We start from the raw sequence: 55,302 nt of genomic DNA, 5'->3' as shown, positions 1-55,302 counted from the left end.
ACATGCAGGGCATTACCGCCAGACCGGCGCCACTCAGAGCCGCCGCCAACATTTCCGTCATTTCGGCAACGCGAAGGACAATTGTCGCGCCGGCGCCGTGCGCCTCAACCCATTTGGCGCCGGGGACGCCGGCAAGGCTTGCGTGAAATCCAATGATCTCGTGTCCGGCCAACTGGCGAGGGTCGATGGGCATTGGGTGATGGTCGAGATAGCGCTGGGACGCATAGATCGACCAGCCCGCAACACAAAGCTTCTGCGCGATCAAATCGTCTGCGGCGACGGTGCCGATCCGGACCGCAAGGTCGGCCTCGCCGTGCTGCAGGTCCACTGGCCTGCTGCCGCTCGTCAGTTCCAGGTTGATATCTGGGTGGGCCTTATGGAACCCGGCCATACGCTCGGCAAAAAGGGGGCTGAAGCCCGACGGCAGTGCCAGCCGAACGCTATTCTTGCCCGAACGCACAAGCGCCGTCAGTGCTTGCATGGTACGTTCAAGCTCATCACCGAGCGGCAGCAATGTCTGGCCAAGCGGCGTGATCTCGATACCTTGCCGCGTGCGCACGACAAGCGAAACCCCGAGTGCCGCCTCAAGAGCAGCCAGGCGCCGGCTGATCGTCGTGTGACGCACGCCGAGCACGCGCGCTGCTCCCGACAACGTTCCCGCGCGGGCGGCAGCGAGAAAGTAGCGCAGATCGTTCCAGTCCGGTTCGCCGGTCTTGGTCACGAATCTAGTCTAGATCAATTCCTCGCCGCGCACCTGTGCAGTTTTGCACAAGCATGCGCGGAAATTGCAAATCGCCTGAATTTGACGTCCGCGCGAGAATAGGCCTGATCCAATTCAGGGAAGCGATCGATGGATATCGAAGGTTTGCGAACGGTGGTGGCGCGGCACGCGACGTCGGCCAATGCGTTGGTGGCGCTCGGTTTGGCGATGGAGGCGCGTATTTCCGGCACGCCACTCGAGGGCAGTGTGGCCCGGCGCACAGGGGCCGTGCTTGCCGAACTCGGCGCCTCCGACATCGTGGCAAGTGCTGGCGTCATCGAACTTACGCCGGTGCTGGCCAGCATCCGGGTCGACCTGCTTTCAGGTGGCAAGCTGCTGTCGCGCTCCTCCGAAAGCGTCGAGGCCCTGGAAGCCCGTTTACGCCAGGCCTTCGGCGACGTTTCATCTGGCTTCCCGGCGTTGCTGAAGCGGCTGATCGCGCCACAACTGGCCGGTTTGCCGGAGAGGCTCGCCGCACCGGGCGCAGCCTTCCTGGATATCGGCGTCGGCGTCGGCGCCCTGTCGGTGTCGATGCTGCGGCAATGGCCCGGCCTGAAGGCGGTCGGTGTCGATCCCCTGCCTGAGGCCATCGCGCAGGCCGCTGCCAACGTCAAGGCAGCCGCGCTCGAACATCGCATCGAACTGCGCACCGGGCTGGGCCAGGATATCGCGGACACGGACGCGTTCGACCTTGTTTTCGTACCAAGCGCCTTCATCCCCGAGCCGGATGTCAGGGCCATCGTCAAGCGCAGCCACGCCGCGTTGCGGCGCGGCGGCTGGCTGCTGCTGGCAATGGTCAATCCTGGACCGGATGCACTGGGAGACGCCCTCGCCCGCTTCCGCACCACAATGTGGGGCGGCACGGTCTTTGAAAAGGGCGCAGCCCAGGACCTGGTCGATCAGAGCGGCTATGCCGACAGCCGGTTGCTGCCCGGCCCGACCGGGGCGCCTGTCGCCTTCGTCGCCGGGCGTAAGCGGGGCTAACGGTTTCCAGGAGCGGACGATGAAACTGCTGATCTTCGGCGCTTCCGGTGCGACGGGTCGACTGCTTGTCTCGGCGGCGTTGGCGAAGGGCCATGCGGTGACCGCCTTCGTCCGCACGCCGGGCAAGCTTGCCATCAGCCACGAAAATCTGAAGGTGATCGTCGGAAACGTCGCCGATCGGCAGGCAGTCGAACGCGCCGTTGTTAGGTATGATGCGGTTTTCAGCTGTCTTGGGGTGGGCGTGCCGCTGAAACGCGATCCGGCCGTCGTTGCCGGCATCGGCTTCATCGTCGCGGCGATGCAGCAGGCCGGCCCCGAACGGCTCATCTATCTTTCATTCCTTGGAGTTCGCGACAGCCGGCGACAACTGGGCCCCCTGTTGGGCAACATCATCGCCCCATTGGTGCTGCGCAATGAGGTGGCGGACCACGAAGTGAAGGAAAGCCTGATCGTTCAATCCAATCTCGACTGGACCATCGTGCGGCCGCCCAAGCTGAGCAATGGAGCGGCAACGGGTGAATTCCGCCACGGCAATGGCATCCGGTCGGCGTCGTTGCTGCCGACACTGGCGCGGGCCGACGTAGCGGCGTTCATGCTCGCCCAGCTCGACGACACCACCTACTCGCGCAGGGCAGTCAGCATCCTGCGCTGACGCCGCACGGGAGCCGTCTTCCCCGCGACAAACCTCCCGCTTATCTTCATCGCCCTTATCTTCATCGCCCCTATCTTCATCGCCCTTGTAGGCAGCGCCAAAATGGACGAATAGTCATAGTGGCGCGCCGCCGTGAGATTGCCGGTGTGCGGTTTCTCAGTTGGCGGCATCGCCGCAGCCGGATCCTGGAATGGCCAGTCCTTTGGAACCACGCAAGAGAAGAGGTCCGGTCGCCGCAAGGCTGCTGGCGGTGGATGCGTGGATCGATTCCTCGGTCTACGAAATCGGCTTCAGGGCGCGCCAGTTCTGGGAGGCGGCGACCATCTTCTCGCGGCGTTTCCGCGTCGTCGGCTGGCGCCGCGGCATGATCGAACTGTTGAGCGAAGGGTTTACGCTCGGTGCCGGCGGCATCGTCGTCCTTTTAGCGCTAGCCTTGCCGGCCTTCCAGATAACCGCCGGCGACTGGCGCACGCAAGGCGACTTCGCCGTCACCTTCCTCGACCGCTACGGCAACGAGATCGGCCAGCGCGGCATCATCCAGCGCGATTCGGTGCCGGTCGACGAGATGCCCGACCATGTCATCAAGGCGGTGCTGGCGACCGAAGACCGCCGTTTCTTCGACCATTACGGCATCGATGTGCTCGGCCTGTCGCGCGCCATATTCGAGAATGTGCGGGCAAATTCCGTCGTCCAGGGTGGCTCGAGCATCACCCAACAGCTGGCCAAGAACCTGTTCCTGACCAATGAGCGGACATTCGAGCGCAAGATCAAGGAAGCGTTCCTGTCGCTATGGCTCGAAGCCAATCTGTCGAAGAAGGAAATCCTGCAGCTTTACCTCGACCGCGCCTATATGGGCGGCGGCACCTTCGGCATCGAGGCAGCGGCCGATTTCTATTTCGGCAAGAGCGTCAAGGACCTTAACTTAGCCGAGGCGGCGATGCTGGCCGGCCTGTTCAAGGCGCCGACCAAATATGCGCCGCACATAAACCTGCCCGCCGCCCGGGCGCGGGCCAACGTGGTGCTGTCCAATCTGGTCGATTCCGGCTTCATGACCGAAGGCCAGGTGCTGCAGGCAAGGCTGCACCCGGCCGAAATCGTCGACCGCGGCGAGCAGAAGAGCCCCGACTATTACCTCGACTGGGCCTTCGACGAGGTCAAGAAGATCGCCGCCAAAGGCGGCCCGCACTCGCTTGTCGCCCACACCACCTTCGATGCCAACATCCAGAAGGCGGCCGAAGAATCGATGGAGTTCCACCTCCGCCAGTTCGGCAAGGAATACAACGTCACCGAGGGCGCCATCGTCGTCATCGAGACCAATGGCGCGGTCAGGGCGATCGTCGGCGGCCGCGACTACGGCGCCAGCCAGTTCAATCGCGCCACCAAAGCGCTTCGCCAGACCGGCTCCTCGTTCAAGCCCTATGTCTATGCGACGGCGATGGAGCATGGCTTCACGCCGGATTCGGTGGTTTCCGGCGGACCCATCTCCTGGGGCAGCTGGTCGCCCCACAATTACAATGGCGGGTCGGCCGGCAACGTCACGCTGATCACGGCGATGGCCAAATCGATCAATACGGTGCCGGTGCGGCTGGCCAAGGATTATCTCGGCATCAAGCCGATCAAGGCGATGGCCGAGGCGATGGGCATCGAGTCGCCGCTGGAATCGCACAAGACCATGGTGCTCGGCACGTCGGGCATGACCGTGATGGACCAGGCGACGGGTTACAGCGTATTTGCCCAGAACGGCCTTGCCGGAACCCGGCACGGCGTCAGCCAACTCTTCACCCGTACCGGCGAGGTGGTCTACGACTTCGCCAAGGATGCGCCGCCGCCGCATCGGGTGCTGTCGGAGCTGGCGCTCAAATACATGAACACCATGCTGGCGGCGGTGCCGGTGATCGGCACTGCCCGGCGCGCAGCCCTTCCAAACATCGTCGTCGCCGGCAAGACCGGCACGACCCAGTCCTACCGCGATGCCTGGTTTGTCGGCTTTACCGGCAACTACACGGCCGCCGTCTGGCTCGGCAATGACGACTTCACCGCGACCAACAAGATGACCGGCGGCACGCTGCCGGCCATGGTGTGGCAGCGGCTGATGGTCTATGCGCACCAGAATATCGACCTCAGACCGATCCCCGGCCTCGATCACCCCTTCGTCGATGCCGAAATTGCCGCCAAGGCCGAGGAAGCGGAAAAGAAGAACGCCGAACAGGCAGCAGCCGATGCCGCCGCCGAGCGTCCGCCGGTGCTGTCCAGCCGGACCACCCAGACCCTGAAGGAACTGACCAGGCTGTTCCAGGCGGCACCCGTGCTCGACGCGCCCGCTGCGCCGGAGACCCTGTCGGCGCTGTGACGGCCAATTGCGCGGGGCCGCTTGCCACAAGGCCCTGCGCCGCGATATCCCCGAGCGGCAATCTTTCAGTCCCGGCCTTCGGTTCCCTGCCTCCTCATGCTCAAGAACGCCTTCCTGACACTGCTTTCGCTTGCCATCGCCGTCGTCGGCGGTGGCGGCAGCGTCTGGTATGCACTGAAGCTGCAGGATGGCGTCGGCGCCATCAGGATCGGCCAATGGACCGCCTTCCCCGATATCGGCACGCCGACGGCAGATCCCTATTCGAAGGCCCGCGTGGCTCGCGAAGGCGTGCTGGCGCTCGGACAGGCGGAAGGACTGTCCTTCATAGCCGAGCGCGATTCCGGCGGCGAACAGCTCAAGCGGCAATGTGCCTACAAGATTGCGGGCGGCTTTCCCACCGCCCGGTTCTGGACGCTTTATGCCGCCGACCAGTCGCTTGGCGTGGTCGAGACCGGCAAGCCGAGGCCGGCTGCGCTGCAGTCCTATCAAGTGCTGCGCCAGGCCGACAATTCGGTGGTCATTTCCGTCGGCAGCCGCCCTGCGCCCGGCAACTGGCTGCTGACCAGCGGCGCCGGCAAGATGTACTTGGTGCTTACGTTCTACGACACGCCGATCGCCAGCAGCACCGGTCTCTCGGACGTCACGCTGCCGCAGATCCAGAAGGTCGGCTGCAATGCGTAGCCTGCTGCATGCCGTGCTGCTCGGCCTGCTCGGCGCCGGCATCGTGCACATCATCGTGCTGCTGCTCGTCCCCGAGTTTTCCGAACGCGACGCCTGGTCGCGATTGGCCATGGCTTCGGATCTCTACAAGATGACCCGGCTCGACGCGGAAGCCGGCGGCGCGCCGGTGGTGAAATCGGTCGATCCGCTGTTTTATGCGGCGGCATGCCGCTTCGATCTTGCCGAGGGGATGGTGCGGGTCAAGGCACCGGGAAAGGTGCCGTTCTGGTCGATATCGGTCTACGACCGCGGCGGCCACAACATCTACTCGTTCAACGACCACAGCGCGACCGCAGGCGTGCTCGACACCGTTGTACTGACGCCGGCCCAGATGATCGAGGTCCGCAAGGATATTCCCGAGGAACTGCAAGGGGCCATCTTCGTCGAGGCGCCGATAGAGGAAGGCGTATTCGTCATCCGTTCGTTCGTGCCCGACGACAGCTGGAAGCCGATCGTCTCGCGGTTTCTCGAACAGAGTTCCTGCGAACTGCAGGATTTTTAAGCCGGTTCCGATGCTCAGTGATGCGGTACCGGCAATGTTCCCGAAGGTCCCGGCTTGTCGGGGCCGGCCGGCCGCGTTTCGCCCGTCAGCGGCCGCTGCTCGTAGCGCACCCCGGGAAAGATGATCACTGCCGCCGGCGCGGCTTGTTGTGCTCGATTGGTTGCCGCCGTTCGCGGCACGAAAGACAGTACCATGCCCATGGTTCGCGTATTCCTCTCGGTTGCCCCGGAGCACAACGCAACGCCTCCATAGTCGATTAAGAAGGCAGTAGGTTAACGGAGCGCTAACGGATCGCCGCTAAATTGATCTTTGTTCTTGGGAAACGCGAAACCGGTACAGCCCGGCAGAGCGCTGTCCAGATCGTGTCGAGTGTCGGGCGTATCCTTCGTGTCAGCTTCGGATTTCAGGCAAATCGCAGCAGGAGCTGAATCGGGAAAGGCCGAAAGGCTGTTTCGCGCCGCGGTATCGGCGTTCTGCTCGCTCACCCGGCCTTCGCGCCGGGAAATCGCGCAGCTCGAAGACCTGACGCTGCCGCTTTTCGAGAATGTCTCGGTCGAATCGCGCCGCTACGTCGCGGCAGCCCTTTCCGAATGCGAATATGCACCCGCCGCGCTGGTGCGGCGGCTTTGCCAGGAGCGGGTCGACATCGCCGCTCCGCTGCTCATCCGCTCGCGCGCCCTCAGCGACGTCGACCTGATCGCGCTGATCGGACGTCACGGCCTGCCGCATGCCCGTGCCATTGCCCGCCGCAAGGATCTCAATCAAACGATCGCGGATCTCATCAAAGTGCTCGAAAGGCCGACGCTGGTGCGGTCGCAGCAGCAGCCGGAAACAACCGCCAAAGCCGCGTCCGAAAACGCCGAAGTGGTTGCGGGCGAGGTCAACAGGCAAGAGGCTTTCGATGCCGCTGAAACTGTACGCCGCCGGTTGCGATTCATGATGCGCGCCGAGAGCGGCGGCGCTATCGGTCCGTTCGTCGAGCCACAAACCTATGTCAAGCTGCGCGAGACCGCGCTGACCGGCAATGCGGCATTCTTCCAGACAGCGCTCGCCGATGCGCTCGAAGTCGATTTTTCAACGGCGCGGACGCTCACCGCGAGCCACAATTACACACCGCTGCTGGCCGCCTTGCGCGCGCTCGACCTCAGCGAAGACAAGGCGTTCCTGATCACGGCCGCCATCTATCCGACCGAGTTTCCGCACCCGCAGGCGATCCGCATCTTCCTCGACCGCTACCGCCTGCTGCACCGCGACGCGGCGTTGGACAGGCTCCGCGGCTGGAAGGCCGACACCGTGTCGAAAATCGTTCGCAAGCCTGGGCGCGTCGCCGCAAACGCCGACCTGCGCAAGCCGAACAGCGCCGATATGACCGCCAGCCCAAAGGCGCGTCGCATCTGAGGCTTGCCGTTACGACGCCTTGACCGAGATAAGCTCCTCGACGGGAATGGCGCCCGCCTCGATCTCGACCACCCAGATATCCGGATCGAATCTCTTCTCGCGCTCCAGCCGCGCGTCGAAGATGGCGGCATCGTCGCCTTCGCCAAGCAGGCTGAAAAAACGGTCGTCCGGCCTGGCTGAATCGTAACTCGTCTGCGGCGCCGGCCCGAACAGCGCCATCTCCCCTTGCCTGCCCCGCGCCAGCACGAAAACCGCGCCGGCTTCCGTCGCGCCGCGCTTGACCACGGCGGCAAAGCCGCCGGCGCTGAAAACCCGGCGCAACAGCGCCGACACCCACAGATCGGTGGTTACCCGCATGGCGCGACCCTGCACGATTTCGGTTTTGTGGCGTCGAGATTGTCACTTATTCGCGAGCAACGGTTGGCTATCATAGCGAGTCCCGGAATGCGACGATCTACGCCAAGACCTAACAAATCTTGTTAGCCCCTATGAAAAATGCTATAGCGTCCGGTATGAAAGCCCAGCCCATGCGCACTCTTACTGTGTCGCTTACGCCCAAGCAGGCCGCCCGTCTACAAGACGCCGTGAACAGCGGAGACTATGCTTCCAACAGTGAAATTGTCAGGGAAGCACTACGTCTATGGGAGCAGCGCGAGGAATTCCGCACTCTTGAACTGGAACGTCTCAAAAGGGCGTATGACGAAGGGATGGCAAGCGGCGAGGGCCAGCACGTGGATCGCACGGCTTTCTTACGCGCTCTGAAAGCCGAACGCACAGCCCGTGGCTGAATACCGGCTCACCCCCCGAGCTTCTCAGGATTTGCGAGATATTTGGCACCACATTGCCGTCGATAACGAGAAGGCGGCTGACAAGCTGATCGGACGCATTTTCGACAGGCTGGAATTGGTTTGCGAGCACGCCAAAATGGGCGCAGCTCGACCGGAATTGAGCGCCACCGCCCGCATTCTAGTCGAGGGACGCTACATCGTGATTTATGAGCCTGTGCCCTACGGCGTGTTAGCCGTGGCGATAGTCCACGGAATGCGTGACCCGGAGCAATGGCTTAAATAGACCGGGAGACTGGGGTTCGACCCTCAGTTGGTCAGGCCGATCTCGCGCATCTTGACGTAGACGATCTCGTCGGGCTCGCCGGTCTCCGGCAAGCCGAACAGCGCCTGGAATTCTTTGATCGCGGCCTTGGTGCGCGTGCCGACGACGCCGTCCAATTGCATGTCGTCATTGCCGAACGCCTTCAGTCCGGCCTGGATCTTGACGATGCGGGGATCAGGCGTTTGCGCCACCGCATTTGCCGGTGCGGACGCTGGAATGGCGGCCGGAACAACGGCCGTTTCGACCGGCCGCGGCACCGGATGCGGCACTACGGCCGCGGTCTTTGGCGTGGCGCCCAGTTGATCCAGCAGGACGCTGTCGATCTCGCCGGAGGCATTCAATCCGACCTTCTGCTGATAGGCCTGGATGGCCTTGCGCGTATTCGGTCCGGGAATCCCGTCGACGGTGCCGGAATAGAAATCGAGATCCTTCAATATGCCCTGGACCTGCTCGACGACCGGGTCGCTCTTGATCGGCGCAGCGGCCGGACGCACGATATTGATGGTGGTTTCGGGCTCGTCGCTGTCCGCCCGCGGAAAGCGCTCGATGCTCCTGGTGGCGAAAAACGCGCCGGCATGCGGAAAGGGCTGGTACCAAAGCGCGTTCGCCGAGACGTAGAACAGCGTCACCAGGAACGCGGTGGAGCCGCCGACCACAACAGGATTGCGCGAGATCAGGCTGCCCAGCGCCATCGCTCCGTGCTCGAAGGCATTGCCGCGGCGTTTGACCGCCCTAGGCTGTTTTGCGGAGCGACCCATTGCTCTCCCCTTTGCCACCGTCCGCCTTGGCTTTGACTGCGGACATCGGCACCACGCCGGCCTTCTCCGCCGAGCGGCCCGTCGGGCCGTTCACGGGAAGGCTGATCGTCACCGTGGTGCCCTCGCCCGGCATGCTTTCGATCGACATGGTGCCCTCGTGCAGCGCCACCAGCCCCTTCACCAGCGAAAGCCCGAGCCCGGTGCCTTCGAAACGGCGGGTATAGTCGTTCTGGATCTGCATGAACGGCTTGCCGAGATTGGCGAAATCTTCCTCGGCGATGCCGATGCCGGTGTCCCGGACCCAGAAATGCAGCCGCGAGCCGATCCGCTTGGCGCCGATGACAACATTGCCGCCTTCGGGCGTGAACTTGATCGCGTTGGAGACGAGATTGATCAGGATCTGCTGCACGGCGCGACGGTCGGCATTTATTTCGCCTGCGTCCGGCGCGATCTGGGCCTGCAGATCGATGGCCTTTGCCTCGGCTTGCAGGCGCATCATCGATTGGCACATCTCGACCGCTTCGCGGAAGCGGAACGGTTCCGGTTCGGTCGCGTAAGCGCCCGATTCGATCCGCGATACGTCGAGTATCGAAGTGACGACGGCAAGCAGGTGCTGGCCAGAATCCCTGACCAGCCCGACATATTCCTTCTGGCGCGGATCCTTGAAGCTGCCGAACATCTCGTGCAGCAACATGTCGGAAAAGCCGATGATGGCATTGAGCGGGGTGCGCAACTCATGGCTGACGACGGCAAGGAAGCGTCCTTTCGCCACCTCGGCGGAGGCAGCCGCCTCATTGGCAGCGGCAAGCTCCTGGCGCAGTCCGGCCAGTTCGTCGTTCTCGCGCAGAAGAAGCGTGAAGACAGTCTCCTGCCCCGGCGCGCGCATCATCTCGAGCGAGAACGGCCGGTAATTGTCGGCCGTCACGCCGCTGCTCTGCGGCAGCCGGACGCGAAGGTCGAGCCGGCGCGACAGGGTGCCATCGCGCATATCGGCCAGCGCACTGAGATACGGGACGCGGTCGGACAGATGGATGCGATCGAAAAGTCCGGTGCCGAAAAGCAGCTCCGGCGGCAGCCTCAGCATAGTGCGTGCCTTAGCCGAGACGTCCAGAACCTCGCCATGCGCAGCGATTCGCAGCACGACGGCGTCGATCAGGTCTTCGAGCCGGTGGCTGCCGGCCGGATCGAGCTGTGCGTTGGCGGCGCCGCGAAGTGGAGCGACACGCGGAATGAGCGTGAGTGCCCAGGCCAGCGGTACCAGCCAGTGCCATGCGGCGATTTCGGTCTGGCCGAGCGGCAAGACCGAACCGGCGAAAGGCTGCAGCAAGACTGCGACCAGGGCCGATATGGCGCCCCAGATCACGGCACGGCGCGACTGGCCGATCCACCAGGCTTCAAACGGCAGCGCCACCGCAAGCAAGGCAACCGGCGAGGCCACACCGCCGGCGGCAGCGATAAGGGCACCGAGGGCAACGCTGCCGACGACCAAGGCGAGTTGGCCGGCCAGGGTCATCTTGCCCGATGCCGCCACCAGCAGGGCGGCGAACCAGCAAAGGCCAAACGCCGCAAAAATCGCAGCCACAGTCAAGGCGGCGCCCATGCCCGACGTGACCAGCGTCACCGCTGCACCCGCGCTGAAGAAAGGCGCCGCCAGCATGACGCCAATGAACCGGCTGTGGCGGCGACGATCGCTCTGGCCGAGCACGGACGGATGAACCATCCGTTCGCAACCGGCGGCTATCGCGCCCGGCAACTCGGCGTATCTGGCCTTGATCGCACTCAACTCAACGCACCCGGTCGTGAACGGCCCTGCTTTGCAGGCGGCTTTTGTCGATCCGAAACTCGCATCCAGCGTTTAAGGAATGGATAAGGCTGGGCCGATCGTCCCCCCGGCAGGCTGCAAATATCGGGATACCGGCGGGGAAAAACCGGGGCAATTGCCGCCATAGTAAACGGAGCGTTATCCACACCGCCCGCGCCTGCACCTACGACCGATGGCATCAACCTGTCGCCGATTAAGAAAATGATCATGAAAAACAATAGGTTGGATGGTTATTATTTGCTGAATAAAATCTGAACCATTCGAGGCAAATGAACTTCAAAACGCTTCGTTTCGAATCTGCCTAAAATTTGAGGAAAACTGTTGCTTTCGGGACAAGCCGTCCTTTGCCCGTCTGTGTCAGTATCGCGGTACAAGGGCGTGCGGTTCGGATGCATGACGTCATGAAGGACAGACAGATGGGCTTTCTGATAAGAGCTGCTTTCTGGTTTTCGCTGGTGCTTCTGGCGCTGCCGCTGGGTGTCGGCGCCGATGATGCGGGCCGCGAAAGCGTCGGGCCGCTCCAGGCGCTGTTTGCGGCGCGCGAAGCCGTCGGCGATATCGCCGGCATCTGCGAGCGCAAGCCGGACGTGTGCGAGACCGGCAAATCGGCAATGCACACCATCACCGCCCGGGCCAGGGAGACCGCCAAGATCGCGGCCGCCATGCTGGACGACAAGGCCGCTGAACCCGATACGGTGACGACCACCGGCGGCGTGCCCGGGGAAATCGTCTTGCCGGCGAAAGTCGATCTGCCGGCGAAAGTGCACTTGCCGGCGAAGAACTGAGACTGTTTCGGCCGAATTCATCGCTAAACCGCAAGGCTCTCGCTCTCGGCACCTGCGGCGTTTCTCCTCTTTTTCCGTGACGTGGCAGCGCCGGATGACTATATCCGGGGGAATGACGACGACGATCCAGACCATCCGCGACGACTTTTCCCTGCTCGACGAGTGGGAAGACCGCTATCGCTATGTGATTGAACTGGGTGAAGCGCTGCCGCCGTTTCCCGACGAGCAACGCATACAAGCCAACAAGGTGCCCGGCTGCGTCAGCCAGGTCTGGCTGACCACTGAGCAAGGCGGGGGTGTCGACCCCGTTATCACCTTCAAGGGCGATTCCGACGCGCATATCGTGCGCGGCCTGGTCGCCATCATGCTGGCGCTGTTTTCGGGACGGCCGGCCAGCGAAATCCAGAGGACCGACGCAGAGGCCACATTGAAGGCGCTCGGACTTGACGAGCACCTGTCGCCGCAGCGCGCCAATGGTCTTCGCTCGATGGTCAAGCGCATCAAGCGTGACGCCGAGGCAGCGCTGAAGCAGACCGCCTGACCGCACGGCAGTTGCTGGCGGCATGAAGAACTAGCGGCCTGAGCTTGGTCTCCCCACAATGCGAAAACGGCGCCTGCAGGCGCCGTTTGAGTATCAAACCGGAAGAGCCGCTTGTCAGCGTCCCTTGCGCTTGCGGCCGAGACCCATCTTCTTGGCGAGCTGCGAACGGGCGGCCGCGTAATTGGGCGCAACCATCGGATAGCTCGGGTCCAGGTTCCACTTTTCACGATACTGGTCGGGCGTCAGATCATAGTGGGTCATCAAGTGACGCTTGAGCGACTTGAACTTCTTGCCGTCCTCGAGACAGATGATGTAGTCGTCATGCACCGACCGCTTCGGATTTACCGCCGGCTTCTGCTTGTCGGCAGGCGGCTGCTCGGCGGCCCCGCCGACACGCCCGAGAGCGGCATGGACATCGGCGATAAGGTTCGGCAGTTCGCCGACCGGTACGGGATTGTTGCTGACATAGGCAGCCACCACGTCGGCGGTGAGCTCGATCAGCGCGTCACTGTTTCTGGAAGGTGTTTCGGTAATATCCATGGCGTTCAGGTCCCAACGAGAATTGTTTCTGTCTACGCCCTATTTTTGGCAGGCAGGGCATCGCGCGAACTTGTGCAGGAAAAAGCCTCCGCGATTCGCGTCGCGGCATCTTAATGAGCCTGAGCGCCAAGTAAGTCAATTCGCTTCTTGCGGTCTATTCAGCGATACAAGTCAAATATTCCTCATTCAGCTTCACTCTTTCGTGCAAAGTGTAACCTTGCCGTTTTTTCTGGTCAGACCAGCATCGACTGACGCGGCGGCAAGCAGCCATTACACAAACGGCAGCAGGTAAATAGAGTTCGATGCTTGACCCTGCCGGCGGCATTACAGCCTGGATGATCGGTGGATTCAGTAAAATCATAGGTTGCGAAGCGTTACTGTTGCTCGCGAGCCGTCGCCGGAGCGGTGCGCTGTGTTATTGAAATGGGGTAATGTATTTCCGTAGACCCAGCCATATCGGCCACTTGCCAAGCCGCGAAGGCAGTTGCATGAGATTGACCGGCACTGGCAGGGTCATCGCAGCGACGGCGAGAACCGCGGCAGTCCGAGAAGAAATATTCGTTATCCGCTCCTCCAGCCCGTCCTCTCGAGCCACCACGACAATAGATCATAGCCCTTGAACCCGCGCTGCTCGGCGTGTTCATTCGCCATTCAAGTAGCTTCCACAGCGAGACGCAATGACCAGAACCCCAGTGTTTCCGACCGCCACGCCGCCGCAGCCGGAGAAGCGGCCGATCTTCGACACGCATCACGGCATAACGCGGACGGACGATTATGGCTGGCTGAGGGCCGCCAATTGGCAAGAGATGTTCAGGGATCCGTCCCTGCTCGACGGCCAAATCCGCGCCCACCTCGAAGCCGAGAATGCTTACCAGGCGGCGCTGATGGCCGATACGGTCCAACTGCAGAAGCAGCTTTTCGCGGAAATGAAGGGACGCATCAAGGAAGACGATTCTTCCGTGCCGATGAAGGACGGACCTTACGCCTACGGCTCCTCCTTCAAGCTTGGCGGCCAGCAGCCGCGTTATTTCCGCACGGCGCGTGACGGCGGCGACAAGCAGATATTGCTCGACGGCGATGCCGAGGCCGAGGGCAAGCCCTATTTCCGCCTGGGCGGCGTCGATCATTCGGACGACCACAGCAAGCTGCTCTGGGCCTTCGACGACAAGGGTTCCGAATTCTACACGCTGCGCGTCCGCGATCTGGCCGGCGGCAACGATCTGGCGGACAGGGTCCCGGACACCGGCGGCGGCGGTGTGTGGGATGCCGGCAATGACGGTTTTTTCTACACCCGCCTCGACCCCAACCACCGTCCTTCCAAAGTGCTGTTCCATGCGCTTGGCGACGGTCGTGAAAACGACCGGCTGATCTACGAGGAGACCGATCCCGGCTTTTTCATGGATGTCGGCGGCACGCGCTCCAACGAGTGGATCATGATCGGCATCAACGACCATGAGACCTCGGAATACCGTATCATGAGCGCCAACGATCCGTTCGCAGAGCCGAAGCTGGTTGCGGCGCGCCAGACGGGCCTGCAGTACGAACTCGAGGAAGGCGGCGACATCTTCTTCATCCTCACCAATGCCGATGGCGCCAAGGACTTCAAGATCATGACTGCGCCGGCCCATGATCCGGTGCGCGCCAATTGGCAGGAACTAGTGCCGCACGAAGCGGGCCGGCTGATCCTTTCGGTGATCGGCTTCAAGGACCACATGGTCCGGCTCGAGCGCAAGGAAGGCCTGCCGCGCATCGTCGTGCGCGACCGCAAGAGCGGCGAGGAGCACCTGATCTCCTTCGACGAGGAAGCCTTCTCGCTCGGCCTGTCCGGCTCCTACGAATACGACACCGAGATCATGCGCTTTTCCTATTCGTCGATGACGACCCCCGCGCAGGTCTTCGATTACAACATGCGCACCCGCGAGCGGGTGCTGCTCAAGACCCAGGAAGTGCCGTCCGGCCACGACCCGGAGCACTACGTCACGCGCCGGCTGATGGCGCCTGCCGCCGACGGCGAACTGGTGCCGATCTCGCTCCTCCATCACCGCGACACACCGCTCGACGGGTCCGCCCCTTGCCTGCTTTACGGCTACGGATCTTACGGCATAGCCGTACCCGCCGCGTTCAACACCAATCTGTTTTCGCTGGTCGACCGCGGCTTTGTCTACGCGATAGCCCATGTTCGCGGCGGCAAGGACAAGGGCTATGGCTGGTACGACGACGGCAAGCGGGCGAACAAGATGAACACGTTCACCGATTTCATCGCGGTCGCCCAACACCTCGTCGCCGAACGCTATACACAGCATGACCGCATCGTTGCGCAGGGCGGTTCGGCCGGCGGCATGCTGATGGGCACGGTCGCCAACATGGCGCCGCAATGCTTCGGCGCCGTCGTCGCCGAGGTTCCCTTCGTCGACGTGCTCTCCACCATGCTCGACGCCAGCTTGCCGCTGACGCCGCCGGAATGGCCGGAATGGGGCAATCCGATCGCGTCGGCGGAGGATTACCGGACCATCGCCGCCTACTCGCCCTACGACAATGTCGCCGCACTCGACTATCCGCCGATCCTGGCACTGGCCGGCCTGACCGACCCGCGCGTCACCTATTGGGAGCCGGCCAAATGGGTGGCGCGGCTGCGCGACCGCAAGACGGGTGAAAATCCGGTGCTGTTCAAGATCAACCTGGATTCAGGCCATGCCGGCGCCTCCGGCCGGTTTTCAAGACTGGAGGAAATCGCCTTCACCTATGCCTTCGCGCTCAAGGTGACGGGCAAGGCCGAGCTTGCGGCGTGAACATCGGCGGATGAGCGGTCATTGTCTTCCGTTCCGCGACGTGGCTTCATTGGCGGTGAGAGTTGCGGAGCCCACCAATGATCGATCTCGCCACGTTGATAGCTTATGTCGCGGTTGTGCTTGGCTTTGTCTTCATCCCGGGTCCCGCCACTCTTCTGACGGTGGCGCGGGCAACCAGTTCCGGAACCAGGGTGGGCATTGCGACCGGCGCCGGGATCGCGGCCGGCGACGTGGTTCACACCTTCATGGCGATCGTCGGCATTTCGGCGATCATTGCCACGTCGGCGGCGCTTTTCAGCATCGTGAAGTACATCGGCGCAGCCTACCTCATTTATCTCGGCATTCGCGCGATCATCGAGAAAACGCCGGCCTATCCGGCCGCCGGCGCACTTGCGATCCCCGCTGCCAAAGCATTTCGGCAGGCTGTTTTGACCGAGGTTCTCAATCCCAAGACCGCGCTTTTCTTCCTCGCATTTCTTCCGCAGTTCGTGCGGCCTGAAAACGGATCGGTGATGCTTCAACTGGCGATATTGGGCGTCATCTTTGTTCTGTTGGGCCTCGTCAGCACGGTGGTTTTCGCCGTGGCTGCGGGCGGCCTCGGTGCATTCCTGCGCCGAAACCCGACGGTGCTGAGATGGCAAGGCAAAGCTGTCGGCGGTATCTATTGCGCCTTAGGCATCCGGCTGGCGCTGCAACAGCGCTAGGGTCTCGACAGGCGACGAGCCGTACGAGGCTTCGGATAATGGGCAGGCACAGCTGATTTTCCGCTCGCAATTGCAAAGGCCGCGCGCTACCCAGTGCGCGGCCTTTTCACAGCCGCGCCAACACACAATCACCCAAGGATCTGCCATGTTGCTCGTCGATGTCTATCTCGACAAATCGCCCATCCAGGGCATCGGCGTCTTTGCCAAGAACCACATTGCCCGCGGCACGCTGGTCTGGAAGCTCGACCCGAAATACGACCGGCGCATCGAGGTAGCGGCCTACGAGCGGGAAACCGGGCCGGTCAGAACCTATCTCGACCGCTACGCCTATCCGGACCGGCGCGACCCGAACTACATCGTCTTCGAAGCCGACGATGCGCGTTACATGAACCATGCCGACAGCCCGAATTGCGACGTCTCGCAGCCGGAGGAGACCTATGCCTTGCGCGACATTGCGCCCGGCGAGGAAATGACCTGCGACTACAATCACTTCTTCGAAACCGGCTTCGACTTTCTCGGCGACCGCTGACGCAACGGCCGTCAGCTCGACGGCTTCTTGCGCGCCGGATAGCCGTTGGGGTGCGGCGGCACGGCTTTCAGGTAGGCGGCGATCGCTGCGCGGTCCTCCGGGGTCAGCACGGCCATGTTCCGCTGCACGTCGACCATTGCGCCGCCGACCGTATCGAAATCCGGCGTGAAGCCGGTTTCGAGATAGTTGGCGATGTCGGCCTCGGACCAGTTCGCGATGCCGCCCTCGCCCGACGTGATGTTCGGCACGATGCCGCTGCCTTCGGCGGCGGCCGCCCCTGCCAGCCATTGGCGCTTCCTGGTGCCGCCGGCAAGATCCCGCGGCGTGTGGCATTCGCCGCAATGGCCGGGGCCTTCGACCAGATAGCGGCCTGTCACCACCGGATCCGGTGTGCCGTCGGGAAAGGAAACGACCGGCTGGTCACTCAAATAGAGCAGCTTCCACAAGCCAAGACCGCGTCGGACGTTGAAGGGAAACCCCAGCGAATTGGCGGGCGCCTTGCCGGCGACCGCGGGTAACGTCTTCAGGAATGCATAGAGATCGGCAATGTCGGCCGGCTTCATGCGCGCGTAGGAAGTATAGGGAAATGCCGGATAGAGATGCTCGCCCGACGGTGACACGCCCTTCAGCATGGCGTTGGCAAGATCCTCGACCGACCAGGCGCCGATGCCGTCCCTGGTATCCTGCGATATGTTCGGCGGCACAAAGGTGCCGAATGGCGTCTTGAGTTCAAGGCCGCCCGCCAGCTGAAGGCGGGCGTCGCCTTGCGAGCCAGGCTTGGCATGACAGGATGTGCAGCCGCCGGCGTAGAAGATGCGCTTGCCCCTGGCGGCGTCGCCGGGACCAAGCTCAGCCAGCGTTGCGGCATCGAGCCTGACCGGAGCCGACAGGAACCAGCCGGCAATCGCGGCCGCCCCGCCCAGAACGAGGGCGCCGCCGACAAGTTTCTTCAGCAAGCGCATTGCCCGCTATCAGCCTTTTTTCACCCTGTAGTTTTGATGACAGTTGCCGCAGCCGCCGCCGATGGTGTTGAACTGCGCCTTCAACGCGTCGGCATCCGCAGGTGCTGCGGCGACCGCCGCCTTGACGTCGGCGAGGTACTTGCCTTCAGCCGTCTTGAAGCCGGCCATGTCCTGCCAGATTTTTGGGGACGCCGTGGTGTCGCCGGTGTCGCTGCCCGCCGGGAAAAGCGTGTCGACGCCGGCATGGAATTTCTCGGCATTGACCTGCAGTGCCTGCAACGCCGTCAGCACCGAAGCTGCGTCGTAGGGCGTCTCGCCCTTGACCACTTTCGACAAGCCGGCGGCGATCTTGCCACGTTCCTTCATCAGGGCCTGCCGGTCGGCTACCGGGTCGGCAAATGCCGCCGAGCCGGCGAAGGCGAGCATCGAGATGGCGAGGATAAGCTTTCTCATTCACTTGGCTCCATGTTGAAGGCAATTCAGGATGCGGCCCCACTCCGATGACAAACGGCAAGGATGGCTTAAAAATTCCGACGCTTCGCCTCACGCTTGCGTGAAATTTTTGCAGCTGTCGTTCTGATGCTGAAAAAGAAAAGCCCCGGTTCTGCCGGGGCTTTCTGGAACGGATCAGGCCTTTTCGTAGAGCTCGAGCACATAGTCCCAGTTGATGAGACTGTCGACGAAGGCTTCGAGGTATTTCGGCCGGGCGTTGCGGTAATCGATGTAGTAGGAATGTTCCCAGACATCGACGCCGAGGATCGGGGTCGCGCCATGGACGAGCGGGTTCTCGCCGTTCGGCGTCTTCGAGATCGCCAGCTTGCCGTCCTTGACCGAGACCCAGGCCCAACCCGAACCGAACTGGGTGGTGCCGGCGGCGATGAAGTCGGCTTTGAACTTGTCGTAGCCACCAAGATCGCTGTCGACCGCCTTTTGCAATGCGCCCGGCAGCTTGTTGCCACCGCCGCCCTTCTTCATCCATTTCCAGAAATGGATGTGATTGTAGTGCTGGGCGGCATTGTTGAAGAGGCCCGCATTCTTGCCGAAGGACTGTTTGACGGCCTCTTCGACCGACAAATCGCCCATGCCCGCCTCGGCGGCCAGCTTGTTGCCGTTGTCGACATAGGCCTTGTGGTGCTTGTCGTGATGATATTCCAGCGTTTCCTTGGACATGTAAGGCTGCAAGGCCTCGTAATCATAGGGCAAGGCGGGCAATTCAAAAGCCATCGGTCGTACTCCCTCGTGGAAAAATCCGGTGTCGATACCGGACTAACATAGGACTGGATTGGTCTGGAACAACTCCGGAAACGAAGCGCCGGCCGCTTTTTAGCGGGTCAGCCGGGCGAAGTCGAATGCGCCCATTCCCAATAGAGTTCGCGCGCCTTCTTGGCCACCGGTCCGGGCTGCAGATTGCGATCCTCGATACGGGTGACCGGCACGACTTTCGAGTGGTTTCCGGTCGAGAAGATTTCGTCCGCCTCCAGGAAATCGCGGATCGACAGCGTCTTTTCCGTCGTCGTGAAACCGTATTCGCCTAGCAGGGCCATGGTGCGCGCGCGGGTAATGCCGGACAGGAAGGTGCCGTTCGGCGCCGGCGTCAGGACATGGCCGTCCTTGACCAGAAAAATATTCGAGGTGCCGGTCTCGGCGACATTGCCCAGCATGTCGAGCACGAGCGCATTGTCGAAGCCGCGCATCTTGGCTTCGAGGATGGAACGGCCGTTGTTGGGATAAAGGCAGCCAGCCTTGGCGTTGGTCGGCATGGTCTCGATGGTCGGGCGCCGGAACGGCGAAACCGTCACCGAAAACCGCGCCGGCGAGATCATCGGCGATTCGTAGAGGCAAAGGCAGAAACGCGTCGAGGCCGGGTCGGCCGGCACGCCCATATAGCCGCCATGCTCGGCCCAATACATCGGCCTGATATAGACCGCCGTGTTGCCGTCGAACTTCTTCAGCCCGTCCCAGGTCAGGCCGACGATCTTGTCGGTGCTCATCGTCGGTTTCAGGCCGAGCGCGATCGCCGAGGCATTTACCCGCGCTGCATGGCGATCGAGATCGGGAGCGACGCCCTCGAACCAGCGGGCGCCGTCGAACACGCTGGTGCCGAGCCACATGGCGTGGCTGCGCGGCCCTAGAATGGCAACGTTGCCCTCGTACCAGTCGCCGTCGACGAAGGTCCATGTCGCGGATTGCGCCGCAGTCGCCAGTGTCATTGCCAGGTTCCGTTCGATGCTTGTTGCGGCGCATTGGAAGATGCTTTGGCGGCCGCCGTCAACCGGCTTGGCTGAGATTTGTTGAGGCCAGCGGGCTGGCGGACTGCAATCAGCGCTTGCGCCATGCCTTACGCGGCCTCAAAACTGTCGAATGCAGTTCGCGGCTTACGTTTTCGACGCCTATGGCACGCTGTTCGACGTGCATGCGGCCGTGCGCCGTCACGCCGACCAGATCGGGCCGGACGGCCAGTTGCTGTCCGATATCTGGCGCGCCAAGCAGCTGGAATATTCCTGGGTCAGGACGCTGATGGGGGCCTATGCCGATTTCTGGCAGCTCACCGAGCAGGCCCTCGACTTCGCCCTGCGCAAGGTTCCATCCGCGGATGCCGGGCTGAGGGCGAAGCTGCTCGAGGCCTATTGGCGGCTGGACTGCTATCCGGAGGTGCCGGCCGTGCTCAAGGCGCTCAAGGCATCGGGGGCAAGGCTGGCGATCCTGTCCAACGGTTCGCCTGAGATGCTGCAAGCGGCCGTCAAATCCGCCGCGCTCGACCAGGTCCTGGACGACGTCTTTTCCGTCGACAGCGTCAGGCGCTTCAAGACCGATCCGTCGGTCTACGACATGGTCACCACGGGATGGCGCCTCTATCCGGGCGCTGTCTCTTTCCAGTCATCCAACCGCTGGGACGTCGCCGGCGCCACCAAATTCGGCTTCAGGACGGTGTGGATCAACCGCGCCAATCAGCCAGAGGAATACCGGGATTTTCCACCGGCCCTGATCCTGCCGTCCCTTGAAGGTCTGGTCGCCGGGGGGTGACACCGGAAATGTTGCGTCGGCGCAACAGTGACGATCCAGTCACAGCTTTGCCTTTGTTTGTCCACCCTGCGGCCAGAATTGGAACCGCCTATCGCGCCGGGCATTGCTCGGGCAACCGCGCGCAACCGGACGCATTTATGCTTTGTTGCGATTTGAGACTTAAAAAAGGCAATCATGTTCACACCCCCATCGTCCTCTTTTCGCCTGAGCCGTCGCGGTTTTCTCAACGCAGCAGCCCTTGGCGCCGCCTCGGTCGCGGTCTCCAGTTGCACCACGCTGTCGCAACAACCGGTCGAGCCGCCGCCGCCGACCTATGTCGAGCCGGCGCTCGGCGACTATGTGACGATGTATGGGCCGATGTCGGATGGCGGCTTCGAGCTGCCGGCCATACCGGTCGACAAGATCGACCCGCAGTTCCTGCGCCAGATCGTGGACGATCCGACCGGGCAGCAGCCGGGTACCATCGTCGTCGACACCACCAATCACTTCCTCTATCTGGTGCGCCCGGGCGGCCAGGCGATCCGCTATGGCGTCGGCCTCGGCCGCGCCGGCTTCGAATGGTCGGGCGATGCGGTGGTCCAATGGAAGCAGAAATGGCCGAAATGGACGCCGCCGGACGACATGATCGCCCGGCAGCCGGAGTTGAAGCCGTACAGCGCCGACAATGGCGGCATGCCCGGTGGGCTCAAGAACCCGCTTGGCGCACGGGCGCTTTATCTCTTCCAGGGCAACCAGGACACGCTCTACCGCTTGCACGGTTCGCCGGAATGGCGGTCGATCGGCAAATCGGTGTCGTCGGGCTGTGTTCGCCTGATGAACCAGGACATTATCGATCTCTACGACCGAGTGCCGAACAAGACCCCGGTCGTGGTGACGGCCGACATCGGCCAGCCGATGGTGGCGACAGCAAACCGCAAAGCCATCCCGATCGACGCCGGCGTGCCGGAAGGATCGATCCTGCTCGGCCCGATAAAATCGGTGACCAACTCGATCTTCTGAGCTGGGCGAAAAGCGCGGGGGCGGAATTGCTCACGGCTCCTGCTGGTTTTGCCGAGCGTCGGCTTGCCCGTTCCGGTGCCCGCCTTCAGGTGCGGTGTTTAAGCCAAGCAGCGGATTTTGCCGCGCTCTGTGCAGACGCCGCCGGTGGACAGATCATGACCCAAATCCGTCTTCCGAAGGCCAAGCGGTCGGATGACCGCTTTGCGCCCGATGTCGGACGTTGAGGTTGGCTTGTGCGTGAGCTGAAAGCGGACATTCTGATGGGGTCGAAGAACGCCCGAAGGGCGACCCCTAGCTGACATTTGCCTCAGATATTTTCCGGCGTGACTATTTCGAAAGGAATTGACCGCTGAAGGGTGGCGAACGGTGCTTGTGGTCCAATGACATCAATCATGGTTTGGACAAGAAAGGCCGAGGTTGCGTCGAGCGGATGACAGAGAGCTGCAGTGATCAACCCTTCAGACAGTCCCTTTCGGGTTTCGGGTCCAATATCACGGCAAACCAGCTTGATCCCCGAACGCTTCTCGAGAGTTGCCTCCCTTAGCGCACGGAGGACGCCGGTTATTCCGCCGCCGACGATCAGAATGCCCACAAGGTCGTCAGTCGCCTTCAGCAACTCGGCCACCATGCGGTACGCCTCACTCGATTCCTCATGGGTCGGACGACTTTCCTCCACTGTTAGCCGCGGAGCATGCTCGCGCAAATAGGACCGGAAGCTGGCGTCTGCGACGTCCTGGCATTGATAGCGGTGGTTCCCTATGAACACCGCAATGCGACCAGGGCCATGTGTGGTCTGGGTGATCAGGAAGGCTGCGGTGCGCCCCAGCTTCCAGTTATCGGTGCCTACATACGCCGCCCGTTCCGGCGCTGATTGGTCGGTAATGTAAGAGACGACGGGTTTCCCGATCTCCTTCAGAGAACGGATGGCCTGGCCAATGATCGGATGATCTGCGGCGACCACAGCGACAGCGTCGCACGACTCGCCGAGCGCGACGAGGCGGCTCGAGATCGTCTCCGGTGTCAGCAGATCCACAAAGTCGATAACCGGCTCGATCACCTCGTCCCGGCGATCGCGACAGGCGGCAACGATTTTCTTGCCGAACAGCTGGTAGAGATCGCGAGTGGACTGCTGAAGTAGGAAACCCAACCGATAATGCGGCGATATCTGACGGGCTCGGTTATCAATCGCGCCGATGCCGTAGAACCCTATTTCTTCAGCCGCGCTTTGAACGCGCTGGATGGTTTTCGGACGTACGGAAACCGAGCCACTCAGAATTCTGTTTACGGTCGCTGTGGATACGCCTGCGGCAATAGCGAGATCGCGAATTGTCGGCCGAGTCATGAACCTCACCTTCGTTTGTATCATGATGATTGAGCCGAAATGATACAAATGTCATTTTGATATTATTTTCGACTACTACAAATATCAACCCTCCGATATGAAATGTGCCAGCTAGGGATATGATCTGATGATGGCTCCCGGCGGCTAGACCCACACGCTCAAGACTGATCCGGGCACGGAGGTGCTGTTACGATGGATGACCTTCAGTATGGGACACGCGACAAGCGCGGCAATTGGGCGCCGCACCGCCGCGCCGAACCGGCGCCGTTGTGGCATCGTCCGTTCAATGCAAGAAAGGTCATCGCCTGGCTCCCTGATTTTTTTTGGCCGTGGAATGCTTTCCACATCGCCACATCGCTCCTCTGGGTGAATTTTCTCATCCCGAACTGGCAGAGCCTGGCAAGCTTGTCGGTGCTCAACTATTTTTGGCTTTACGGTCTGAACGCCCCCGGCATTTTCCTGTTTTATGGCTTCTTCGAGCTGCGCTTCTACGTTCATCGCCGGCAGGGCACGCGCTTCAAATACAATGCCAAATTTCCGTCTGATGTGCCGTCCGATGTTTTCTGGTTCCAGCGCCAGAACCTAGACAATTTCCTGCGGTCCTTCTTTGTCACCATTCCGCTGTGGACGGTGGTCGAAATCGTGATGCTGTGGGTCTACGCCAACAGCTGGGCGGTCTGGCTGCCCTGGACGACCAATTGGCTCTACTTGTCTTTCCTGGTGTTGCTCGCGCCGTTTGTTCACGAGGTTTATTTCTTTCTGCTGCACCGCGCGATCCACTGGCCACCTGTCTATAAGTGGGTCCATTCGGTTCACCACAATTCGATCAACCCCAGCCCATGGTCGTCTCTTTCCATGCACCCCGTGGAAGGCTTCCTGTATCACGCCGAGGCGTGGCTGCACCTGCTGATCCCGTCCAACCCGGTCTGCGCCTATTTCACGCTGCACGGCGCCGGCTTTGGCGCGGTCAACGGTCATCTTGGCTTCGAAACGTTTGAACTGACCGACAAGTTGAATCTCGATAGCCACTCTTATGTGCATTACCTGCACCACAAGTACTTCGAGGTGAACTATGGCGGAGACGGTCTCGTGCCGCTCGATAGGCTGTTCGGTACCTGGCACGACGGCAGCAAGGAGGCCGACGACGCGATGAAGGCGCGCTTCCTCAAAAAGAAAGAGAAGCTACGCGCCAAGCAGCAAGCCCCTGGGGCAGGCTCGGGTATGCCGGCGGAGTGACGAAAGGCATCAGCGCCTATGAGGAGAGGGCGCGGGGCAGCAGAACTTAATTTGAACACCTGCAGAGCGGGTGAAACCTGGGAGGACTACTGTGAAGCTTTTAAAGACACTCATATCGGCAACGGTTCTGACTGCATTCAGCACCGGGGTGACACTTGCCGCCAACATCTTCGTGATCGGCGGCAAGCCGGACGATCCGTTTTGGTCGATCGTCAAGCGGGGCGCCGAAGACGCCGGCAAAGTGGTCGAGGCCCAGGGCGGTAAGGTCACTTGGCTCGGTCCCCAGAACTATGACAATCTGGGTGTGGATGCTGCCGAGCTGATCCGGCAGGCCATCGACCAGAAAGCCGATGCCATTGTCGGTCCGGACTGGGTGCCAGAAGCAATGGATCCTGCGTTCAAGGCCGTCAAGGATGCCGGCATTCCACTGGTCATCTACAATGCTGGCGGGTTGAAGGCGGCCGATCGCCTCGGCGCGCTGAACTACGTCGGCTCTGACGACTACAAGGGTGGCGTCGCGGGCGGCGAGTACCTGGCCAAAGCCGGCAGCAAGAAAGGCGTCTGCATCAACACCCTCCCGGGTGCCGCCAATATCGAAGCTTATTGTGGTGGCTTCAAAGAGGGGATGAAGAATGGCGGCGGCGAGGCCGACGTGTTGCCCTTGCCCGCCACGTCGTTCGGTTCAGCTACAGCTGTTGCGCAGGCTGTGAAGGCCTATTTGCTGCAGCACTCGGACGTGACCGCCGTGTTCACCATCGGTAACGTTGACGCCAACTCCGCCATGAACGGCCTCACCCAGGCCGGAAAAAGTGATAAGGTTCATCTCTGCGGCATCAACTTCGACGAGACCATCCTGAACAACATCAAGGATGGGAAACAGGCCTGCGCGATTGATCAGCAAGGCTACCTGCAGGGCTACCTCGCCGTGGCGATCCTGAACGGCAATGTAAACTACGGCCTCACCGTGCCCACTCGTGAGATCCTGACTGGACCCGGCATCATCGATAAGGCTTCCGTAGATGCTACCATCGCTGGTGTGAAAGCCGGGACGCGATAGCCCTTTGTTCAGTGCCGCCCTCGCATGGAGCGGGGGCGGCCATTCCATCTCCCTGCGGCGGCCTCATCGTGGCTGGCCGCCCGCTCGCGGATTACCCAATGGCACATCCCGTGACTTCCACATCGATCCCGGCGGCGGACCCCACGCGGTCCGGACTCGCCCTCGGCCGGCTGGCGCGTCGACCAGAGTCGGGCTCATTCCTCGGCCTGGTCGCGGTTCTGCTTTTCTTTGGCCTGTTCGGCGGAAGCGGCTTCCTATCGGCAGCCGGCACGGCCAGCTGGTTGAACATCGCGTCCGAGATTGGGATCATCGCAATGCCGATAGGGTTGCTGATGATCGCCGGGGAACTCGACATCTCGGTCGGCGCCGTGATCCCCGCAGCGTCGCTTACCGCTGCCATCATCTCGGGTCACTATGGGCTGCCCGACTGGCTTGGCATAACGGCCGCGCTTGGCCTCGGCCTCGCTGTCGGCCTCCTCAACGGGCTCTTCGTGACGAGAACGACCATCCCGTCACTCATAATCACAATCGGCACCATGTTCCTCACGATGGGCCTGACGCTAGGTCTCACCGTCAAGATCGCCGGCAGCACCGGCGTGTCACTGGTGCCAGACCCGCTTACCAAGGCAATCTTCGGCGACTATCTCGGCGGCATGTTCCAAGTCACGATCCTGTGGTGGGTGCTGTTCGTGATTGGCCTGTTCTGGCTGTTGCACATCTCCCCACTGGGCAACTGGATCTATGCACTCGGTGGCGACAAGGAAAGTGCGCGCAACGTTGGCATTCCGACCAAACGGCTGACCATCGGCCTGTTCATGCTATCCGGCTTCAATGCCGCTTTCGTCGGGGTCAGCGAGGTGATGGTCTATCAGAGTGCGCAGGTTCTGGCTGGTCAGTCCTTTATCTTCAATTCCATCATGTGTGTGGTCATCGGGGGCGTTCTGCTCACGGGTGGCTTTGGCTCGATCGTTGGCATCGTGTTTGGCACGATTACCTTCTCGATCGTGAACCAGGGCATCTACTTCACCAGCCTGGATCCCAACATCGGAAGCATCATAATCGGCGCGCTTCTTTTGATCGCGGTGCTGACAAACGACACCTTCCGGCAATTGGCACTCAGCTATTCTTCGAAGAGAGGAAAGCAGCCATGATGGACGTGATCAAATCCGTACTGCGTCGTCCCGAAGCCGGCTCGATCCTCAGTCTTATTGGCGTGGTGTTGTTCTTCGTTCTATTCGGCGGCGCCCACCTGGGTACGCTCGTTGGCGCGGCGAGTTGGGTCAATTTCGCGGCCAATCTCGGCATCGTCGCCATTCCCGTCGGGCTGCTGATGATCTCAGGTGAACTAGACATTTCCATCGGCGCTCTGATCCCAGTTGGTTCGATGACAACTGCCATACTCACCGGTTACTACGGACTGCCAATAGGGGTAGGGATAGCTGGAGCGCTGGCAGTCGGCGTGGCGGTAGGCCTGGTCAACGGTCTGCTGACGATCCGTACCTCCGTGCCCTCGCTCATCATTACTCTGGCCACCCTGGTCGCCATGCAGGGGGTGGTGCTCAGTGCTTCGGTGCTTCTGACCGGTAATGCCAGCGTTGCCCTGACCGCACCGGATTGGGCCAAATTCCTCTTCGGCCAGTTGATCGGCGGCAGTCACCAGGTCATCATAATCTGGTGGGTCGCCTTCGCTGTTGTCACAGGCTTCGTTCTGCACAAGACCCGTTACGGGAACTGGCTATTTGCAATGGGCGGCGACCGCGTCAGCGCCCGCAACGCCGGCATTCCGACAGACCGCGTGACCATTGCGTTGTTTGTGTTGTCCGCGGTCAGCGCCACCTTTGTCGGGATCTGTCAGGCGATCCTGTTCAATTCCGCCCAGGTCTCCGGTGGCATGAGCTTTATCTTCAACGCCATCGTGTCCGTGGTCGTGGGCGGCGTGCTGCTGACCGGCGGTTTCGGGTCGGTCGTGGGTATCTTCGTCGGCACCATCACCTTCGCCATCGTCAGCCAGGGCATCTATTTCACCCAGATTGACCGAAACTGGTCGAATCTGATCATCGGCGTGATGCTTCTGGTGGCGGTGATGATGAACCAGTCCTTCCGCGACCTGGCTCTGTATTTCAGGCCGCGGCGCGAGCGAAGCGTGCCGCGGGAGCCAGCAAACCCATGAAAAATGATCTGCTACAGCAGCTAAGCAATGGGCTCGCATCGATTAACGAGCATCGACCTTCAATTTCCTCGCCGATCAACAGTGTCAGGCCAGCCGGATCGCAGATGGGAGATGTGCCCGCCATGAACGACAAACCTGCCATTCTAGAACTGAGGAACGTCAACAAGTCCTTCGGACCAATCGACGTCCTGCACGATATTTCGCTGAGGGTACGCGCCGGCGAAGTGCTTTGTCTGCTCGGTGACAACGGCGCCGGCAAATCAACTCTCATCAAAACGCTCGCCGGTGTCCACAAACCCACCAGCGGCCAGATACTGATGGACGGTCAGCCGGTTACCTTCTCTGGACCTCGGGAGGCCCAGGCACAAGGAATCGCCACAGTGCACCAGTTCGGCGGCACCTTCCCGCTGATGAGCATCGGGCGGTCCTTCTTCGTCGGCGTAGAGCCGACCAAAGGCTGGGGACCGTTCAAGATCTACGACCGCAAGCGCGCCAACGAAATCGCAGTGAAAGCGGTACGCGATTTCGGAATCACCCGCATCGATGACGGTGACCGCCTGGTTGGGGGACTGTCCGGCGGCGAGCGCCAGTCGCTCGCCATTGCCCGTGCTGTGTATTTTGGAGCGCGCTTACTGATCCTGGACGAACCGACCGCAGCGCTCGGCGTCAAGCAGGCCTCGCACGTGCTGCGTATCGTCAACGAGGCGAAGAGGCGCGGCCTGGCCGTGGTCTTCATCACCCACCAGGTCATGCACGCCATGGCCGTCGGCGATCATTTCGCGGTGCTGATCCGCGGCGCCATCGCCGCCGATTTCCGCAAAGGCCAACGGTCCCGCGAGGAGATCACAGATCTGATGGCAGGCGGCGAGACCATGGCCGACCTCGAAGCCCAGGTCGAGGGTTACATGGCCGAGCATGAAGGCCATCCGCCGTCCCTCCAGGTGTTGGGAGGCCCAGCCGCTCAGTAGATTTCTTAAAAGGCGCCAACCAGGCGTGGCTCCATGCCGCTGAGTTGGCCGTTGCCCTAATCCGAAGAGCAAAAGCAGGACACAAATGACAATCCGCATTGCAGTGATCGGCGCCGGTTTGATGGGCGCGGATCATGCCAAGATAGTTGCCGAGGAACTGCCCGGCGCAACCCTGCAATTGGTCTGCGACATGGATGAGCAGCGCGCTCGTTCTGTTGCCGGCGCGTATGGCGCTATCGACATTGCCACTGACCCCCAGTGCGCCATCACGCGGCAAGACGTGGACGCCGTGATCATTGCGAGTCCCGATTTCACGCATGCGCCGCTTTCGATGGCCTGCATAGCCGCCGGCAAGCGCGTCCTATGCGAAAAACCGCTGTCACAAGCATCGGCTGACTGCATCGCGGTGATGGAAGCCGAACAGAAAGCGGGGGCGAAATTCGTCCAGCTCGGCTTCATGCGGCGTTACGACCGCTCCTATCAGGAAATGAAGCAGGCGCTCGATAATGGTCATCTCGGTCGGGCGCTGATGATGCACAATTTTCACCGCAATGTTGAAACGCCTGCGGCCGACTTCACCGGCGCGATGGCTATCACCAATTCGGCCCCGCACGAATTCGACGTCGTGCGTTACGTGCTCGGCACCGAATATGCTGCCATCTCTGCATTCCAGCCAAGCCGCTCGGACGCGCGTGTGGCACCTGTCGTCATGGTGCTGGAAACGGTGGATGGGCAGCTCGTCAACATTGAGATCAACAACAACGCCGCCTATGGCTATGACGTTCGCGCCGAGCTGATTGGCGAGAACGGCGCCGTGGCAACCAACAACGTTGCCTACACCCGCACGGAGGCAGCGCTTACCCAAAGCACAAGCTACGACGCCGACTGGCGCACCCGCTATTACGATGCCTATCGCCGCCAGAACCGCGACTTCCTTCGCTTCGTCATGACTGGTGAGTTCCCCGCGACCGCCTCGGACTGCTGGGACGGCTACTGCGCCGCCGTCGTTGCCGAGGCCGGCGTGGTAGCGCTGAAGGAAGCCCGTCGTACGCCTGTCCAGATGATTGCAAAGCCGGAGTTCTACGCGTGAAGCTGGGTTTCGTTTCAGACAGTCTCGGCAATCTGCCGTTCGACGCGGTGCTTGATCATGCGCAGCGCATGGGGGTATCCGGCATCGAGGTGAACACTTGCGGCTGGTCGACCGCCCCGCATTTCCGGCTTTCGTCCATGCTGGGTAACAGGGAAGCGCAGAAGCGGATTGCTGCAGCCTTCGAGGAACGCGGCCTGGAGATCATAAGCCTCAACGCCAACGGCAATCCGCTGCACCCAACTGATCCGGCCCAGGGCCAAGGGTTGAAAGACACGATCCGCGTGGCCGGCGAGATGGGCATTCGCACCGTCTGCACCATGAGCGGTCTGCCGGCCGGCAGCGCTAGCGACAGCATGCCGAACTGGGTCGTCTCGTCCTGGCCGCCGGAAACGCAGACCGTCCTGAAATATCAGTGGGAAGAGAAGCTGATCCCGTTCTGGACCGGGATCGTGGCGCTGGCGAAAGAAAACCGCGTCGAGCGCATTGCGCTCGAGCTGCATGGCAATCAGTGCGTGTACAACGTGCCCTCGCTCCTGAAGCTTCGAGCAGCGGTAGGACCTGTCGTGGGCGCCAATCTGGACCCGTCGCACCTGTTCTGGATGGGTGCTGATCCCCTCGCTGCTGCCGAAGCGCTGGGCGCGGCCGTTTATCATGTCCATGCCAAGGACACGATGCTGAACCGGCCAGTCCAGGCAACGACCTCGCTGCTTGAGAATGGCAACCTGATGGACATTCCGGCCCGCTCGTGGAGCTACATCACGCTCGGGTTCGGCCATGGTGAGGAGTGGTGGCGGCAATTCTGTTATCGGCTCAAGATGGCTGGCTACGACGGCTGGCTTTCCATCGAGCACGAGGACGTATTTCTGAACTCGCTGGAGGGGCTCGAAAAATCCGTCGCGCTCCTCCAGAGCGTGATGCCGTCAGCTCCCGCAGACTTCAAACCGCAAGATATCTGAGGAGGGATTCAATGCCCTGGGTTGACGCTTGTGCCGCTGACGAAATCGAAGCCGAGGAAGCCAAGCGCTTCGAGAATGGCGGCCGTACCTTCGCGATCTTCCGCAACGACGCGGATGAATACTATTGTACAGACGGGCTTTGCACGCATGAGAAGATCCACCTCGCCGACGGTCTTGTCATGGGTAATACGGTTGAGTGCCCCAAGCATGCTTCCGTTTTCGACTTCACGACTGGCGAAGTAGAGACGCCCCCGGCCTGCGAGAACCTCAAAACTTACAAGACGAAGGTCGAGAACGGCCGCGTCATGGTCGAGGTTTGAGCCATCATGAGCCAACCCTTCCAGTTGGCCGCCTGCGCCGAGATGCTTTGGCTTGATCGTCCGATGGCTTGGCGCGTCGCACGTCTGCATGAGATGGGTTTCGGCGTCGGATTGTGGAATTGGCCGGACCATGACCTCGCAGCGCTCGAGAAGTCGGGGGCGACCTTCACGATCATGAACGGCTACCTCGAAGGAAGGCTCGCCGACGACGAGGGCGCCGACATGCTCTTGAAGTCCGCCCTGGAGACCGCAAGAGTCGGAAAGCGCCTCGGCATTGCCAGGCTCAACCTGCACGGCACCGGTCTCGGCGAAGGCGGTATTCCTATTGTGAAGTCCGAACTCGAGACCGGCCTCATGTGGCTGAAGGCGCGGGACACCTTGAACTGTATCTGCGACATGGCCGAGGCCGAACATGTCGTCTTCACGCTTGAAAACCTGAACCTGCTTGACCACCCGGGCTGCCCCTTCGGCTCGACGGCAGCGGTGCTGGCATTGGTGTCATCGATCAATAGACCCCAACTGCGGATCAATCTCGACCTCTATCACACTCAGATCGGCGAGGGCGATATCGTGCGCTGGTGTCAGAAATGCCTGCCCTTCATCGGCGAGGTGCAGGTGGCCGATAATCCGGGTCGTTGCGAGCCGGGAACAGGCGAGATGAACTGGCCCAACATCGCGAGAGCTCTGTTCGACATGGGGTATCGCGGGCCGGTGGGTCTGGAAGCCTTTGCCCAAAACGATCCGGAGGCAGCGCTGGTCGCTTTCCGGCGGGCTTTTACGGTGTGAGCCATGCGGGGATGCTCATCGGCGCGATGCGGGGCGGGCGTCATGATCAAGGGCGGCCCTGTCCGACCATGCTTTCCGATCGAGCGCTGCTCGCAGATTCCTTTCAAGTCCACCTGACCTGCAGTGGAGGCTGATTATGGCCATGTATCACAACCGTCCTCATGTCGAGGATATCCGAAAGATGAAGAGGAATGGACAGAAGATATCCATGCTCTTCGTCAGCACGCCCGACGAGGCAGCCGCCGCTGCCGCGGCAGGCATTCACATGCTTTCCATCGAGGGCCGATACTTTGACCAGGAAATGCGACAGGCAGCCGGCGACTGTTTCGTTCAAGTCGGTCTGCCTTACGGCGGCTGGGGCAGCTTTGCTGGCCGTCCGCTGGCTACGGCAGAAGACTATCTGCGTGCGGCTTTCCACTTTGCCGGCATTGGTGGCGACGCCTTCTACTGCTCCGCGTCCTACGACATCCAGAAGGCGCTCTGCGACAACCACCTCCCTGTCGTCGGGCATATCGGCCTGATCCCTTCGTACATCACCTGGACCGGTTGGCGCGCAGTCGGAAAGAGCGCGGAAGAAGCGATACGCCTCTGGCGGCACACCCAGAAACTCGAGGAGATTGGTGTCTTCGGGGCGGAACTGGAAGTCGTCCCCGACCGGGTGGCGAAATTCCTGACCGAAAACTCGTCGCTGGTCATGCTTGGCATGGGCGCCGGCAAGCATGCAGATGCGCAATACCTCTTCACAGAGGATGTCTGCGGCTATGGCAAGAATCATAAGCCGCGGCACGGAAAGATTTACCGCAACCTCGGCCCTGAGCTGCAGAAGATCCAGGACGAGCGCGTGGCGGCGTTCAGGGAATACAAAGCCGACGTCGATTCCGGGCGATACCCCGGTTACGAGCACACAGTTCCGATTGGGGGCGCTGACTTCGACAGCTTCATGCGAGCAGCCAAAGGGTGACAACCATGCGTGCGGGGCTATCCGATTCCTCAGGAGCGGGTGTTAGTCAAGTCGAAGTCCGCAACACGAAGGCGCCAACGCTTGCTGAACTCAAAATGCTGATTGCCAAGAGGGAGCTGATCCTTCCGGCGAAGTTGGAAACTCTCGCTCGCGTGATGTTTGCAGAGCCAGACTGCGTTGCCTTCGAAAATTCCGCCTCGATCGCTCGCCGGTGCAACGTGTCAACGACAACCTTATCTCGCCTCGCTCCGCGCCTTGGCTTCAGGTCTTTTAAAGAAATGCAGAACTGCTTCCGAAATCACATCCTTGATCGAAAGGCCCAGCGCAAGCCGAGTTGATAACGCGGCACATCGATCACTGAGAACTCAGATCCGCGCCTCGAGCAAGCCCGCGGGCCAAAGTTCAGTTTTCTAGCCCGGTATTCCCGGAAGCTGCCTTTCCGCTTGCGGCCCAGATCAGACGTTCGGCGCATCGCCGCCAAGCGGCCGCTCTTTCCGCATAGCCGCCGTCCGCTGTCCTCCAGATCTGGCTACTGGCGCTTGATGCCAAGACAGAATTGCCAACACCGATGCCCGCCCTTCGGTCCGATGCCCCTCACCGCCCTCTGGACAGACTGCCCAGTATCCCGCGGACGATCGCCCGTCCGACCGACGAACCGACCGAGCGCACGATGGATTTGATCGCCGCCTCCGCCACGGTCTGACGGTTGGAGGGGCGCGGCGCGCGGCGGCCGCCGGTCGGCTGAGGATCGTCATTGCCGAAGCCGGGAATGGTCCAGCGCGAACGGCCTGCGTCCTGTTGCTGCGCCTGTGCCTCCTGGGCGTCCTTGGCCTTCTTCTGCAGCATCTCGAAGGCCGATTCGCGGTCGATGGTCTGATCGTACTGTCCGGCAACCGGGCTCTCGGTGATCAGCTTGCGGCGCTCGTCGGGCGTGATCGGGCCAAGCCGCGAGGACGGCGGGCGGATCAGCGTTCGCTGCACCATGGAGGGCACGCCCTTGGCTTCCAGCGTCGAGACAAGCGCCTCGCCGGTGCCGAGCTGCGTGATCACGGTTGCGCAGTCGAAATCGGGATTGGGCCTGAACGTCTCGGCCGCCGTCTTGACGGCCTTCTGTTCGCGCGGCGTGTAGGCACGAAGTGCGTGCTGCACGCGGTTGCCGAGCTGGGCCAGCACCGTTTCAGGGATATCCAGCGGATTTTGCGTGACGAAATAAACGCCGACGCCCTTCGAACGGATCAGCCGGACCACCTGTTCGACGCGGTCGATCAGCACCTTCGGGGCGTCGTCGAACAGAAGGTGCGCCTCGTCGAAGAAGAAGACCAGCTTCGGCTTGTCCGGGTCGCCGACCTCGGGCAGTTCCTCGAACAGCTCCGACATCAGCCATAGAAGGAACGTCGCATAGAGTCGCGGATTCATCATCAGCTTGTCGGCGGCGAGCACGCTGATGGCGCCGCGTCCATCGCGCGTGGTGCGCATGATGTCGGCGATCCGCAATGCCGGCTCGCCGAAGAAATTGGCGGCGCCCTGCTGCTCCAGAACCAGCAGCGTGCGCTGGATCGCGCCGACCGAAGGTTTCGTCACATTGCCGTAGCGGGCGCCGATCTCTTCGGCGCGGTCGGCGATATTGGCAAGCAGTGACTGCAGGTCCTTCAAATCGAGCAGCAGAAGGCCTTCCTCGTCGGCGATGCGGAAGGCGATGTTCATGATGCCTTCCTGCGCCTCGGAGAGGTTCATCAAGCGCGACAGAAGCAGTGGGCCCATCTCCGAGATGGTTGCGCGGATCGGGTGGCCCTGCTCGCCGAACAGATCCCAGAAGATGACCGGGAATTCCTGGAATTCATACGGATCGAGCTTGACCTGCTCGGCCCGCTTGACCAGGAAATCCTGCGCTGTGCCCATCATGGCGATACCCGACAGGTCGCCCTTGATGTCGGCGCAGAATACCGGCACGCCGGCATTGGAGAAACCCTCGGCCAATATCTGCAGGGTCACCGTCTTGCCGGTGCCGGTCGCGCCGGTGACCAGGCCGTGACGATTGCCATATTGCAGCAAAAGCTGTTCGGGCCGCTGATAGCTGTCGTCCGGCTTGCGGCTGGCCCCTATGAAGATACTGGTATCGTCGGCCATGTGTCCGGTCTCCGCAAACCTATAGGGTTGAATGCCCTGATCCCTTGAAGAAAAGGGAGCCCCGCCGCAGGTATAGTGAGGCCATTGCGCAGCGACAATGGGCGTTGTCGAAAATGGCTTTTGGAGCTTGCGGAACCTGCCCATGTTTGGCAATCGGTTGACGGTCACAATCACGGAAGGCGCGTTGCACGGGCGTGTGCTGCATTGTGATATCGGGCCGGGGACCGTAGACTGACATAGTCGGCCGCTGCGGCCGCTAGAACGAGGAGAACCGATGGGCGCCGGTGCCTTGACCCAGGATGCCGAACTTCCGAACGTCGACCGGCAACGATGGCTGGCGCTGGCGGAGAAGGCGCTGGCCGGCGGGTCCTTCGAGGAAAAGCTCGTCTCGCATACGGACGACGCCATCCGCATCGAGCCGCTCTACGAGCGTTCGGTAACCGCCGAGCCTGTCGTGCGCGCCAACCCGGGATCACCGTGGATCGTCAGCCAGCGCATCGACGATCCGGACATAGGCCGGGCCAGTGCGCAGGCGCTGGAAGACGTCGCGCAGGGTGCCACCGGACTGTCGCTTGTCTTCGAGGGTGCGCCGAACGCCTTCGGCTATGGCTTGCCGAGGACGGCGGAGGCGCTGGAGGGCGTGCTCGACGGCGTGCCGCTCAACCGCATCCAGATCCGCATCGACGCCCATCCCTGGAGCCGTGCCGTGGCCGACTGGCTGGTGGCGTTTTTGACCAAGCGCCGCTCCGACCCGGCAAAGCTCAACCTCTCCTTCGGCATCGATCCGGCGGCGATATTTGCCGGGACCGGCAGGCTGCGCATGTCGATCGAGGCTTTACAGGCTTCGATGCCGCAATCGCTGGCGCATTTCTTTTCGATGGGTGTGCCCGGCGTGCTGCTGGAAGCCGACGGGCGGGTGTTCCACAATGCCGGCGCCACCGAGGCGCAGGAGCTTGGCACCATGCTCGCCTCGGCCGTCTCCTATTTGAGGCTGTTCGAGAAGGCGCGCCAGCCGCTCGTCTACGCGGCGCCGCATATCGGTTTTGCGCTGAGCGTCGACCAGGACCAGTTCGTGTCGACGGCCAAGGTCAGGGCGTTGCGCAGGCTGTGGGCGCGTGTCCAGGAGGCCTGCTCGATACCGCCCTCCACCGCCAGCATCCATGCCGAAACCTCCTTCCGGATGATGACGACGGCCGACCCGGAAACCAACATCCTGCGCACCACCATCGCCGCTTTCGCGGCTGCCGCCGGCGGCGCGGATTCGATCGCCATCCTGCCGCACACGATCGCGCACGGCCTACCCGCGGGCTTTGCCCGCCGCGTTGCCCGCAACGCGCAACTGATCATGGCCAGCGAAAGCCACGTCGACCACGTCGCCGATCCGGTTTGCGGTTCGGGCGCCGTCGAAGCGCTGACTGCGGAGCTCTGCGCGGCGGCCTGGCAGGAGTTCCAGCAGATCGAGGCGGAAGGCGGCGTGCTGACCAGCCTTGAGCAAGGCCACATCCAGAGGCGCGTCCAGACAGCTTCCGCCCGCCGCAACGCAGCCTACCAGGCGGGCGAACGGGCGATCGTCGGCACGACGCTGCACCCGTCGAAGACCGAGCGTCCGGTCGAGACGCTGGCGGCGGAGCGGCGGCCTGCCTTCACCGAAGGCGTTGCGGTGTGCGAGCCGCTATTTCCGATCCGCATCGATCAGTCGATCGGAGCCGCGCCATGATCCCGGATTTCAGCCAGATCGCCTGGTCGCCGCCACGGCGGGCGCCGGTCGAGATCAAAGGCCAGCGGATGACGCCGGAAGGCATCGCCGTCAAGCATCTCTACAACCAGGGCGATCTCAAGGGCTTGCCGCACCTCGATACCTATCCAGGCCTGCCGCCTTTCGTGCGCGGCCCCTATCCGACGATGTATGTCCAGCAACCCTGGACGATCCGGCAATATGCCGGCTTCTCGACTGCCGAAGAGTCCAACGCCTTCTACCGTCGCAACCTTGCCGCCGGCCAGAAGGGCCTGTCGGTCGCCTTCGATCTCGCCACGCACCGCGGCTACGACAGCGACCATCCGCGCGTCGCCGGCGATGTCGGCATGGCCGGCGTCGCCATCGATTCCATTCTCGACATGCGCCAGCTGTTCGACGGCATCCCGCTTAACGAGATGACGGTATCGATGACGATGAACGGCGCGGTGCTGCCGATCATGGCGCTCTATATCGTCGCAGCGGAGGAACAGGGCGTCGCGCAGAAGGATCTCACTGGGACCATTCAGAACGACATCCTGAAAGAGTTCATGGTGCGCAACACCTACATCTATCCGCCAAAACCTTCGATGCGGATCGTGTCGGACATTTTTTCCTACACGTCGAAGCACATGCCGAAGTTCAATTCGATCTCGATCTCCGGCTACCACATGCAGGAGGCGGGAGCGACGGCGGACCTCGAGCTCGCCTACACGATTGCCGACGGTATCGAATATGCCCGCGCCGGCGTCGCGGCCGGCCTCGACATCGACCGTTTCGCGCCGCGCCTTTCCTTCTTCTGGGCGATCGGTATGAATTTCTTCATGGAAGTCGCGAAGCTGAGAGCAGCGCGCCTTTTGTGGGCCAGCCTGATGCTGAAGAACTTTTCGCCGAAAGACGAGCGCTCGCTGTCGCTGCGCACCCATTGCCAGACTTCGGGCTGGTCGCTGACGGCGCAGGACCCCTACAACAACATCATCCGCACCATGATCGAGGCGATGGCCGCCACTCAAGGCCATACGCAGTCGCTGCACACCAATTCCTTCGACGAGGCAATGGCGCTGCCGACCGACCATTCGGCCCGCATCGCCCGCAACACACAGCTCATCCTGCAGAAGGAATCCGGCACGACGCGCATCATCGACCCGTGGGGCGGCTCCGCCTATGTCGAACGGCTGACACATGATCTGGCGGCGCGTGCGCTTGCGCATATCGAGGAGGTCGAGAGCCTCGGCGGCATGGCCGCGGCGATCGAAAAGGGCCTACCGAAGCTGCGCATCGAAGAGGCTGCCGCGCGCACCCAGGCGTGCATCGATTCCGGCAAACAGATCGTGGTCGGTGTCAATGCTCACCGTCCCGGCACGGACATCGAAGTCGACGTGCTGAAGATCGACAATGCCGAAGTCAGGGCGCGGCAATTGTCGAAGCTGCAGCGGCTGAAAGGCACGCGTGACGTCGCCGCCGTCGAGAGCGCGCTCGATGCGCTGACCCGTGCTGCCGGGAGTAACGCAAACCTGCTGGAATTCGCCATCCGGGCCGCACGCGCCAACGCCACGGTCGGCGAGATTTCGCTGGCGCTGGAAAAGGTTTTCGGCCGCCATGTCGCCTCGGTGCAGACGATCTCCGGCGTCTATCGCAACGCGCTCGGCGACAATCCAGTGGTCGACCGGCTGCAGGACAAGATCGTCGCGTTCGAGGAAAAGTCCGGCGGCAAGCCGCGCATTCTGGTCGCCAAGATGGGCCAAGACGGCCATGATCGCGGCCAGAAAGTGATCGCCACCGCCTTTGCCGACCTAGGCTTCGACGTCACCGTCGGGCCGATGTTCCAGACGCCGGACGAGATCGCCAGGCTGGCCGTCGAGCATGACGTGCACATCGTCGGCGCCTCGTCGCTGGCTGCGGGCCATTTGACGCTTATTCCCGAACTCAAGCATGCGCTGAAGAAGCTCGGCCGCGACGACATGCTGATCGTCGCCGGCGGCGTCATCCCGCCGCAGGATTACGACGCCGTCCGGCAGGCAGGCGCCACTGAAATCTTCCCGCCTGGCACGGTCATCCCGGAAGCGGCGGACCGACTGATGGATCGGCTGCTGCAGGCCGGCTGACGCTGTTGTAACGAGAAACACGCTGAGTTATAATCAGCGTTGCAACAGGATGCCTCACGATGAACACGACCATTCGCAAGATCGGCAATTCCGAAGGCGTGATCCTGCCGAGGGAGCTTCTCGATCGTCTGAACCTGAAGGCCGGCGACCAGCTTCAAATCGTTGAAACAGGTGACGGTCTTGCGCTGAAGCCGGTGGACGACAGCTTCGAGCGGCAAATGAAAGCTGCCCGCGAGGTCATGGACAAATACAAGGTCGCGCTTCAGAAGCTCGCCGAATGAGCTGGGAGTTTCTGACGCGGCGTGCAGTCGAAGCCATGCACGCGGAGCAGTTGCGCCGACACGGCGGAGCACAAGGCTTGAGGGATGAAAATGCGCTCGAATCGGCGCTCGCTCGCGCCGAAAACAAGGCCAACTACGGAGACCCGTCGGTTGAGGAACTCGCAGCCGCCTATGTCTTCGGCATTGCCAGAAATCATGCCTTTGTCGACGGTAACAAACGCACGGCCATTGTCGCTGCCGGCGCATTTCTGATTGTGAATAGTTATGCCCTGACGGCCAATAACGGCATGCTTTACGAATTCGTCATGGGCGTCGCCGCCGGCGAAATCGACGAAGCTGGTGCCGCGGCGTTCTTCCGCGATCATGTCGTCAAGCTCGAAGACTAACTGTCGGAGAGCTTGACGATCTCCCATTCCTTGCCGTTGACCACGGCAATTTCGCCGATCTTCTTGCCGAACAGCGCCATCGCCATCGGCGACATATGGGAAATTGTCCCTTTGCCCGGATTGGCTTCGTCCTCGCCGACGATCTTCCAGTGCACCTTCTTGCCATCGTCGCTTTCCAGGGTGACACCCATGCCGAAACGAACCAGGTCGCTGCCCGGTTCCGGCACCGAAAGCTCGGCGCTTTCCCGCCGTGCAGTCCAATAGCGGAGATCGCGCGAGACCAGCGCGATGCGCTCGCGGTCGGCCCTCTTCTCGGCTCTGCCCAGTTCGTCGCGCAGAGCGGCCACCTCGGCATCGATCAGCGCCATGCCGCGTTCCGTGACCAGATTGCGGTGATGGCTGATCGGCCGCTCGCCGATGCCGGCAATGGCGTTTTCGCTGTCTTCCTCGCGGGTGAAGGCCCTGCTCATCTGACGAACTTAGGCTTGGAATGGCGACTTCACAAGCCATTGCTGATGAAGAGGCTAATGGTGAAGATCTGGGTTCAGTACCCGAGATTAGACAGCTGCTTGGGGTGTAAAGCTGACCATGCGAATGCCTCAACTTGGCGCACTATCGCGCTTCGAGGGCCGCAAGGCTAAGGTCCGGTTGCGCAACTAGGTAGCGGAGCCCCTTGGTTCCGACGTCGCCTTGCTCAACGATATTGAAGCCGTGCCGGCCGAGATCCGCTGCAACTTTGTCCAAATCGACGTAACCATGCCGGTGGAGCCGAAAGGTGCTCTTCCGGCGCGGCGGTTTCGCAAAATCGACGATAAGCACACGACCGCCCGGCCTCAGGACGCGGAAGGCCTCTCTGCCGAATTCCTCGCGGCCCTTCTTTGGAAGATGGTGGAACATCAGCGTGCTGAGGACGACATCAAATTCCCCATCCTTGAAAGGCAGTTCCTGAGCGGTGGCGGTCGAGAACCCGACTTGTAGCCCGGCTCGCCGGGCCTTTGCCGTCGCGCGCGCAACCATTTCGGCTGAGGCGTCGACGCCGTCCACACGCCCCTCCGGCCCCACCTTCTGTCTGACGAGGAGCGCGGTGGTGCCGGTGCCGCACCCGACATCCAGGACCACTTCTCCCGGTTTCAGCTCCGCAAAGCTTAATATCCTTTCGCGAAAAGCACGTTCGCGACCGAAGGTCAGAAGCCACGCCAGCATATCGTACAGGGCGGCGGAATGAAGCGTGATGCCGACATGCGGCGCCTTCTCCTCGCCGGCGGCCGGTCTGCGGTCCTTGGCGGACAGCCGCCCGTGAGCGCTTTGCCATATCAACAAGCTCGCGACTACGACGAGTGCACCAGCATGAAGCAGGAGGACGGGAACTCCCAAGGAAAAGACCGCATTTGCCTGTCCCAACGAGAAAAATGCCGCGAGCACCACGGCCACTTTGACGAGCGCGACTAACGCATGCCCTCCGACTATTGTTCCGAAAAGACGTTGGTGCATTGCTTTATCTCCGGCCAGCCGGGCATCGCGCTGGGCCTTCCGCAAGAGCATAGGATACTGGACAGTGTGTCCAGTATCAGTTTTACTGGCCACGTCGCACCGGCGCGCCCAATACTGGACGGTTTGGTGTCCTATGACCGGAAAAGGACGTTGCCGATGCCAGCCGGATCGATCGATCGGCGGGTCGCCAGAACCCGCAGCCGACTGCAGCAGGCGCTTTTCAGACTGACCGCCGAGAAGGGGTATACGGCGATCACGGTCGAGGATATCTGCAGGGAAGCCGATGTCGGCCGCTCGACTTTCTACACACACTATCCCGACAAGGACCGCTTGAGGAAAGCGACGATCGACGACCATCTGAAGACCTTGCAGGCGCACGGTGCCGAACGCTATTCGCAGCGAAACGCCAAGGGCTTTTCCTTCAGCGGTCCGGTGTTCGAGCATGCTCTTGCCACGCGGGAGATGCACCGTGCGCTGATGGGCGGGAAAAAGCGCGAAATGCCAGAAGAGATCCGCGGCTGGATAAGCAGGCAGGTTCGCCATGAATTGGCGAATATCCAAGGTGATCAAGGCGGGGCCAGACTTGAGATCGCCACACGCTTCATCGTTGGCGCGTTCTTTGAAGTGATGCACTGGTGGCTTGAGAGGGATACGAAGCTGTCCCCCGCGGAGATCGACCAGACATTCCTGCAACTTGCCTTCAACGGGGTAAATGCGGTGATCGCTGAGCCAACGAGGATCGAAGAGAGGCTCAAGAGGGGCTTCGTTTGATCGCCCACAGAAGGGCCGAAAGCGATATTCCGTCCTGGCTGGCAAGCTTCAGATTTTCACCACGAGTTCGACCGGGCTAGTCTGGCACGAATCCTGCGGCGTGAGCGTTGGCCGCAAGGGATCTGTGCCGATGTTGAACAGAAGAACGCTGCTTGCGCAGACCACCGGCTTTGCCATCATGGGGCTTTCGCTTGGCAAGGCAGCGGCGAAGAACCTGCCCGGCATCGAGAAAGCCGCGATGCGTGGCGCGATCAACGCGACCGAGCGCGGCGTCCGGCCCGGCGCGCTAGACGATCAGAGCAAGGCTTTCACCAAGCTGCTGCGCGACCCGCACGACCGCGACATGCCGGTGTTCCTGCCGCCGGGGATCTATATCGTTTCCAACCTGTCACTGCCCGGCCGGGTGCGCCTGTCCGGCGTGCCGGGCGCATCGCGGATCGTCTATGGCGGCAATGGCCATCTCATCATGGCCGAACGGGCCGAGCATATCGAACTCAGCGGGCTGGTGTTCGATGGCAGCAACCGCTGGATGGGCGACTACACGCAAGGCCTGCTCGATCTGCGCCGCATCGCCCATCTGGTCGTCGACAACTGCCAGATGACTGGCAGCGGCAAGAACGGTCTGGCGCTCGAACAAACCTCGGGCCGCATCCAGCGCTCGGAGATATCCGGTGCGGCCGATGCCGGCATCTATTCGGTCGAGGCCGATGGCCTGGAAATATCAGGCAATAGCGTCTCCGACTGCGCCAATGGCGGCATCCTCGTGCACCGCTGGCGGGCAGCGGAAGACGGCACCATCGTCAGCGGCAACCGGATCGAACGCATCCAGGCGCGCGGCGGCGGAACCGGCCAGAACGGCAACGGCATCAATGCCTTCCGCGCCGGCAACGTCATTATCTCCGGCAATATTGTCTCGGATTGCGCGTTCTCGGCGGTCCGCGCCAACAGTTCCAGCAATTTGCAGATCACCGGCAACACCTGCTCGCGTTCGGGCGAGACGGCCGTGTATTCCGAATTCTCGTTCGAAGGGGCGATCATCGGCAACAACATCGTCGATGGTGCTGCGAACGGTATTTCGATCGTCAATTTCAACGAAGGCGGCCGCATGGGCGTCTGCTCCGGCAACGTAGTCCGCAATCTGGCGACCAGCGGCCCCTACCCTGCGGACGCGCCCGGCTTCGGCGTCGGCATCAGCGTCGAGGCAGACACCACAGTTTCCGGCAATGTCGTCGAGAATGCACCGCTCTACGGCATGCAGATCGGCTGGGGACCGTTCATGCGCAATGTGGTCGCCACGGGAAACGTCATCCGCAAGGCGGGGACCGGCATCGTCGTGACCGTGGTCGAAGGTGCCGGGACGGCAATCATCTCCGACAATGTCATCGACGGAGTCCAGAACGGCGCGATCGTCGGCCAACGCTGGGCCGAGCCGGTGACCGGCGACCTCGCCGCATCAGGCAATGCCGGCTACGCGCATTTGACCGTCGAGCGCAACCACGTCAGTTGAAGGTGGCCGTCGGCCGGAGCGCGCCGACTTTGGCACCGATCCGGCTTTCGATGGGCGGATTTGCCTGTTCGATCAATTTCGCAGCGAGCGCCTGGTCGGCGTGCAGCAGCTTTGCCAGCACGGCCGCGACCATCACTTCAGCGGCGCGGCCGGCGCCATCGTCGCATTTCAGCGCAATGCCAAGGCCGAGCTCCGGAAGGGCGGCGCAAAAAACACCTTCGGCGCCTCCCTTGACGAAAATCCGGCCCGGCGCGGCCTCCATCATCGCTACATCGGACCTGCCCGTGCCGGCGACGAAAAACGGCTCGGCCATGCAGGCGGAAAGCAGCCGCTTCGCCGCCCGGGCGCGCACCGGCTCGAAGCCGGCACCTGTCGCCATGCGGGCAAAGCCAAGGGCAAAGCTGCGCAGCGGCACGGCATAGGTCGGAATCGAGCAGCCGTCGGTGCCGCGGTGATCGGCGTCATGGGCAGCACCGGTCACCGCCTGCATCGCTTCGCGCACCATCTCCTGCGAAGCATGGCCAGCCTTGACGTAACCACGATGGGCGATGCCGCTGTGAACGCAGGTGCATAGGAAGCCTGAGTGCTTGCCGGAACAATTGTTGTGCAAGGTGTTCGGCGCACGGCCGGCGCGGGCAAGCGCCAGCGTCGCCCCGTGGCTCGACGGCCAATGCGCGCCGCATTCGAGTGCCGTCTCGTCGAGGCCGGCTTTCGCCAGCATGGCGCGCGCCAGCTCGACATGCGGCGGCTCGCCGGAATGGGAGGCGCAGGCCAGCGCCAGCTCCCGGTCACCGAAGCCGTAGGCATCGGCAGCGCCGCTCTCGACCAGCGGCAACGCCTGGATCGCCTTGACCGCCGAGCGCGGGAACACCGGCTGTGCCGTGTCGCCGATCTCCCAGACGGGCTTGCCGTCGGCGTCGAATACGGCAACAGCGCCGCGATGGGCGCTCTCGACGAGAGCGTCGCGCAAAACTTCGACCAGAACCGGATTTGTCATGTCACCTCCCGCAAATGCGGGCGGGTTTATCTGATCCGGTCGAGAATGGAAACGTAGTTGGCGACCGCGGCACCACCCATGTTGAAGATGCCGCCGAGTTTTGCTCCCGGCACCTGGATGCCGCCCGCCTCGCCGACAAGCTGCATGGCGCTCAGCACATGCATCGATACGCCGGTGGCACCGATCGGGTGGCCCTTGGCCTTCAGTCCACCGGACGGATTGACCGGCAGCCTTCCATTTTTCGCCGTCTCGCCATCCAAGGCCAGCTTGGCACCCTCGCCCGGCTTGGCCAAGCCCATCGCCTCATACTCGATCAGTTCGGCGATGGTGAAACAGTCATGCGTCTCGACGAAGGACAGGTCGCCGAGCGTCACGCCCGCCTGCTTCAGCGCCTGGTTCCAGGCCTGCTCGCAGCCTTCGAAGGCGAGAATGTCGCGCTTCGACATCGGCAGGAAATCCTGAACATGCTCATTGGCGCGGAAGGCGACGGCGCGGCGCATCTTCAGCGCCGTGGCCGTGTCGGCAAGGACAAGCGCGGCGGCACCGTCCGACACCAGCGAGCAGTCTGTGCGCTTCAGCGGACCGGCGACGAAGGGGTTTTTTTCGCTTTCCTGCCGGCAGAACTCGTAGCCGAAATCCTTGCGCATCTGCGCGTAGGGATTGTCGACGCCGTTCTTGTGGTTCTTGGCGGCGATCATCGCCAGCGCATCCGACTGGTCGCCGTAGCGTTGAAAATAGGCTTGGGCGATCTTGCCGAAGACGCCGGCGAAGCCTGCCGGCGTGTCACCGTCCTCCGGCAGATACGAGGCCTTGAGCAGGTTCTTGCCGATCTCGGGACCGGGCGTCGTCGTCATCTGCTCGGCGCCGACCACCAGCACGATACGGGCGGCATTGGCGTCGATGGCGCGGATGCCTTGCCTGACCGCCGCCGAGCCGGTGGCGCAGGCGTTCTCGACGCGGGTCGCCGGCTTGAAGCGCAGCCGGTCGTCGGCCTGGAGTACCAGGCTCGCGGTGAAATCCTGGGCGGAAAACCCGGCGTTGAAGTGGCCTAGCACGATCTCGTCGACGTCATCCGGACCGATGCCGGCATGATCAAGCGCCTCGACTGCCACCTTGGTGATCAGGCTCTCCAGCGTCTCGCCTTCGAGCTTGCCGAAGCGCGAATGCGCCCAACCGACGATGCATGCTGTCATGGCGATCTCCATCCTGTGGACCCGGGCTACGCGATACTGCGCGCGCATCCGCATTGTTCAAGCATGAACCGTTTCGCCGGCCTCGTGAAGGGGCCAGAACCGCACAATCGCTTGATCTTGATCATCTGGTCATAGTGCCTGGCTTTTGCCAGCAAATCAGGCCGGATTTTTGTTGATTGATGCGTCAATAAAAAATAATCTTGTCGCAACAGGCCGGAGCAGGAATGCCGAAACTCGGAATGGAGCCGTTGCGCCGCAGGGCGCTCATCGACGCAACGATCTCGGCGATCGGCGAGCGCGGTTCGCTTGATGTGACGATGTCGGAAATCGCCGGCCGCGCCGGCGTGTCCTCGGCGCTTGCCCACCATTATTTCGGCGCCAAGGACGAATTGCTGTTGGCGACGATGCGGCACATCCTGAGCGAGCTCACCGCCGATACGCGCCGTGCACTTCGCGCGGCCGGCACGGCGCGCCAGCGCGTCTCGGCGGTGGTCGCGGTCAACTTCTCCGACATCCAGTTCCAGCCCGAAACGATCGCCGCCTGGCTCGCCTTCTATGTCGAGGCGCAGAAATCGGCAGCACTCCGCCGGCTGCTCAAGGTCTATGCGCGCCGGCTGCATTCCAATCTGCTCAGCGGGCTGGCCGGCATCCTGCCGAGAAGCGAGGCCGACCGGGTCGCCGAAGCGACCGCGGCGCTGATCGACGGGCTCTATATCAGGCGCGCGCTGAAGGACGGTGTTCCCGATGCCGCGACCGCGATTGCACTGGTCGAGGACTATCTCGAAACGAAGCTCAGCGGACGGCAGAAGCAGTGACATCCAAGCGACCCAACATCCTGATCGTCATGGTCGATCAGCTCAACGGAACGCTATTTCCAGACGGGCCGGCAGACTTCCTGCACGCGCCGCATCTAAAGGCGCTCGCCGCGCGTTCGGCGCGTTTTTGCAACAATTACACCGCGTCACCGCTCTGCGCGCCAGGCCGGGCCGCATTCATGAGCGGCCAATTGCCGTCACGCACCGGGGTCTATGACAATGCCGCCGAATTCACCTCGTCGATCCCGACCTTTGCTCATCATCTGCGTGCCGCCGGCTATCACACCTGCCTTTCCGGCAAGATGCATTTCGTCGGTCCGGACCAGTTGCACGGCTTCGAAGAGCGGCTGACCACCGACATCTATCCGGCCGATTTCGGCTGGACACCCGACTATCGCAAACCCGGCGAGCGCATCGACTGGTGGTATCACAATCTCGGCTCCGTCAGCGGCGCCGGTACTGCCGAGATCACCAACCAGCTGGAATATGACGACGAGGTCGCCTTCCATGCGGTGCAGAAGCTCTATGATTTTGCCCGCGTCTCCGACGATGCCGCACATCGGCCCTGGTGCTTGACGGTTTCCTTCACCCATCCGCACGATCCTTACGTCGCACGGCGGCAATACTGGGACCTTTACGAGGATTGCCCGGCGCTCGAGCCCGAGGTCGGCTTCATTCCTTACGACAGGCAGGACCCGCATTCGCAGCGGCTCTACCGCGCCAGCGACTATGACAGGTTCGACATCACCGCTGAGCAGATACGCCGCGCACGGCGCGGCTATTTCGCCAACATCTCCTATCTCGACGACAAGCTCGGCGAATTGATGTCGGTGCTCGAGCACACACACATGCTCGACGACACGGTCATCCTGTTCTGCTCGGATCACGGCGACATGCTCGGCGAGCGCGGCCTGTGGTTCAAGATGTGCTTCTTCGAAGGTTCGGCGCGGGTGCCGCTGATGGTCGCCGGCAAGGGCATCGCCGCCGGCCTGATCGACACGCCGGTCTCCAATCTCGACGTGACGCCGACGCTTTGCGACCTCGCCGGCATCGACATCAGCGCGATTGCGCCGTGGACTGACGGCCAGTCGCTGCTGCTGTTGCTGAACGGAAAGAAACGCTCCGCGCCGGTGCTGATGGAATATGCCGCCGAAGGCTCCAACGCGCCGATGGTGGCGATGCGCGAGGGCCGCTACAAATTCATCCATTGCGAGATCGATCCGCCGCAACTGTTTGATCTTGAATCGGATTCGCAGGAATTGACCAATCTCGCCGCCGATCCGGCCAATGCGGCATTGGTGGCCGCTTTCACCGACAAGGTGCGGGCGCGCTGGGACATGGCGGCCTTCGACGCGGCGGTGCGTGCCAGCCAGGCACGCCGCTGGATGGTCTACCCGGCGCTGCGCAACGGCACCCATTATCCCTGGGAATTCCAGCCGCTGCAGAAGGCATCGGAGCGCTACATGCGCAACCACATGAACCTCGACCTGCTCGAAGAGCAGAAGCGCTTTCCGCGAGGCGAATGATGGCAGATAGTCTCGTCCCCTCGCTCGACCATCTCAGGCAGGCCTATGCCGTCACCTCCAAGGCGACGCAGGTCACGCCGCTGCTGGAATCGGCGGCACTCGCGCGCGAGACCGGCGCCGCCCGCGTCTTCGTCAAGGCCGAATCGCTGCAATGGGCAGGATCGTTCAAGGTGCGCGGCGCCTACTGGCGGCTGAAGAAGCTCTCGCCTGACGAAGCCAAAAAGGGCGTCGTCGCCTACTCCTCCGGCAATTTTGCGCAGGGGCTAGCGGCGGCTGGCCAAGCGCTTGGCATTCCCGTCACCATCGTCATGCCGATCGACGCGCCGGCCGCCAAGCGCGACGCCACATTGGGTTACGGCGCGCGCGTGGTGCTGACTGACCATGGCGAGCGCGCGCGTGAGGAAGTCGCCGCCGCCAAGGCGCGCGAGATCGCTGCGAGCGAAGGCCTGGCGCTGCTGCACCCGTTCGACGATCCGGAGATCGTCGCCGGCCAGGCCGGTGCCGGGCTGGAGGCACTCGACCAGATCGCCGCCAGGCAAGCGGAGGCCGATCTCTTGTTCTGCTCGGTCGGCGGCGGCGGCCTGATCGGCGGTGTTTCACTGGCCTTTCACTACCTGTCGCCAGCCACGAAGATCATCGGCGTCGAGCCGGAAGGTTTTGACGGCATGGGCTCGTCGCTGGCGCATGGCGCCATCGAAACCATGCCGATCGGGCCGAAATCGATCTGCGACGGGCTGATGTCGCGGCGGCCCGGCGACGCGCCGTTCGCAGCGGTGAAGGCCGCCGGCGTTCGCGGCGTCACCGTCGACGATGCTTCGGTGCGGCGCGCCATGCGCCTCGCCTTCGAGCGGCTGAAGCTGGTGCTCGAGCCATCCGGCGCTGCTTCGCTGGCGGCGTTGCTCGGCGGCAAGGTCGACGTCACCGGCAAGACCGTTCTCGTAATGGCAACCGGCGGCAACGTCTCGCTGGCCGATTTCATTGCGCATATGAACCACGGGCGCGCATGAACCATGCTTGAAGCGGATTTCGTCATCATCGGCTCCGGCTCGGCCGGTTCGGCCATGGCCTACCGGCTCTCGGAGGACGGCAAGCATTCGGTGATCGTCATCGAATATGGCGGCAGCGATATCGGCCCGCTGATCCAGATGCCGTCGGCACTGTCGATCCCGCTCAATATGAGCCTCTACGACTGGGGCTTTGCCAGCGAGCCGGAGCCGCACCTCGGCGGCCGCGTGCTGGCGACGCCGCGCGGCAAGGTCATCGGCGGCTCGTCGTCGATCAACGGCATGGTCTATGTGCGCGGCCATGCCCGCGACTTCGACCATTGGGCCGAACAGGGCGCGACCGGCTGGGGCTTTGCCGATGTGCTCCCGTACTTCAAGCGCATGGAGGACAGCAATGGCGGCGAGAATGGCTGGCGCGGCCATGGCGGCCCGCTGACTGTGCAGCGCGGCTCGAGGACGAACCCACTCTACGGCGCCTTCGTCGAGGCAGGCCGTCAGGCCGGTTTCGAGCTGACCGACGACTATAACGGCGCGAAGCAGGAAGGCTTTGGGCCGATGGAGCAGACCATCCGCGGCGGCCGTCGCTGGTCGGCCGCGAGCGCCTATCTGAGGCCGGCGCTGAGGCGGAAAAATGTCAGCCTGGTCAAGGGTTTCGCCCGGCGGGTAATCATCGAGAATCAACGCGCCACCGGCGTCGAGATCGAAGTGCGCAAACGGATTCAGGTGGTCAGAGCGCGACGCGAGGTGATCGTTGCCGCGTCCTCGATCAACTCGCCCAAGATCCTGATGCTGTCCGGCATCGGCCCCGGCCAGCACCTTAGGGAGAACGGCATCCCGGTGATCGCCGACCGGCCCGGAGTCGGCCGCAATCTGCAGGACCATATGGAACTTTACATCCAGCAGGAATCGACAAAGCCGATCACGCTGAACTCCGTCTTGAACCCGTTCTCGAAGGCGCTGATCGGGGCACAATGGCTGTTCTTCAAATCCGGCCTCGGTGCCACCAATCATTTCGAGGCGGCCGCCTTCGTGCGCTCGCGCGCCGGCGTCGACTATCCCGATATCCAGTATCACTTCATCCCGGCCGCGGTCCGCTATGACGGCAAGGCGGCGGCCAAGGCGCATGGTTTCCAGGCGCATGTCGGGCCGATGCGGTCGAAGTCGCGCGGTTCAGTCACGCTGCGCTCGCCCGATCCCAAATCGAACCCGGTGATCCGCTTCAACTACATGTCGCATCCGGACGACTGGATGGAGTTCCGCCACTGCATCCGGCTGACCCGCGAGATCTTCGGGCAAGCGGCCTTCGATCCGTACCGAGGCAAGGAACTGTCGCCGGGCTCGCATGTACAATCGGATGAAGAGCTCGACGCCTTCATTCGCGACCACGCCGAAAGCGCCTACCACCCTTGCGGCACCTGCAAGTTGGGCCGTGCCGATGATGCGATGAGCGTCGTCGATCCGGAATGCCGCGTCATTGGCGTCGAAGGGCTTCGGGTCGCCGATTCCTCGATCTTTCCACGCGTCACCAACGGCAATCTCAACGCGCCGTCGATCATGACCGGCGAGAAGGCCGCCGACCACATTCTCGGGCGTACGCCGCTGCCACCGTCCAACCAGGAACCATGGATCAATCCGCGCTGGCAGGTGTCGGACAGATAGGCCATGATCCGGCGGACGCATATTCCGCATGCCGCGACAAGACGATTTGGAGAACAGTCATGCGCGCCCAGCCAACGGCATCGCATTATGTCAACGGCCGCTATATCGACGACGAGCGCGGCGCAGCGCTGCCGGTTATCTATCCGGCAACCGGCGAGACCATCGCCATCCTGCGCTCGGCGACGCCGAACGTGCTGGAGCTCGCGATCGAGGCGGCGCGTGCAGCACAACCGGCCTGGGCGCGGCTGAAGGCGGTCGAACGCGGCCGCATCCTGCGCCGCGCCGCCGACATTTTGCGCGCGCGCAATGCCGATCTGGCGCGCATCGAGACGCTGGATACCGGTAAGCCGATCCAGGAGACGCTGGTCGCCGATGCCCCGTCGGCGGCCGACTGCCTGGAATATTTCGGCGGCGCCGTCGCCGCCTTTAATGGCGAGGCCGTCGATCTCGGCGGACCCTTTGCCTATACCAGGCGCGAGGCGCTCGGCGTCTGCGTCGGCATCGGCGCCTGGAATTACCCGATCCAGATCGCCGGCTGGAAGTCGGCGCCGGCCCTCGCCATGGGCAATGCGATGGTGTTCAAGCCCTCGGAGAACACGCCGCTTTCAGCGCTGGCGCTCGCCGAGATCTACACCGAGGCCGGGCTGCCCGACGGGCTGTTCAACGTCGTGCAGGGTTTTGGCGATGTCGGCGCCGGTCTTGTCGGACATGATGTCGTCGCAAAGGTCTCGGTGACCGGCTCGGTGCCGACCGGCCGCAAGGTGCTGTCGCTCGCCGGCTCGAAGATGAAGCACGCGACGATGGAGCTCGGCGGCAAGTCGCCGCTGATCGTCTTCGAAGACGCCAACCTCGAAAATGCCATCGGCGGCGCGATGCTCGGCAATTTCTATTCGACCGGCCAGATCTGCTCCAACGGCACGCGGGTCTTCGTGCAGAGCAGCATCCATGACCGTTTCGTCGAGAGGCTGACCGAACGGACGAAGAAAATCCGCATCGGCGATCCGCTCGATCTGGACACGCAGATGGGGCCGCTGGTCTCGAAGGCGCAGCACGACAAGGTGGTCTCTTACATCGAGGCCGGCAAGCAGGATGGCGCGGTGCTCGCCTGCGGCGGAAACGTGCCTTCGCTGCAGGGCTTCCAGGGCGGCTTCTTCGTCGAGCCGACGGTGTTCACCGGTGTCACCGACACGATGCGCATCGCGCGCGAGGAGATTTTCGGGCCGGTGATGAGTGTGCTGAAATTCGACAGCGAGGACGAGGTGATCGAGCGCGCCAACGATACCGAATTCGGCCTCGCCGCCGGCGTGTTCACGCGCGACCTGGCGCGCGCCCATCGTGTCATCGCCGAACTGCAGGCCGGCACCTGCTGGATCAACGCCTACAATCTGACGCCGGTCGAAATCCCGTTCGGCGGCTTCAAGCAGTCCGGCATCGGCCGCGAGAATTCGCTCGCGGCACTGGCGCTCTATTCGCAGCTGAAGTCGGTCTACGTCGAGACGGGTGATGTCGCCAGCCCGTACTGATCCTTGGGCGCAGTGCCGTCCAGATACTGCGTCAGCGCGCAGACGAGATGATAGAAGATGCTGGCCGGCACCTCGCTCGCCAAGGAGCGGCCACGCTCGTCAATGCGGTCGATCCACAGGCCGAGCGGTGCCGGATTGATGTGCCAGCGGAACAGCCGGCCGACACGCGCCTCGATTTCCGGCTTCAGGTCGGGACCGCCCGAACCGTCCAGCGCGATCGCCGCCTTGATCGCTTCGGCCTGCGGCCAGCTGCGCGAGACGCGGTCGAGCGGCAGTCCTTGCCGCGAGACGGCGCCGTAGGCGAGGCCCGTGGCGCGGTTCAGGCCATTGGCAATCGCCGACGCGTAAAGCTTCCGGGCAAGACCGGTCAAGCCGCTCTGGCCGCTGCGCCCGGCGAAGTCGACCAGCAGCGAGGCCCATTCGAAATGATGGCCAGGTTCGGTCCACGTGCCCTTCTCGCCAGGGGCCGGCCGCCATTCATGGTCGAAATACTCACCCAGCGTCCAGCTTTCCGGGTCGAAGAAATGGCTGCGAAACAGATCGACGATGCGCGCGGCGCGACGAAGATAGGCGCGCTCGCCCGTCGCCTGATGCCAGGCCAGGAATGCCTCGAGCAGATGCATGTGCGGGTTGGAGCGGCGCTCGCCCTCGCCGCTCGAGGTCTCGCGGAAGCCGGTCAGGCGTTCGTCCTCGAGATGCGCGTCGATGAACGCAAAGGTCTCCTGGCCAAGCCGCAACGCATCGGGATTGCCGCACATATGGGCATGCGCCAGCGCCAGGAGCACGCAGGAATGGTCATAGGCATCCTCGGCGGCGTCGGCGACGGTGCCGTCGACGTTGAGCGTGCGTACCCAGCCGCCATTGTCGGTACGTCCGTGCCTGGCCATGAATTCGAGGCCGTGGCTGATCAGCCGATCGGCCGGGCCGTTCCAGCCGCGCGCCTTGGCGACGGCGAAGGCGTAGATCTGCCTGGCCTGCGTGCGCATGCGCTTGGGTTTCATCAGCGGGGCGGCATCGAAGCCGAGCGCTTCGTGGAAACCGCCATGGCGCTCATCGACGCCGACCGTCGACCACAACGGCACCGTCTCCTCGAACAGCCAATGGTGCACGCGGCGCTGCCAGGCGCCGCTTTCGATGACGCGGTCGTCGGCGGGCGTGAACCTGGTCTCAAGGCGGCCGCTTTTTTCGAGCTGCTCGACTATCTTCTTGACGTTCTGGCTGTGGCTGACCGGAGCAACGAAAGTGGCGTCGGCGGTCGACACGATGGCGACGTCCTTCAGGCCTATGGCCGACAGCAGGCGGCCGTCGCTGCGGATATAGGAGTTCTCGCAATCGATGGCAACGACATCGCCGACAATGACATTGCCCTGCGTGTCGGAGGGGCCGACGTCGAGCAGCGATTGCCAGGAGCCGAGATCATTCCAGCGAAAGCCGGCCGGCACCATGGCGATGCCGCTGGCGCGCTCCATGATCGCATAGTCGATCGATGTCGATGGGATGGCGGCATAGAGCTCCAGAGGCATGTAGAGGCCGGAAAGATCCGATGTCGCAGCCTGGTAGGCAGCCTCTGTGGCGCTCCAGATGTCGGGCTGGAAGGCCATGAACGCGTCGCGCATGGCACTGGCGCGAAACAGGAAGATGCCGGTGTTCCAGTAGAAATTGCCGGCCTCGAGATAGCTCTGCGCCGTGGCGAGATCGGGTTTTTCGACGAAACGCGAGACATCGCAGATGCCATCGCGCTCGCCGGCCACCTCGATGTAGCCGTAACCGGTCTCGGGTTGGGCGGGCTTGATGCCGAACACCACCAGCCTGCCTTGGCGCGCGGCCGCAGTGCCAGCCTCGATGCTCCGCCAGAATTGCTGTGGCGTCGCGATCTCATGATCGGACGGCACCACCAGCACCAGGCTGTCGCCGAATTCCGACAGCGTGCGCAGGCTTGCCAAGGCGACGGCCGCGGCGGTGTTGCGTCCGGTCGGCTCGAACAGCGGGCCGCCGCCGGAAAGCTCGTGACCGGCAATGTCGGCATGAACGCGGTCGGCATGCCTTTCCGAGGCAATCAGGAAAACCGGCGTTTCGCCTTCCAGCCGCGCGGTCAGCCGGCGCAGCGTCTTGGCCAGCATTGAGCCATCGCCGGAGAAATCATGGAACTGCTTGGGATTGTCCTCGCGCGACAACGGCCACAGCCGCGAGCCGACGCCGCCGCTCATCACAAAACTGACGATCCGTTCGGTCATGAAAACAAGCCTCGTGCTCAAAAGGTCTGATTGTAGGCGCCGACTTCGGGGCTGCGGCGCAGCACCGCATCGACGGCTTCGAACATCTGCCGGCGCCGCTCGGACGATACCGGGCTCTCCACCACCACCACAAGCTCCGGCTTGTTCGATGATGCGCGCACCAACCCCCAGGTACCATCCTCCGCCACGACCCTGACGCCGTTGACGGTGATCAGTTCGGCGATCTTCTGGCCGGCGAACACCGTGCCCTCGTCCTTCATCTTGCGAAAGTCGCCTACGACGCGCTCGACGACGCCGTATTTGAGCTCGTCGGCGCAGTGTGGCGACATGGTCGGCGTGCCGAAGGTCAGCGGCAGATCGCGATAGAGGTCGGCCATGCTGCTTTGCGGGCTGCGATCCAGCATCTGGCATATGGCGATGGCCGTCACCAGGCCATCGTCATAGCCGCGGCCGATCGGCGGATTGAAGAAGAAATGGCCCGATTTTTCGAAACCGGCGGCGGCGCCGAGTTCGGCGACGCGCCGCTTGATATAGGAGTGACCGGTTTTCCAATAGTCGGTGACCGCGCCATTTTCCCGCAACACCTTGTCAGTCATGAACAATCCGGTCGACTTGACGTCGACGACGAAAGTCGAGCCGGGATAGAGGTGCGAAATGTCGCGCGCCAGCATGACGCCGACCTTGTCGGCGAAAATCTCGTTGCCTTCATTGTCCACCACGCCGCAGCGATCGCCGTCGCCGTCGAAGCCTAGCCCGACATCGGCGCCCGTTTCCAGCACCTTGTCGCGAATGGCGTGCAGCATCTGCATGTCTTCGGGGTTGGGATTGTAATTGGGAAACGTATGATCGAGCTCGACGTCGAGCGGGATCACCTCGCAGCCGATCCTTTCCAGTGCCTCGGGAGCGAAAGCCCCGGCGGTGCCGTTGCCGCAGGCGGCCACCACCTTGAGCTTCCTGGAGATACCCTTTCCCGCTGTCAGATCGTCAAGGTAGGTTTTGCGGAAGTCCGCAACGAAGTCATAGGAGCCGCCACCGACAAGATCAAAATCGCCTGAGAGCACGATTGCCTTCAACGCGCTCATCTCCTCCGGACCAAAAGTCAGCGGGCGCGCCGCGCCCATCTTGACGCCGGTCCA

General features: G+C 62.5%; 54 protein-coding genes (2 of these 54 running past the window's edge). 36 read left to right on the top strand and 18 right to left on the bottom strand.

All coding sequences use genetic code 11. The annotated features are described in order from the left end of the window. Positions 1-721, bottom strand: the 5' portion of a protein-coding gene (locus NKI97_RS03635; RefSeq protein ID WP_352449045.1) for a LysR family transcriptional regulator. It extends 176 nt beyond the left edge of the window; 721 of the gene's 897 nt are visible here — the first part of the coding sequence; it begins with the start codon at positions 719-721; its stop codon lies beyond the left edge, outside the window. Positions 722-850: 129 nt separating this feature from the next. Between NKI97_RS03635 and NKI97_RS03630 the strand changes: the two genes are divergently transcribed. From NKI97_RS03630 to NKI97_RS03610, 5 genes are all read left to right on the top strand, one after another. Then, positions 851-1,744 carry a class I SAM-dependent methyltransferase gene (locus tag NKI97_RS03630; protein WP_352449046.1) on the top strand — a complete coding sequence of 298 codons (894 nt, stop codon included), beginning with the start codon at positions 851-853 and terminating at the stop codon, positions 1,742-1,744. Then, entirely contained in the window at positions 1,671-2,396 is a 726-nt protein-coding gene (locus NKI97_RS03625) for an NAD(P)-dependent oxidoreductase (RefSeq protein WP_352832762.1), read from the top strand. Before NKI97_RS03630 ends, NKI97_RS03625 begins: the two co-directional genes overlap by 74 nt. A 190-nt stretch (positions 2,397-2,586) precedes the next feature. After that, positions 2,587-4,746, top strand: a complete 2,160-nt coding sequence (locus NKI97_RS03620; protein WP_352449048.1) for a transglycosylase domain-containing protein — start codon at positions 2,587-2,589, stop codon at positions 4,744-4,746. A gap of 96 nt (positions 4,747-4,842) precedes the next feature. Further along, positions 4,843-5,427 carry a DUF1214 domain-containing protein gene (locus NKI97_RS03615; protein ID WP_352449049.1) on the top strand — a complete coding sequence of 195 codons (585 nt, stop codon included), beginning with the start codon at positions 4,843-4,845 and terminating at the stop codon, positions 5,425-5,427. Next, on the top strand, positions 5,420-5,968 hold the full coding sequence (locus NKI97_RS03610; RefSeq protein WP_352449050.1) for a DUF1254 domain-containing protein: 549 nt from the start codon (positions 5,420-5,422) through the stop codon (positions 5,966-5,968). Before NKI97_RS03615 ends, NKI97_RS03610 begins: the two co-directional genes overlap by 8 nt. Positions 5,969-5,982: 14 nt before the next feature. Here the strand turns inward: NKI97_RS03610 and NKI97_RS03605 are convergent, their stop codons facing one another. After that, a complete protein-coding gene (locus tag NKI97_RS03605; protein WP_023677835.1) occupies positions 5,983-6,168 on the bottom strand; it encodes a hypothetical protein in 186 nt (61 codons plus the stop codon). 187 nt (positions 6,169-6,355) lie between these two features. Between NKI97_RS03605 and NKI97_RS03600 the strand changes: the two genes are divergently transcribed. Then, positions 6,356-7,366 (top strand): DUF2336 domain-containing protein, encoded by a 1,011-nt coding sequence (locus tag NKI97_RS03600; RefSeq protein WP_352449051.1) that lies wholly within the window; start codon positions 6,356-6,358, stop codon positions 7,364-7,366. Between the two features lie 9 nt (positions 7,367-7,375). Here NKI97_RS03600 and NKI97_RS03595 read toward each other — a convergent pair whose 3' ends face one another. Beyond that, on the bottom strand, positions 7,376-7,723 hold the full coding sequence (locus tag NKI97_RS03595) for a DUF1491 family protein (protein WP_352449052.1): 348 nt from the start codon (positions 7,721-7,723) through the stop codon (positions 7,376-7,378). Between the two features lie 131 nt (positions 7,724-7,854). Here NKI97_RS03595 and NKI97_RS03590 point away from each other — a divergent pair, with 131 nt between their 5' ends. Both NKI97_RS03590 and NKI97_RS03585 read left to right on the top strand, forming a co-directional pair. Then, on the top strand, positions 7,855-8,154 hold the full coding sequence (locus NKI97_RS03590; RefSeq protein ID WP_502907069.1) for a type II toxin-antitoxin system ParD family antitoxin: 300 nt from the start codon (positions 7,855-7,857) through the stop codon (positions 8,152-8,154). Further along, positions 8,147-8,437: a type II toxin-antitoxin system RelE/ParE family toxin gene (locus NKI97_RS03585; protein ID WP_352449053.1), complete on the top strand. Its 291-nt coding sequence runs from the start codon at positions 8,147-8,149 to the stop codon at positions 8,435-8,437. The genes NKI97_RS03590 and NKI97_RS03585 overlap by 8 nt, the downstream gene beginning before the upstream one ends. 23 nt (positions 8,438-8,460) lie before the next feature. On the opposite strand, the gene NKI97_RS03580 is transcribed toward NKI97_RS03585, so the two are convergent. Together NKI97_RS03580 and NKI97_RS03575 are read right to left on the bottom strand one after the other, a co-directional pair. Further along, positions 8,461-9,234, bottom strand: a complete 774-nt coding sequence (locus tag NKI97_RS03580; protein WP_352449054.1) for a peptidoglycan-binding domain-containing protein — start codon at positions 9,232-9,234, stop codon at positions 8,461-8,463. Beyond that, on the bottom strand, positions 9,209-10,954 hold the full coding sequence (locus tag NKI97_RS03575) for an ATP-binding protein (protein WP_352449220.1): 1,746 nt from the start codon (positions 10,952-10,954) through the stop codon (positions 9,209-9,211). The genes NKI97_RS03580 and NKI97_RS03575 overlap by 26 nt, the downstream gene beginning before the upstream one ends. A gap of 518 nt (positions 10,955-11,472) precedes the next feature. On the opposite strand from NKI97_RS03575, the gene NKI97_RS03570 reads away from it, so the two are divergent. After that, on the top strand, positions 11,473-11,841 hold the full coding sequence (locus tag NKI97_RS03570) for a DUF5330 domain-containing protein (protein WP_352449221.1): 369 nt from the start codon (positions 11,473-11,475) through the stop codon (positions 11,839-11,841). Between the two features lie 112 nt (positions 11,842-11,953). Continuing rightward, a complete protein-coding gene (locus NKI97_RS03565; protein WP_023677843.1) occupies positions 11,954-12,382 on the top strand; it encodes a SufE family protein in 429 nt (142 codons plus the stop codon). Between the two features lie 114 nt (positions 12,383-12,496). On the opposite strand, the gene NKI97_RS03560 is transcribed toward NKI97_RS03565, so the two are convergent. Further along, the gene (locus NKI97_RS03560) at positions 12,497-12,922 is read right to left on the bottom strand and encodes a Ros/MucR family transcriptional regulator (RefSeq protein ID WP_023677844.1); all 426 of its coding nucleotides are present in this window, start codon (positions 12,920-12,922) and stop codon (positions 12,497-12,499) included. Positions 12,923-13,599: 677 nt separating this feature from the next. On the opposite strand from NKI97_RS03560, the gene NKI97_RS03555 reads away from it, so the two are divergent. From NKI97_RS03555 to NKI97_RS03545, 3 genes are all read left to right on the top strand, one after another. Further along, on the top strand, positions 13,600-15,711 hold the full coding sequence (locus NKI97_RS03555) for a S9 family peptidase (RefSeq protein WP_352832756.1): 2,112 nt from the start codon (positions 13,600-13,602) through the stop codon (positions 15,709-15,711). Between the two features lie 77 nt (positions 15,712-15,788). After that, the gene (locus tag NKI97_RS03550; RefSeq protein WP_352449056.1) at positions 15,789-16,415 is read left to right on the top strand and encodes a LysE family translocator; all 627 of its coding nucleotides are present in this window, start codon (positions 15,789-15,791) and stop codon (positions 16,413-16,415) included. A 145-nt stretch (positions 16,416-16,560) separates the two neighbouring features. Further along, positions 16,561-16,944: an SET domain-containing protein gene (locus NKI97_RS03545; protein WP_352449057.1), complete on the top strand. Its 384-nt coding sequence runs from the start codon at positions 16,561-16,563 to the stop codon at positions 16,942-16,944. A gap of 11 nt (positions 16,945-16,955) precedes the next feature. Here the strand turns inward: NKI97_RS03545 and NKI97_RS03540 are convergent, their stop codons facing one another. The 4 genes from NKI97_RS03540 to NKI97_RS03525 all read right to left on the bottom strand — a co-directional run bounded on the left by NKI97_RS03540 (position 16,956) and on the right by NKI97_RS03525 (position 20,116). Next, positions 16,956-17,906, bottom strand: a complete 951-nt coding sequence (locus tag NKI97_RS03540; protein WP_352449058.1) for a cytochrome c — start codon at positions 17,904-17,906, stop codon at positions 16,956-16,958. A 9-nt stretch (positions 17,907-17,915) separates the two neighbouring features. After that, positions 17,916-18,359 (bottom strand): c-type cytochrome, encoded by a 444-nt coding sequence (locus NKI97_RS03535; RefSeq protein WP_352449059.1) that lies wholly within the window; start codon positions 18,357-18,359, stop codon positions 17,916-17,918. Between the two features lie 174 nt (positions 18,360-18,533). Next, positions 18,534-19,130, bottom strand: a complete 597-nt coding sequence (locus NKI97_RS03530; RefSeq protein ID WP_023677850.1) for a superoxide dismutase — start codon at positions 19,128-19,130, stop codon at positions 18,534-18,536. Between the two features lie 107 nt (positions 19,131-19,237). Continuing rightward, positions 19,238-20,116, bottom strand: a complete 879-nt coding sequence (locus tag NKI97_RS03525) for a branched-chain amino acid aminotransferase (protein ID WP_352832752.1) — start codon at positions 20,114-20,116, stop codon at positions 19,238-19,240. A 151-nt stretch (positions 20,117-20,267) separates the two neighbouring features. Between NKI97_RS03525 and NKI97_RS03520 the strand changes: the two genes are divergently transcribed. After that, positions 20,268-20,930, top strand: a complete 663-nt coding sequence (locus NKI97_RS03520) for a haloacid dehalogenase type II (RefSeq protein ID WP_023677852.1) — start codon at positions 20,268-20,270, stop codon at positions 20,928-20,930. Between the two features lie 174 nt (positions 20,931-21,104). Next, on the top strand, positions 21,105-21,929 hold the full coding sequence (locus NKI97_RS03515) for a L,D-transpeptidase (protein ID WP_352449061.1): 825 nt from the start codon (positions 21,105-21,107) through the stop codon (positions 21,927-21,929). A gap of 307 nt (positions 21,930-22,236) precedes the next feature. Here NKI97_RS03515 and NKI97_RS03510 read toward each other — a convergent pair whose 3' ends face one another. Next, a complete protein-coding gene (locus NKI97_RS03510; RefSeq protein WP_352449062.1) occupies positions 22,237-23,271 on the bottom strand; it encodes a LacI family DNA-binding transcriptional regulator in 1,035 nt (344 codons plus the stop codon). Positions 23,272-23,463: 192 nt separating this feature from the next. Between NKI97_RS03510 and NKI97_RS03505 the strand changes: the two genes are divergently transcribed. From NKI97_RS03505 to NKI97_RS03460, 10 genes are all read left to right on the top strand, one after another. Then, positions 23,464-24,507, top strand: a complete 1,044-nt coding sequence (locus NKI97_RS03505; RefSeq protein ID WP_352832748.1) for a sterol desaturase family protein — start codon at positions 23,464-23,466, stop codon at positions 24,505-24,507. A gap of 112 nt (positions 24,508-24,619) precedes the next feature. Continuing rightward, entirely contained in the window at positions 24,620-25,564 is a 945-nt protein-coding gene (locus NKI97_RS03500) for a sugar ABC transporter substrate-binding protein (protein ID WP_502901421.1), read from the top strand. A gap of 68 nt (positions 25,565-25,632) precedes the next feature. After that, positions 25,633-26,715: an ABC transporter permease gene (locus NKI97_RS03495; RefSeq protein WP_352449065.1), complete on the top strand. Its 1,083-nt coding sequence runs from the start codon at positions 25,633-25,635 to the stop codon at positions 26,713-26,715. Continuing rightward, positions 26,715-27,734 (top strand): ABC transporter permease, encoded by a 1,020-nt coding sequence (locus NKI97_RS03490; protein WP_352449222.1) that lies wholly within the window; start codon positions 26,715-26,717, stop codon positions 27,732-27,734. The genes NKI97_RS03495 and NKI97_RS03490 overlap by 1 nt, the downstream gene beginning before the upstream one ends. A 122-nt stretch (positions 27,735-27,856) precedes the next feature. Further along, the gene (locus NKI97_RS03485; protein ID WP_352449066.1) at positions 27,857-28,702 is read left to right on the top strand and encodes an ATP-binding cassette domain-containing protein; all 846 of its coding nucleotides are present in this window, start codon (positions 27,857-27,859) and stop codon (positions 28,700-28,702) included. A gap of 85 nt (positions 28,703-28,787) precedes the next feature. After that, complete coding sequence (locus NKI97_RS03480; RefSeq protein WP_352449067.1) at positions 28,788-29,792, top strand: Gfo/Idh/MocA family oxidoreductase; 1,005 nt, start codon at positions 28,788-28,790, stop codon at positions 29,790-29,792. After that, positions 29,789-30,748 (top strand): sugar phosphate isomerase/epimerase family protein, encoded by a 960-nt coding sequence (locus tag NKI97_RS03475; protein ID WP_352449068.1) that lies wholly within the window; start codon positions 29,789-29,791, stop codon positions 30,746-30,748. Before NKI97_RS03480 ends, NKI97_RS03475 begins: the two co-directional genes overlap by 4 nt. 11 nt (positions 30,749-30,759) lie before the next feature. Further along, complete coding sequence (locus NKI97_RS03470; protein WP_192180180.1) at positions 30,760-31,068, top strand: MocE family 2Fe-2S type ferredoxin; 309 nt, start codon at positions 30,760-30,762, stop codon at positions 31,066-31,068. A gap of 6 nt (positions 31,069-31,074) precedes the next feature. Beyond that, positions 31,075-31,854 carry a TIM barrel protein gene (locus tag NKI97_RS03465; RefSeq protein WP_352449069.1) on the top strand — a complete coding sequence of 260 codons (780 nt, stop codon included), beginning with the start codon at positions 31,075-31,077 and terminating at the stop codon, positions 31,852-31,854. A 136-nt stretch (positions 31,855-31,990) separates the two neighbouring features. Then, positions 31,991-32,815: a 3-methyl-2-oxobutanoate hydroxymethyltransferase gene (locus NKI97_RS03460; protein ID WP_352449070.1), complete on the top strand. Its 825-nt coding sequence runs from the start codon at positions 31,991-31,993 to the stop codon at positions 32,813-32,815. A gap of 594 nt (positions 32,816-33,409) precedes the next feature. On the opposite strand, the gene NKI97_RS03455 is transcribed toward NKI97_RS03460, so the two are convergent. After that, complete coding sequence (locus NKI97_RS03455) at positions 33,410-34,942, bottom strand: helicase HerA-like C-terminal domain-containing protein (RefSeq protein WP_352449071.1); 1,533 nt, start codon at positions 34,940-34,942, stop codon at positions 33,410-33,412. A 274-nt stretch (positions 34,943-35,216) separates the two neighbouring features. Here NKI97_RS03455 and NKI97_RS03450 point away from each other — a divergent pair, with 274 nt between their 5' ends. The 4 genes from NKI97_RS03450 to NKI97_RS03435 are packed head-to-tail and all read left to right on the top strand — an operon-like array spanning position 35,217 to position 39,446. Next, positions 35,217-36,659 carry a methylmalonyl-CoA mutase subunit beta gene (locus NKI97_RS03450; RefSeq protein ID WP_352449072.1) on the top strand — a complete coding sequence of 481 codons (1,443 nt, stop codon included), beginning with the start codon at positions 35,217-35,219 and terminating at the stop codon, positions 36,657-36,659. Then, positions 36,656-38,779 (top strand): methylmalonyl-CoA mutase, encoded by a 2,124-nt coding sequence (gene scpA, locus NKI97_RS03445; RefSeq protein ID WP_352449073.1) that lies wholly within the window; start codon positions 36,656-36,658, stop codon positions 38,777-38,779. Before NKI97_RS03450 ends, scpA begins: the two co-directional genes overlap by 4 nt. A gap of 59 nt (positions 38,780-38,838) precedes the next feature. Next, positions 38,839-39,060, top strand: coding sequence for an AbrB/MazE/SpoVT family DNA-binding domain-containing protein (locus tag NKI97_RS03440; protein ID WP_095496758.1), 222 nt, complete (start codon positions 38,839-38,841; stop codon positions 39,058-39,060). Beyond that, positions 39,057-39,446: a type II toxin-antitoxin system death-on-curing family toxin gene (locus NKI97_RS03435; protein WP_352449074.1), complete on the top strand. Its 390-nt coding sequence runs from the start codon at positions 39,057-39,059 to the stop codon at positions 39,444-39,446. The genes NKI97_RS03440 and NKI97_RS03435 overlap by 4 nt, the downstream gene beginning before the upstream one ends. On the opposite strand, the gene NKI97_RS03430 is transcribed toward NKI97_RS03435, so the two are convergent. Beyond that, complete coding sequence (locus NKI97_RS03430) at positions 39,443-39,916, bottom strand: GreA/GreB family elongation factor (protein ID WP_352449075.1); 474 nt, start codon at positions 39,914-39,916, stop codon at positions 39,443-39,445. The genes NKI97_RS03435 and NKI97_RS03430 overlap by 4 nt on opposite strands. A 142-nt stretch (positions 39,917-40,058) precedes the next feature. Then, positions 40,059-40,937, bottom strand: a complete 879-nt coding sequence (locus NKI97_RS03425) for a class I SAM-dependent methyltransferase (protein WP_352449076.1) — start codon at positions 40,935-40,937, stop codon at positions 40,059-40,061. On the opposite strand from NKI97_RS03425, the gene NKI97_RS03420 reads away from it, so the two are divergent. Further along, a complete protein-coding gene (locus NKI97_RS03420; protein ID WP_352449077.1) occupies positions 40,899-41,708 on the top strand; it encodes a TetR/AcrR family transcriptional regulator in 810 nt (269 codons plus the stop codon). The genes NKI97_RS03425 and NKI97_RS03420 overlap by 39 nt on opposite strands. 130 nt (positions 41,709-41,838) lie before the next feature. Further along, a complete protein-coding gene (locus NKI97_RS03415) occupies positions 41,839-43,215 on the top strand; it encodes a TIGR03808 family TAT-translocated repetitive protein (protein ID WP_352832742.1) in 1,377 nt (458 codons plus the stop codon). On the opposite strand, the gene NKI97_RS03410 is transcribed toward NKI97_RS03415, so the two are convergent. Together NKI97_RS03410 and NKI97_RS03405 are read right to left on the bottom strand one after the other, a co-directional pair. Next, positions 43,208-44,212 (bottom strand): asparaginase, encoded by a 1,005-nt coding sequence (locus NKI97_RS03410; protein ID WP_352449079.1) that lies wholly within the window; start codon positions 44,210-44,212, stop codon positions 43,208-43,210. The two genes, NKI97_RS03415 and NKI97_RS03410, sit on opposite strands and share 8 nt — an antisense overlap. Positions 44,213-44,238: 26 nt before the next feature. Then, positions 44,239-45,405: an acetyl-CoA acetyltransferase gene (locus NKI97_RS03405; RefSeq protein WP_352449080.1), complete on the bottom strand. Its 1,167-nt coding sequence runs from the start codon at positions 45,403-45,405 to the stop codon at positions 44,239-44,241. A gap of 224 nt (positions 45,406-45,629) precedes the next feature. On the opposite strand from NKI97_RS03405, the gene betI reads away from it, so the two are divergent. The 5 genes from betI to betB are packed head-to-tail and all read left to right on the top strand — an operon-like array spanning position 45,630 to position 51,932. Further along, on the top strand, positions 45,630-46,220 hold the full coding sequence (gene betI, locus NKI97_RS03400) for a choline-binding transcriptional repressor BetI (RefSeq protein WP_352449081.1): 591 nt from the start codon (positions 45,630-45,632) through the stop codon (positions 46,218-46,220). Continuing rightward, positions 46,217-47,746 carry a choline-sulfatase gene (betC, locus tag NKI97_RS03395; RefSeq protein WP_352449082.1) on the top strand — a complete coding sequence of 510 codons (1,530 nt, stop codon included), beginning with the start codon at positions 46,217-46,219 and terminating at the stop codon, positions 47,744-47,746. Before betI ends, betC begins: the two co-directional genes overlap by 4 nt. After that, a complete protein-coding gene (locus tag NKI97_RS03390; protein WP_502897384.1) occupies positions 47,746-48,753 on the top strand; it encodes a threonine/serine dehydratase family protein in 1,008 nt (335 codons plus the stop codon). Before betC ends, NKI97_RS03390 begins: the two co-directional genes overlap by 1 nt. Before the next feature lie 3 nt (positions 48,754-48,756). Next, positions 48,757-50,409 carry a choline dehydrogenase gene (gene betA / locus NKI97_RS03385; RefSeq protein ID WP_352449084.1) on the top strand — a complete coding sequence of 551 codons (1,653 nt, stop codon included), beginning with the start codon at positions 48,757-48,759 and terminating at the stop codon, positions 50,407-50,409. Between the two features lie 59 nt (positions 50,410-50,468). Next, complete coding sequence (gene betB / locus NKI97_RS03380) at positions 50,469-51,932, top strand: betaine-aldehyde dehydrogenase (protein ID WP_352449085.1); 1,464 nt, start codon at positions 50,469-50,471, stop codon at positions 51,930-51,932. Here the strand turns inward: betB and NKI97_RS03375 are convergent. Together NKI97_RS03375 and NKI97_RS03370 are read right to left on the bottom strand one after the other, a co-directional pair. After that, complete coding sequence (locus tag NKI97_RS03375; RefSeq protein WP_352449086.1) at positions 51,896-54,166, bottom strand: AGE family epimerase/isomerase; 2,271 nt, start codon at positions 54,164-54,166, stop codon at positions 51,896-51,898. The genes betB and NKI97_RS03375 overlap by 37 nt on opposite strands. Positions 54,167-54,183: 17 nt before the next feature. Continuing rightward, on the bottom strand, positions 54,184-55,302 hold the 3' portion of the coding sequence (locus tag NKI97_RS03370) for a phosphomannomutase/phosphoglucomutase (RefSeq protein ID WP_502902809.1). It continues 396 nt past the right edge of the window; only the last 1,119 of its 1,515 coding nucleotides appear in the window; the start codon falls outside the window, past its right edge; its stop codon occupies positions 54,184-54,186.

The organism is Mesorhizobium sp. M0296 (genome assembly GCF_040321675.1).
Classification (GTDB): Bacteria; Pseudomonadota; Alphaproteobacteria; order Rhizobiales; family Rhizobiaceae; genus Mesorhizobium.
The sequence above is the reverse complement of the archived record's forward strand: the minus strand, read 5'-3'. Positions and strand labels throughout refer to the sequence as shown.

Excerpts from the sequence above, each read along its gene's own strand:
- NKI97_RS03630 (WP_352449046.1), top strand. The coding sequence starts at position 851 with ATGGATATCGAAGGTTTGCGAACGGTGGTGGCGCGGCACGCGACGTCG.
- NKI97_RS03625 (WP_352832762.1), top strand. The coding sequence starts at position 1,671 with ATGCCGACAGCCGGTTGCTGCCCGGCCCGACCGGGGCGCCTGTCGCCT.
- NKI97_RS03620 (WP_352449048.1), top strand. The coding sequence starts at position 2,587 with ATGGCCAGTCCTTTGGAACCACGCAAGAGAAGAGGTCCGGTCGCCGCA.
- NKI97_RS03615 (WP_352449049.1), top strand. The coding sequence starts at position 4,843 with ATGCTCAAGAACGCCTTCCTGACACTGCTTTCGCTTGCCATCGCCGTC.
- NKI97_RS03610 (WP_352449050.1), top strand. The coding sequence starts at position 5,420 with ATGCGTAGCCTGCTGCATGCCGTGCTGCTCGGCCTGCTCGGCGCCGGC.
- NKI97_RS03605 (WP_023677835.1), bottom strand. The coding sequence starts at position 6,168 with ATGGGCATGGTACTGTCTTTCGTGCCGCGAACGGCGGCAACCAATCGA.
- NKI97_RS03595 (WP_352449052.1), bottom strand. The coding sequence starts at position 7,723 with ATGCGGGTAACCACCGATCTGTGGGTGTCGGCGCTGTTGCGCCGGGTT.
- NKI97_RS03590 (WP_502907069.1), top strand. The coding sequence starts at position 7,855 with ATGAAAAATGCTATAGCGTCCGGTATGAAAGCCCAGCCCATGCGCACT.
- NKI97_RS03580 (WP_352449054.1), bottom strand. The coding sequence starts at position 9,234 with ATGGGTCGCTCCGCAAAACAGCCTAGGGCGGTCAAACGCCGCGGCAAT.
- NKI97_RS03575 (WP_352449220.1), bottom strand. The coding sequence starts at position 10,954 with ATGGTTCATCCGTCCGTGCTCGGCCAGAGCGATCGTCGCCGCCACAGC.
- NKI97_RS03570 (WP_352449221.1), top strand. The coding sequence starts at position 11,473 with ATGGGCTTTCTGATAAGAGCTGCTTTCTGGTTTTCGCTGGTGCTTCTG.
- NKI97_RS03565 (WP_023677843.1), top strand. The coding sequence starts at position 11,954 with ATGACGACGACGATCCAGACCATCCGCGACGACTTTTCCCTGCTCGAC.
- NKI97_RS03560 (WP_023677844.1), bottom strand. The coding sequence starts at position 12,922 with ATGGATATTACCGAAACACCTTCCAGAAACAGTGACGCGCTGATCGAG.
- NKI97_RS03555 (WP_352832756.1), top strand. The coding sequence starts at position 13,600 with ATGACCAGAACCCCAGTGTTTCCGACCGCCACGCCGCCGCAGCCGGAG.
- NKI97_RS03550 (WP_352449056.1), top strand. The coding sequence starts at position 15,789 with ATGATCGATCTCGCCACGTTGATAGCTTATGTCGCGGTTGTGCTTGGC.
- NKI97_RS03545 (WP_352449057.1), top strand. The coding sequence starts at position 16,561 with ATGTTGCTCGTCGATGTCTATCTCGACAAATCGCCCATCCAGGGCATC.
- NKI97_RS03540 (WP_352449058.1), bottom strand. The coding sequence starts at position 17,906 with ATGCGCTTGCTGAAGAAACTTGTCGGCGGCGCCCTCGTTCTGGGCGGG.
- NKI97_RS03535 (WP_352449059.1), bottom strand. The coding sequence starts at position 18,359 with ATGAGAAAGCTTATCCTCGCCATCTCGATGCTCGCCTTCGCCGGCTCG.
- NKI97_RS03530 (WP_023677850.1), bottom strand. The coding sequence starts at position 19,130 with ATGGCTTTTGAATTGCCCGCCTTGCCCTATGATTACGAGGCCTTGCAG.
- NKI97_RS03525 (WP_352832752.1), bottom strand. The coding sequence starts at position 20,116 with ATGACACTGGCGACTGCGGCGCAATCCGCGACATGGACCTTCGTCGAC.
- NKI97_RS03520 (WP_023677852.1), top strand. The coding sequence starts at position 20,268 with ATGCAGTTCGCGGCTTACGTTTTCGACGCCTATGGCACGCTGTTCGAC.
- NKI97_RS03515 (WP_352449061.1), top strand. The coding sequence starts at position 21,105 with ATGTTCACACCCCCATCGTCCTCTTTTCGCCTGAGCCGTCGCGGTTTT.
- NKI97_RS03510 (WP_352449062.1), bottom strand. The coding sequence starts at position 23,271 with ATGACTCGGCCGACAATTCGCGATCTCGCTATTGCCGCAGGCGTATCC.
- NKI97_RS03505 (WP_352832748.1), top strand. The coding sequence starts at position 23,464 with ATGGATGACCTTCAGTATGGGACACGCGACAAGCGCGGCAATTGGGCG.
- NKI97_RS03490 (WP_352449222.1), top strand. The coding sequence starts at position 26,715 with ATGGACGTGATCAAATCCGTACTGCGTCGTCCCGAAGCCGGCTCGATC.
- NKI97_RS03485 (WP_352449066.1), top strand. The coding sequence starts at position 27,857 with ATGAACGACAAACCTGCCATTCTAGAACTGAGGAACGTCAACAAGTCC.
- NKI97_RS03480 (WP_352449067.1), top strand. The coding sequence starts at position 28,788 with ATGACAATCCGCATTGCAGTGATCGGCGCCGGTTTGATGGGCGCGGAT.
- NKI97_RS03470 (WP_192180180.1), top strand. The coding sequence starts at position 30,760 with ATGCCCTGGGTTGACGCTTGTGCCGCTGACGAAATCGAAGCCGAGGAA.
- NKI97_RS03465 (WP_352449069.1), top strand. The coding sequence starts at position 31,075 with ATGAGCCAACCCTTCCAGTTGGCCGCCTGCGCCGAGATGCTTTGGCTT.
- NKI97_RS03460 (WP_352449070.1), top strand. The coding sequence starts at position 31,991 with ATGGCCATGTATCACAACCGTCCTCATGTCGAGGATATCCGAAAGATG.
- NKI97_RS03455 (WP_352449071.1), bottom strand. The coding sequence starts at position 34,942 with ATGGCCGACGATACCAGTATCTTCATAGGGGCCAGCCGCAAGCCGGAC.
- NKI97_RS03450 (WP_352449072.1), top strand. The coding sequence starts at position 35,217 with ATGGGCGCCGGTGCCTTGACCCAGGATGCCGAACTTCCGAACGTCGAC.
- scpA (WP_352449073.1), top strand. The coding sequence starts at position 36,656 with ATGATCCCGGATTTCAGCCAGATCGCCTGGTCGCCGCCACGGCGGGCG.
- NKI97_RS03440 (WP_095496758.1), top strand. The coding sequence starts at position 38,839 with ATGAACACGACCATTCGCAAGATCGGCAATTCCGAAGGCGTGATCCTG.
- NKI97_RS03435 (WP_352449074.1), top strand. The coding sequence starts at position 39,057 with ATGAGCTGGGAGTTTCTGACGCGGCGTGCAGTCGAAGCCATGCACGCG.
- NKI97_RS03430 (WP_352449075.1), bottom strand. The coding sequence starts at position 39,916 with ATGAGCAGGGCCTTCACCCGCGAGGAAGACAGCGAAAACGCCATTGCC.
- NKI97_RS03420 (WP_352449077.1), top strand. The coding sequence starts at position 40,899 with ATGCCCTCCGACTATTGTTCCGAAAAGACGTTGGTGCATTGCTTTATC.
- NKI97_RS03425 (WP_352449076.1), bottom strand. The coding sequence starts at position 40,937 with ATGCACCAACGTCTTTTCGGAACAATAGTCGGAGGGCATGCGTTAGTC.
- NKI97_RS03415 (WP_352832742.1), top strand. The coding sequence starts at position 41,839 with ATGTTGAACAGAAGAACGCTGCTTGCGCAGACCACCGGCTTTGCCATC.
- NKI97_RS03410 (WP_352449079.1), bottom strand. The coding sequence starts at position 44,212 with ATGACAAATCCGGTTCTGGTCGAAGTTTTGCGCGACGCTCTCGTCGAG.
- NKI97_RS03405 (WP_352449080.1), bottom strand. The coding sequence starts at position 45,405 with ATGACAGCATGCATCGTCGGTTGGGCGCATTCGCGCTTCGGCAAGCTC.
- betI (WP_352449081.1), top strand. The coding sequence starts at position 45,630 with ATGCCGAAACTCGGAATGGAGCCGTTGCGCCGCAGGGCGCTCATCGAC.
- NKI97_RS03390 (WP_502897384.1), top strand. The coding sequence starts at position 47,746 with ATGGCAGATAGTCTCGTCCCCTCGCTCGACCATCTCAGGCAGGCCTAT.
- betA (WP_352449084.1), top strand. The coding sequence starts at position 48,757 with ATGCTTGAAGCGGATTTCGTCATCATCGGCTCCGGCTCGGCCGGTTCG.
- betB (WP_352449085.1), top strand. The coding sequence starts at position 50,469 with ATGCGCGCCCAGCCAACGGCATCGCATTATGTCAACGGCCGCTATATC.
- NKI97_RS03375 (WP_352449086.1), bottom strand. The coding sequence starts at position 54,166 with ATGACCGAACGGATCGTCAGTTTTGTGATGAGCGGCGGCGTCGGCTCG.